The sequence below is a fragment of the Hymenobacter swuensis DY53 genome, assembly GCF_000576555.1.
Taxonomy (GTDB): domain Bacteria; phylum Bacteroidota; class Bacteroidia; order Cytophagales; family Hymenobacteraceae; genus Hymenobacter; species Hymenobacter swuensis.
Genome location: NZ_CP007145.1, coordinates 1376171 through 1431596 on the forward strand (window position 1 = coordinate 1376171; position 55426 = coordinate 1431596).

General features: G+C 60.4%; 54 protein-coding genes, 1 tRNA gene and 2 pseudogenes (2 of these 57 cut by a window edge). 29 read left to right on the forward strand and 28 right to left on the reverse strand.

Annotation, left to right across the window (positions count from 1 at the left end; translation table 11 throughout):
• Both HSW_RS07370 and HSW_RS07375 read left to right on the forward strand, forming a co-directional pair.
• A protein-coding gene (locus HSW_RS07370) for a TIGR02117 family protein (protein WP_044001419.1) crosses the window boundary here: on the forward strand, window positions 1-92 show its final stretch. 601 nt of this gene lie to the left of the window's left edge; only the last 92 of its 693 coding nucleotides appear in the window; the start codon falls outside the window, past its left edge; its stop codon occupies window positions 90-92.
• Window positions 93-163: 71 nt separating this feature from the next.
• Window positions 164-883, forward strand: coding sequence for a carbonic anhydrase (locus tag HSW_RS07375; protein WP_052346212.1), 720 nt, complete (start codon window positions 164-166; stop codon window positions 881-883).
• Between the two features lie 170 nt (window positions 884-1053).
• Here HSW_RS07375 and HSW_RS07380 read toward each other — a convergent pair whose 3' ends face one another.
• The 8 genes from HSW_RS07380 to HSW_RS22625 all read right to left on the reverse strand — a co-directional run bounded on the left by HSW_RS07380 (window position 1054) and on the right by HSW_RS22625 (window position 9309).
• Complete coding sequence (locus tag HSW_RS07380) at window positions 1054-1302, reverse strand: hypothetical protein (protein WP_044001420.1); 249 nt, start codon at window positions 1300-1302, stop codon at window positions 1054-1056.
• Between the two features lie 263 nt (window positions 1303-1565).
• Window positions 1566-4397, reverse strand: coding sequence for a S8 family peptidase (locus HSW_RS07385; RefSeq protein ID WP_052346213.1), 2832 nt, complete (start codon window positions 4395-4397; stop codon window positions 1566-1568).
• A gap of 281 nt (window positions 4398-4678) precedes the next feature.
• Window positions 4679-4942: a hypothetical protein gene (locus HSW_RS07390; protein ID WP_044001421.1), complete on the reverse strand. Its 264-nt coding sequence runs from the start codon at window positions 4940-4942 to the stop codon at window positions 4679-4681.
• A 142-nt stretch (window positions 4943-5084) separates the two neighbouring features.
• Complete coding sequence (locus tag HSW_RS07395) at window positions 5085-5834, reverse strand: LytR/AlgR family response regulator transcription factor (protein WP_044001422.1); 750 nt, start codon at window positions 5832-5834, stop codon at window positions 5085-5087.
• Window positions 5835-5845: 11 nt separating this feature from the next.
• Window positions 5846-7003 carry a sensor histidine kinase gene (locus HSW_RS07400; RefSeq protein ID WP_052346214.1) on the reverse strand — a complete coding sequence of 386 codons (1158 nt, stop codon included), beginning with the start codon at window positions 7001-7003 and terminating at the stop codon, window positions 5846-5848.
• Complete coding sequence (locus tag HSW_RS07405) at window positions 6981-7559, reverse strand: DUF7010 family protein (RefSeq protein ID WP_044001423.1); 579 nt, start codon at window positions 7557-7559, stop codon at window positions 6981-6983. The genes HSW_RS07400 and HSW_RS07405 overlap by 23 nt, the downstream gene beginning before the upstream one ends.
• 91 nt (window positions 7560-7650) lie before the next feature.
• Window positions 7651-8601, reverse strand: coding sequence for an alpha/beta fold hydrolase (locus tag HSW_RS07410; protein WP_044001424.1), 951 nt, complete (start codon window positions 8599-8601; stop codon window positions 7651-7653).
• 369 nt (window positions 8602-8970) lie between these two features.
• The gene (locus HSW_RS22625) at window positions 8971-9309 is read right to left on the reverse strand and encodes a hypothetical protein (protein ID WP_052346215.1); all 339 of its coding nucleotides are present in this window, start codon (window positions 9307-9309) and stop codon (window positions 8971-8973) included.
• Window positions 9310-9491: 182 nt separating this feature from the next.
• Between HSW_RS22625 and HSW_RS07420 the strand changes: the two genes are divergently transcribed.
• Window positions 9492-9953: an energy transducer TonB gene (locus tag HSW_RS07420; protein WP_052346216.1), complete on the forward strand. Its 462-nt coding sequence runs from the start codon at window positions 9492-9494 to the stop codon at window positions 9951-9953.
• A gap of 58 nt (window positions 9954-10011) precedes the next feature.
• On the opposite strand, the gene HSW_RS07425 is transcribed toward HSW_RS07420, so the two are convergent.
• Window positions 10012-10563: a hypothetical protein gene (locus tag HSW_RS07425; protein ID WP_155832869.1), complete on the reverse strand. Its 552-nt coding sequence runs from the start codon at window positions 10561-10563 to the stop codon at window positions 10012-10014.
• A gap of 70 nt (window positions 10564-10633) precedes the next feature.
• Window positions 10634-11443 carry a hypothetical protein gene (locus HSW_RS07430; protein WP_044001426.1) on the reverse strand — a complete coding sequence of 270 codons (810 nt, stop codon included), beginning with the start codon at window positions 11441-11443 and terminating at the stop codon, window positions 10634-10636.
• 70 nt (window positions 11444-11513) lie between these two features.
• On the opposite strand from HSW_RS07430, the gene HSW_RS22630 reads away from it, so the two are divergent.
• The 6 genes from HSW_RS22630 (at window position 11514) to HSW_RS07460 (ending at window position 19364) form a co-directional block, all read left to right on the forward strand.
• Entirely contained in the window at window positions 11514-12329 is an 816-nt protein-coding gene (locus HSW_RS22630; protein ID WP_052346217.1) for a TonB family protein, read from the forward strand.
• Window positions 12330-12443: 114 nt separating this feature from the next.
• On the forward strand, window positions 12444-13124 hold the full coding sequence (locus tag HSW_RS07440; protein ID WP_044001427.1) for a response regulator transcription factor: 681 nt from the start codon (window positions 12444-12446) through the stop codon (window positions 13122-13124).
• Between the two features lie 230 nt (window positions 13125-13354).
• Window positions 13355-14635: a sensor histidine kinase gene (locus HSW_RS07445; protein WP_044001428.1), complete on the forward strand. Its 1281-nt coding sequence runs from the start codon at window positions 13355-13357 to the stop codon at window positions 14633-14635.
• A 292-nt stretch (window positions 14636-14927) separates the two neighbouring features.
• Window positions 14928-16292, forward strand: a complete 1365-nt coding sequence (locus tag HSW_RS07450) for an MFS transporter (protein ID WP_081768305.1) — start codon at window positions 14928-14930, stop codon at window positions 16290-16292.
• Between the two features lie 147 nt (window positions 16293-16439).
• On the forward strand, window positions 16440-17768 hold the full coding sequence (locus tag HSW_RS07455) for a dicarboxylate/amino acid:cation symporter (RefSeq protein ID WP_052346218.1): 1329 nt from the start codon (window positions 16440-16442) through the stop codon (window positions 17766-17768).
• A 132-nt stretch (window positions 17769-17900) separates the two neighbouring features.
• A complete protein-coding gene (locus tag HSW_RS07460; RefSeq protein WP_052346219.1) occupies window positions 17901-19364 on the forward strand; it encodes a hypothetical protein in 1464 nt (487 codons plus the stop codon).
• Window positions 19365-19555: 191 nt separating this feature from the next.
• Here the strand turns inward: HSW_RS07460 and HSW_RS07465 are convergent, their stop codons facing one another.
• Genes HSW_RS07465 through HSW_RS24520 form a run of 3 tightly spaced genes read right to left on the reverse strand, consistent with a single transcriptional unit; the run spans window position 19556 to window position 22221 of the window.
• Window positions 19556-20782 (reverse strand): PQQ-dependent sugar dehydrogenase, encoded by a 1227-nt coding sequence (locus HSW_RS07465; protein ID WP_044001430.1) that lies wholly within the window; start codon window positions 20780-20782, stop codon window positions 19556-19558.
• A 58-nt stretch (window positions 20783-20840) separates the two neighbouring features.
• On the reverse strand, window positions 20841-21530 hold the full coding sequence (locus HSW_RS24150; protein ID WP_155832870.1) for a hypothetical protein: 690 nt from the start codon (window positions 21528-21530) through the stop codon (window positions 20841-20843).
• A gap of 10 nt (window positions 21531-21540) precedes the next feature.
• Window positions 21541-22221 (reverse strand): hypothetical protein, encoded by a 681-nt coding sequence (locus HSW_RS24520; protein WP_081768306.1) that lies wholly within the window; start codon window positions 22219-22221, stop codon window positions 21541-21543.
• 406 nt (window positions 22222-22627) lie between these two features.
• Between HSW_RS24520 and HSW_RS07480 the strand changes: the two genes are divergently transcribed.
• Window positions 22628-24748, forward strand: coding sequence for a TonB-dependent receptor family protein (locus HSW_RS07480; RefSeq protein ID WP_044001433.1), 2121 nt, complete (start codon window positions 22628-22630; stop codon window positions 24746-24748).
• Between the two features lie 164 nt (window positions 24749-24912).
• On the opposite strand, the gene HSW_RS07485 is transcribed toward HSW_RS07480, so the two are convergent.
• The gene (locus HSW_RS07485; protein WP_044001434.1) at window positions 24913-26070 is read right to left on the reverse strand and encodes a Gfo/Idh/MocA family protein; all 1158 of its coding nucleotides are present in this window, start codon (window positions 26068-26070) and stop codon (window positions 24913-24915) included.
• Window positions 26071-26176: 106 nt separating this feature from the next.
• Between HSW_RS07485 and HSW_RS07490 the strand changes: the two genes are divergently transcribed.
• Window positions 26177-26677: a GNAT family N-acetyltransferase gene (locus HSW_RS07490; protein WP_044001435.1), complete on the forward strand. Its 501-nt coding sequence runs from the start codon at window positions 26177-26179 to the stop codon at window positions 26675-26677.
• Between the two features lie 104 nt (window positions 26678-26781).
• On the opposite strand, the gene HSW_RS07495 is transcribed toward HSW_RS07490, so the two are convergent.
• The 6 genes from HSW_RS07495 to HSW_RS07520 all read right to left on the reverse strand — a co-directional run bounded on the left by HSW_RS07495 (window position 26782) and on the right by HSW_RS07520 (window position 30067).
• Complete coding sequence (locus HSW_RS07495) at window positions 26782-27603, reverse strand: universal stress protein (protein WP_044001436.1); 822 nt, start codon at window positions 27601-27603, stop codon at window positions 26782-26784.
• Window positions 27604-27733: 130 nt separating this feature from the next.
• The gene (locus tag HSW_RS07500) at window positions 27734-28171 is read right to left on the reverse strand and encodes an arsenate reductase ArsC (protein WP_044004275.1); all 438 of its coding nucleotides are present in this window, start codon (window positions 28169-28171) and stop codon (window positions 27734-27736) included.
• 30 nt (window positions 28172-28201) lie between these two features.
• Window positions 28202-28753, reverse strand: a complete 552-nt coding sequence (locus HSW_RS07505) for an ArsI/CadI family heavy metal resistance metalloenzyme (protein WP_052346220.1) — start codon at window positions 28751-28753, stop codon at window positions 28202-28204.
• A gap of 33 nt (window positions 28754-28786) precedes the next feature.
• Complete coding sequence (locus tag HSW_RS07510; protein ID WP_044001437.1) at window positions 28787-29137, reverse strand: ArsR/SmtB family transcription factor; 351 nt, start codon at window positions 29135-29137, stop codon at window positions 28787-28789.
• A 146-nt stretch (window positions 29138-29283) separates the two neighbouring features.
• On the reverse strand, window positions 29284-29556 hold the full coding sequence (locus HSW_RS07515; protein WP_044001438.1) for a hypothetical protein: 273 nt from the start codon (window positions 29554-29556) through the stop codon (window positions 29284-29286).
• 46 nt (window positions 29557-29602) lie between these two features.
• Window positions 29603-30067, reverse strand: a complete 465-nt coding sequence (locus tag HSW_RS07520; RefSeq protein ID WP_044001439.1) for a hypothetical protein — start codon at window positions 30065-30067, stop codon at window positions 29603-29605.
• A 142-nt stretch (window positions 30068-30209) separates the two neighbouring features.
• Here HSW_RS07520 and HSW_RS07525 point away from each other — a divergent pair, with 142 nt between their 5' ends.
• Window positions 30210-30506 (forward strand): GNAT family N-acetyltransferase, encoded by a 297-nt coding sequence (locus tag HSW_RS07525; protein ID WP_044001440.1) that lies wholly within the window; start codon window positions 30210-30212, stop codon window positions 30504-30506.
• A gap of 98 nt (window positions 30507-30604) precedes the next feature.
• Window positions 30605-31492 carry a universal stress protein gene (locus tag HSW_RS07530; RefSeq protein WP_044001441.1) on the forward strand — a complete coding sequence of 296 codons (888 nt, stop codon included), beginning with the start codon at window positions 30605-30607 and terminating at the stop codon, window positions 31490-31492.
• A 175-nt stretch (window positions 31493-31667) separates the two neighbouring features.
• Here the strand turns inward: HSW_RS07530 and HSW_RS07535 are convergent, their stop codons facing one another.
• On the reverse strand, window positions 31668-33998 hold the full coding sequence (locus HSW_RS07535; RefSeq protein ID WP_044001442.1) for an endonuclease: 2331 nt from the start codon (window positions 33996-33998) through the stop codon (window positions 31668-31670).
• A gap of 215 nt (window positions 33999-34213) precedes the next feature.
• Window positions 34214-34705 carry a fasciclin domain-containing protein gene (locus HSW_RS07540; RefSeq protein ID WP_052346795.1) on the reverse strand — a complete coding sequence of 164 codons (492 nt, stop codon included), beginning with the start codon at window positions 34703-34705 and terminating at the stop codon, window positions 34214-34216.
• Between the two features lie 627 nt (window positions 34706-35332).
• Here HSW_RS07540 and HSW_RS25170 point away from each other — a divergent pair.
• Both HSW_RS25170 and HSW_RS23770 read left to right on the forward strand, forming a co-directional pair.
• Window positions 35333-35551 (forward strand): transposase, encoded by a 219-nt coding sequence (locus HSW_RS25170; protein WP_081768310.1) that lies wholly within the window; start codon window positions 35333-35335, stop codon window positions 35549-35551.
• A pseudogene (locus HSW_RS23770) lies at window positions 35472-35897 on the forward strand (transposase); the annotation flags it as partial. The gene HSW_RS25170 and the pseudogene HSW_RS23770, both read left to right, overlap by 80 nt.
• A 137-nt stretch (window positions 35898-36034) precedes the next feature.
• Here the strand turns inward: HSW_RS23770 and HSW_RS07550 are convergent.
• Window positions 36035-36412: a cupredoxin domain-containing protein gene (locus HSW_RS07550; RefSeq protein ID WP_044001443.1), complete on the reverse strand. Its 378-nt coding sequence runs from the start codon at window positions 36410-36412 to the stop codon at window positions 36035-36037.
• A 4-nt stretch (window positions 36413-36416) separates the two neighbouring features.
• Window positions 36417-38690 (reverse strand): heavy metal translocating P-type ATPase, encoded by a 2274-nt coding sequence (locus HSW_RS07555; RefSeq protein WP_044001444.1) that lies wholly within the window; start codon window positions 38688-38690, stop codon window positions 36417-36419.
• A gap of 378 nt (window positions 38691-39068) precedes the next feature.
• On the opposite strand from HSW_RS07555, the gene HSW_RS07560 reads away from it, so the two are divergent.
• From HSW_RS07560 to HSW_RS25175, 11 genes and pseudogenes are all read left to right on the forward strand, one after another.
• On the forward strand, window positions 39069-39551 hold the full coding sequence (locus HSW_RS07560; protein WP_044001445.1) for a hypothetical protein: 483 nt from the start codon (window positions 39069-39071) through the stop codon (window positions 39549-39551).
• A gap of 69 nt (window positions 39552-39620) precedes the next feature.
• Complete coding sequence (locus tag HSW_RS24165) at window positions 39621-39815, forward strand: hypothetical protein (protein ID WP_155832874.1); 195 nt, start codon at window positions 39621-39623, stop codon at window positions 39813-39815.
• A 65-nt stretch (window positions 39816-39880) separates the two neighbouring features.
• Window positions 39881-40828 carry a heavy metal-binding domain-containing protein gene (locus HSW_RS22635; protein WP_052346222.1) on the forward strand — a complete coding sequence of 316 codons (948 nt, stop codon included), beginning with the start codon at window positions 39881-39883 and terminating at the stop codon, window positions 40826-40828.
• Between the two features lie 49 nt (window positions 40829-40877).
• Complete coding sequence (locus HSW_RS07570) at window positions 40878-41591, forward strand: DUF305 domain-containing protein (protein WP_052346223.1); 714 nt, start codon at window positions 40878-40880, stop codon at window positions 41589-41591.
• Window positions 41592-41673: 82 nt separating this feature from the next.
• Window positions 41674-42225, forward strand: coding sequence for a heavy metal-binding domain-containing protein (locus HSW_RS22640; RefSeq protein WP_052346224.1), 552 nt, complete (start codon window positions 41674-41676; stop codon window positions 42223-42225).
• 66 nt (window positions 42226-42291) lie between these two features.
• Window positions 42292-43536: a TolC family protein gene (locus tag HSW_RS07580; protein ID WP_081768312.1), complete on the forward strand. Its 1245-nt coding sequence runs from the start codon at window positions 42292-42294 to the stop codon at window positions 43534-43536.
• Between the two features lie 12 nt (window positions 43537-43548).
• A complete protein-coding gene (locus tag HSW_RS07585; RefSeq protein ID WP_044001447.1) occupies window positions 43549-44172 on the forward strand; it encodes a hypothetical protein in 624 nt (207 codons plus the stop codon).
• Window positions 44173-44185: 13 nt separating this feature from the next.
• Window positions 44186-45331: an efflux RND transporter periplasmic adaptor subunit gene (locus HSW_RS07590; RefSeq protein WP_044001448.1), complete on the forward strand. Its 1146-nt coding sequence runs from the start codon at window positions 44186-44188 to the stop codon at window positions 45329-45331.
• An 83-nt stretch (window positions 45332-45414) separates the two neighbouring features.
• A complete protein-coding gene (locus tag HSW_RS07595) occupies window positions 45415-48636 on the forward strand; it encodes an efflux RND transporter permease subunit (RefSeq protein ID WP_044001449.1) in 3222 nt (1073 codons plus the stop codon).
• Between the two features lie 160 nt (window positions 48637-48796).
• On the forward strand, window positions 48797-48958 hold the full coding sequence (locus tag HSW_RS23775) for a transposase (RefSeq protein ID WP_197031963.1): 162 nt from the start codon (window positions 48797-48799) through the stop codon (window positions 48956-48958).
• A gap of 29 nt (window positions 48959-48987) precedes the next feature.
• A pseudogene (locus tag HSW_RS25175) lies at window positions 48988-49161 on the forward strand (transposase); the annotation flags it as partial.
• A gap of 442 nt (window positions 49162-49603) precedes the next feature.
• Here the strand turns inward: HSW_RS25175 and HSW_RS07605 are convergent.
• Window positions 49604-49678: transfer RNA gene (locus tag HSW_RS07605), tRNA-Arg, on the reverse strand.
• A gap of 149 nt (window positions 49679-49827) precedes the next feature.
• Between HSW_RS07605 and HSW_RS07610 the strand changes: the two genes are divergently transcribed.
• Window positions 49828-50316: an organic hydroperoxide resistance protein gene (locus HSW_RS07610; protein ID WP_071883080.1), complete on the forward strand. Its 489-nt coding sequence runs from the start codon at window positions 49828-49830 to the stop codon at window positions 50314-50316.
• Between the two features lie 96 nt (window positions 50317-50412).
• Here HSW_RS07610 and HSW_RS07615 read toward each other — a convergent pair whose 3' ends face one another.
• The 3 genes from HSW_RS07615 to HSW_RS07625 all read right to left on the reverse strand — a co-directional run bounded on the left by HSW_RS07615 (window position 50413) and on the right by HSW_RS07625 (window position 54099).
• Entirely contained in the window at window positions 50413-51297 is an 885-nt protein-coding gene (locus tag HSW_RS07615) for a transglutaminase-like domain-containing protein (RefSeq protein ID WP_044001450.1), read from the reverse strand.
• A 127-nt stretch (window positions 51298-51424) separates the two neighbouring features.
• On the reverse strand, window positions 51425-52630 hold the full coding sequence (sucC, locus tag HSW_RS07620; RefSeq protein ID WP_044001451.1) for an ADP-forming succinate--CoA ligase subunit beta: 1206 nt from the start codon (window positions 52628-52630) through the stop codon (window positions 51425-51427).
• 365 nt (window positions 52631-52995) lie between these two features.
• Window positions 52996-54099 (reverse strand): glycoside hydrolase family 113, encoded by a 1104-nt coding sequence (locus HSW_RS07625; RefSeq protein WP_081768316.1) that lies wholly within the window; start codon window positions 54097-54099, stop codon window positions 52996-52998.
• A 148-nt stretch (window positions 54100-54247) separates the two neighbouring features.
• Here HSW_RS07625 and HSW_RS07630 point away from each other — a divergent pair, with 148 nt between their 5' ends.
• On the forward strand, window positions 54248-54904 hold the full coding sequence (locus tag HSW_RS07630) for an ABC transporter ATP-binding protein (RefSeq protein ID WP_110979954.1): 657 nt from the start codon (window positions 54248-54250) through the stop codon (window positions 54902-54904).
• A gap of 384 nt (window positions 54905-55288) precedes the next feature.
• Window positions 55289-55426, forward strand: the beginning of a protein-coding gene (locus tag HSW_RS07635) for a hypothetical protein (protein WP_044001452.1). 666 nt of this gene lie beyond the right edge of the window; only the first 138 of its 804 coding nucleotides appear in the window; its start codon is at window positions 55289-55291; its stop codon lies off the right edge, out of view.

Sequence of the window (55426 nt, forward strand, 5' to 3'; positions counted from 1 at the left end):
ACAGTTGGGCTAACGAAGGCCTGAAAAAAGCTGGGCAGAAGGCAGCTTTATGGACGCCTTTCGACTTCGGGATTTTCTGGCATTACCGGTAGCCTGCCCAAGCTCGACCATAAATTTCTGCCCGCAGTGTATCCCGGCAATTTAAAGAACGTATGAACCTACTATGACGACGTACGACGAAATCTTCGACAACAACCGCAAGTGGGTAGCCACCAACACCGGTTCCAACGCCAATTTTCTGGAGCATCTGGCCTCCGACCAGAAGCCTGATTATCTCTACATTGGGTGCAGCGACTCGCGCGTGACGGCGGAGGAACTAATGGGCGTGGCTCCGGGAGAAGTATTTGTACACCGCAACGTGGCTAATCTGGTCAATAACCTCGACCTCAACGCCATGTCGGTGGTAGAATATGCCGTGGCGCACCTGCACGTAAAACACATTGTGGTGTGCGGCCACTACGGCTGCGGTGGCGTGAAAGCGGCCATGCAGTCAAAGGATTTGGGTATCATGAACCCTTGGCTGCGTAACATCCGCGACGTATACCGCCTGCACCATAACGAGCTGGACGCCATTCAGGACGCTGATGCACGCTACGACCGGCTGGTAGAACTGAACGTGCAGGAGCAGTGTGCCAACGTCATAAAAACGGCCGTGGTGCAAAAAAGCTACCTCAAGCGCCAGACACCCATCGTACACGGCTGGGTATTTGACCTGAAAACCGGGCTGCTGAAGGATCTGAAGCTTGATTACGAAAAGATGCTGCACGATATTCAGGCCATCTATAACCTAGGCGACGAGCCCCTGTTCACTTATGAGCAGGACCAGGACAACCCCGCCGAGGAAATTGCCAAAGAAGCTAAAGAAGAATCAGAGCGGGTATAACGTCTCTTCTGCTTAAAAAACCGGCCCCCGGGTTCAAGGAGTTGATTCCTGAACCCGGGGGCCGGTTTTTGTTTGACAACTGAGGTGTTACCTGCGCGAGTGCCTGAAACAAAAACGGCTGCTTCCGGAACAGTTTCCGAAAACAGCCAATAAAAAAGTGAGAAAGATAATTAGTTGAGCCAGATCTGAGCTACCGGCTCGAAGCGGTGTTGGGCAAATGCCCCGTAAGGGCGTTCGGCATAGAAACCAAGCACATGAACCTGGACGTTGCCGGTGCGGGCATTGCGCCGCATCTGAACAGGGTACACCTGCCCGGGGGCCGGCCAATCACCGATATGGTCGGCGGGGCGTTGGCTAGCATCAATACAACGAGCGTATTGCTGCAAGGGAAGAGGATGGGGAAGCTTCGTTTTCGACATATCCAAAGATACGAATATTGTCGCAATTCAGCTAAAAAAATTAGTGTGTAAAATACTGCCCAATGGCTGCGCTTTATTGATCTAATGCAATGATAAGTTACCTTATTTCAAAGCTCGACAGTGGATTGATGCGCAAGTGGTGACAGTAAATAACCAGTGTGAATGCACTGGTGGTGCTAATATTATTAGTGTATTGATTCTGTTTACCGGCTCCTGAATATCAGAGCAGCCGGCCGAGCCTGTATTCTGCCGGCTGCTGCTACTCACTGTTGCCGCAATAGCCGGAGCGTGGTACTGCCGGTGCGCGTTTGAACGCGTAGCAAGTATAAGCCCGGCGTATAAAAACTCATATCCAGTACGGTAGAGCTGCCTGTGACCTGCCGAGTGCTTAGCAATTGCCCCAGCCCTGAAAACAGCTGTATCGTAGCGGGACCTGCTGGAAGGTCTAGCCGGGTAAGGCTGGTGGTAGGATTGGGATACAGGACTACGCCTGCCAGCCATGGCGTACGAGTAGGCAACAGCTGCTGGTAGCGGGTAGCGGCGGCATCGGCAGCAGTCTGCAGCTGGCTGAGGCTGGGAGCTGCCAATACGGCAAACGCCACCGTGACGGAATCGGCGGGGGCCAGGAACGGGAGAGTGGCGCCGGTGACCTGGGAGGCGTCGGTGGGCGTCAGGAGGCGGGCGTTCTGAGTGCCGATGCTGAGGGTGATGAACTTTTCGGCCGCGCTGAAGCCATCGGCCAAGCGCACGGCTGCGGAAGCAGGGGCTTGATTATTGATGGCGTATGCACTGGCCTGACCACCGGACAGGTGCCGCAGGCCAGTGAAAATTTGGGCATCCGATGGATCGAACAGGTATTGCAGTCGGCGGGCAGCATCCCACTCCACCACGTTACGGCCGGCTTCACCGGGCAGGTCCCAGTCCATAAACAGCCCCACATGCAGGGGTTTCAGGGTGTCGGTGGTGAGATTGGTGAGTTGGTATTCCAGAATAACATAGTCGCGGTGCGGTGATGTGGCTTCGGCGTAGGCATGCTGGCGTACCCGCACCCCCACGGTGCGACCCTGCGTGAGGCTGGGGAGAGAGTCGCGGAAAGTACCGGCTGCTTCCTGGGTTGCGCGCATCGGCTGGGCCAGCAGATATGCCCGATTCAGGGTCAGAAAGTCCACATCGGCTCCGCGCCGGTCGTTGCGCACGTTATCCGACACGCGGGTAGCGGAAGTAGCAAGCAACAGGCCGCCTTCCGATAACAAAGGCGCACCCTGGCGGTAAGTCACGCCCTCACCCGCATCGGAGCCCAAACCATCATAGCCGATGTTGCCCCGGCTGGTGAGTGTCAGGGCTATGTCGCCGGCATCCAGCACCACGTAATCAGGATTCAGCAGGATGGTCTCGTACTGGTCTTCCTGGTATCCGGTAGCCGCATCCTGAAACCGGTAGCGCACCACGGCTTTCGTGTTAAGCGGAGCCGCCGCCGCTACGGTCAGCCGGAAAGGAGTCGCCGCATTCGAGCGTTGCTCCAGCGTGGCCATGCTTCCCGCCGTAAAGGTGCTTTGCCGCACCAGTACATAAGGCGACAGGGAAGAAAGCGTGACGGTTAGGTTGCTGACGGGCTGTAACAGGTTCTGGACCTGCACAGCCAACCGCAACGTGTCGCCGGGGGCGTAGGCCCGGCGGTTGGGAGCGAATGTGCGCGTTACCAGTCGGGCGGAGTGCTGGCCGGTTTCCGTGACGGCCCGCAGCACGTTGAGGCGGCCCGAACCAATGCGGCCGGCGTAGGCAGCGTTGCCGGGCAGGGCATCAATGTTATCGGTGGTACGGCGCAGCTGGGCTGCTACTTGAGCAGCGTTATAATGCGGAAACCGGGTGCGTACTAGGCCCGCCGCTCCGGCTACCAACGGGGCCGCAAATGAGGAGCCGCCCACCGCGAAATAATCGGTATCTGAGTTGCCCAAGGTAGTCAGAATCTGGGTGCCGGGCGCCGATAGATCTACGCGCCGGCTGAACGTGGCGTTAGCACTGCGCTCATCGGTGGAGGTAGTAGTGGCTACGGACAGCACATGCTGGTAGCTGGCGGGGTAGAAGTCGAGGTCGGCGGGCGTGTTACCGGCAGCGGCAACTACTACCGCGTCGCGGTTGATGGCGGCGTAGGTGATAATATCCTGCTCATACTGGGAACGGCCACCCGCCGCGCCCCAGGACAGGTTGATAACCCGGCAGCCGTGGTCGGCGGCGTACACAATGGCCTCGTAGCCCGCAAAAGAGCCCGTGGTGTTGCTGGAATAGATTTTCAGCGGCATAAACCGGCACCGGAAGCCTACCCCGGCTATGCCTTTGCCGTTATTGGTAGCGGCAGAAGCGCAGCCGGCTACCAGAATGCCATGTACGCTGTTGGCCTCGCGGGTGGGGTCGTTGTCGTTGTCGGCAAAATCCCAGCCGTAGTAATTGTCCACGTAGCCATCCTGGTCATTGTCGACTCCGTCAATCGGGTCCCGGCGGTTGACCTGAATCTGCGAAGCCAGGTCCTCGTGGGTGAGGCGGGTGCCGCCATCGGCAATGGCAATTACCACGCTGGTATCACCCTGTGTAACGTCCCAGGCCCGGTAGGCGCGGATATTCTTCAGGTGATACTGCCCCCCGGTCCGGGTGGAATCCGCCAATGGGTCGGAGGTTTGCAGTAGGGGCGGGTAGTAATATACCGGCTCGGCGTACTCTACGGTACCGGTTTTGCGCAACGCCTGACAAACGGCTTCCACAGAGGCTCCATCCGGCAAGGCCGCCTGAAAAATCAGGCCTAAATCAACGGCCCCGGGCTGGTCGGGACCCGGCGGCCGGGCGTGCGGAAATTTGGGCTGTACTGCCTGTGCCTGTATCCGCGTGAGCGTAGCATCAAGTACCGAATTGCCGGTAAGGCCGGGTGCCGGACGCTGGGCCGTTGGGGCCGGTTTCAGCTTGAACACAACCCGCCCCGCCACTACGGTTTTAACCGGTACTTCGGCGGAAGTCAGCTGGGCAGCAACCGGTAGTGCGGAACTGCTCAGTACCCCCAAAATAAGCAGGCTGCGGAGGAACAGAAAGAGTAGAGGAAGCCGCATACATGTCTAAATAGAGTGGGAGCCAGGTCAGGTAAACGGGTTTTTTCGACCGGCGGATTCAGCCTGAAACAAGTGGGTGAATTTACCGCTTCCGGTACGGCTTCCCTATTCCCGGGGCAGCCTTTTCGATTAGTGCTGCCGCCGACTCTGCCAGTCAGCTCAATCTCCTCTCAACTAACTAATCAGGGGATATTTTCAGCTTCCCCTGAAAAGCCAAACCCCACCAGGTGCCCAACGCGTAACGGGGCAACCGGTGGGGTTTTCAGGCGGCTAAATAGTGCTTACCGGGGCTTGGCGTATTTGTACTTTTTGGGGGCATCCACGGTGCGGTACTTGTAAGGGTTTTTGGCGTTGGGGTCTACGTTGAGGCCCAGGCCAATAGGTTTGCGCTCCTTGCGGAAGCGGGCTTTGTTGTTTTCGCGCTTGGTTCGGTCCATCGAAACGGAGCCGTAACGGCTGGGACGTTCCAGCATTTTGTCTTCGCTGGAGCAGGAAGTTCCGAGCAGCAGCAGTGCAAAGGCAGAGGTAAGTAGGACGTATTTCATACAAAACGGTGGCGAGTGGAGTGGAGGCCGATTCAACCGGGAATCAGCTACTTACTCGTCCGTGTACTCCGAAGAAACCCAAAAGGATTCACCCAAAACGGAATAATACTGTCCGATTTTGGGGCCGGTTTCCGAGCTTGCCTTACAGACTTAGCATTTCCCGGAACCGTACCGACTGCTGCCGCGAAACTTCTACTTCCGGGCCGCCGCGCAGCTTGATTTTGAGCGTATTGCTGAACCAGGGTTCAATGCTCTCCACCCATTTCAGGTTGATAATCTGCTGGCGGTTGGCCCGGAAAAACACGCGGTTATCCAGCCGCTGCTCCAGGTGCTGCAACGTGCGCGGAATCAGCGGCCGGTGCTGCTCGAAGTAAATCTGGGTGTAGCTGCCGTTGATTTCAAACAGCCGGATATCGGCCAGGCGCACAAACCAGCACCGTTCCCCATCCTTTACAAATACCTGATCCTGCTCAGTGAGTGGGGTAGGGGCTGCTTCCTCCGGCTCGGGCTCGGCGGCAGGGGCCAGCGCGGGCACCGGCGCGGTCAGTTTGGCCCGGGCTTTGGCCAAGGCTGCCGCCAACCGGTTTTCCTGAATGGGCTTGAGCAGATAATCCAGCGCGTTTACCTCAAAAGCCCGCAGCGCATACTCATCGTAGGCGGTGGTGAAAATGACGTGGGGAGCCGTTTCCAGCGAAGCCAGCAGTTCAAAACCCGTTTCGCCGGGCATATGGATGTCCAGGAACAGCACGTCGGGCTGCAGCTCCCGGAGCTGGGTGCGGGCTTCTTCGGCGTGGCGAGCTTCCCCTACCACGGTTACCTCCGGAAAAGCGCGCAGTAGGTGGCGCAGCTCGGTGCGGGCCAAGCGTGAATCATCAACGAGCAAAGCATTCATCGGGCGCGGCGTTAGGTAGATGGGGAGGTGGTAAGAGAACGGGCGGGCGCGAAATCGGGCGCGGGCAGCCGGGCCGGTAGTTGCAGATGGGCCACTACCACGTCGGGGGCGTGCGGGTCGTTGGCGAGATGCAGATGAGCTGCCGCTCCAAACAGCAGCTGTAGCCTTTCCCGGGCGTTCCGGACCCCTACGCCCTGGTGGTCGGTGCGGGGTTCGTAGCGGCCGGTATTGCGCACCGTAATGTGCAGGGTGTTCGAATCGTTGAGTTGGGCCGTGAGGTGAATGAAGCCCCCCGCCGGCCGGGGGGCCAGGCCGTGCTTGATGGCATTTTCCACCAGCAACTGCAGCGTCATGGGCGGAATGGGCACATCGAGGGCAGCGGGGTCCACATCCAGGGTGTAACGCAGCCGCTCCTCCAGCTGCAGAGCCTCTAGCTGAAGGTAGTGCTCCACAATTTCCAGCTCCCGATGTAGTGGCACCTGCTCGGCCGAGTTCAGTTGAATGGAATAGCGTAGCAAATCGGAAAGGTGGGTAATCATGTCGCGGGTGCGGGCGGGGTCTTCCATCACCAGTGCCCGGATGTTGTTGAGCCCGTTGAACATGAAGTGCGGGTTTATCTGAGCCTTGAGGGTACGCATTTCGGCTTCCCGCACAGCGGCCGTCAGCTTCCAGGCGTTTACCTCAGCTTCGCGGGAGCGGCGCAGGTAGTGCCAGCCAAAGTAGAAGCCTTCCCACAGCCAGAGCAGAATATTGACGTTGGCGGCGAATAGCAGGAATGCGCCCCAACTGAAAGATTGGCCATTGGCCGATGGCTTAATCACCCAGATCATCAGGCTCCAGATAATGGCCTGGCTTAGCAGGGAAGCCACCAGATTCAGAAGGAACAGGCGGCCCAGCAGCGCCACGGGAGCCAGCTCCAGCCAGTTAGCCGCCCGAATAAAGTGCCGGATTCCGTGGGAAAGCAGTGCAATGGGCACCACAATGGCCATATCAATCAGTAGCAGCTCAGCCGTAAGCCCGCGCGCCGACATAAACAAAAACAGGTTCAGGACGGCGTACAACGTCCAGCCCGTCAGCTGACAGTACCAATAGAGCCGAGTAGGAGCAGCCACGGCGCGCAGCCTGGTTGCCTCGCTGGCGGGTTGGCTAGTGGCGGGCAGCAGCGGCATACGCGGGGGCGTTACGACGGTGGCCCAGCAGCAGAAGGGCCGCCAGCCCCATCAACGATACAGTGATGAAGCCTGGAATTAGGTAGAGCTGCGCCGGGGCCAGGGCCAGCCCCAGGGCCAGGCAGCCCGCGCTGATCAGGCCCGCCGCCACCCCATAGGCCGGGGCCCGGTACAGCCAGGCGTACGGGAAAAAGTGCGCCCCCGTGATGATGCCGTAGCACATTACAAAATGCTGGGGGTAGCGCATAAATACGAAAATCAGGAAGGGAAAGTAAAACAGCTGGGCCAGGTTCAGCACCAGGCCCAGTGGCTGCAGCGGGTTGTGCGGCAGCGTCCAGACGGTATTCAGGGCCTTGGACAGCAGCCAGGCCAGCGGCAGCGTAAGCGCGCCCACAAAAAACGTGATGAAGCCCCGCGTAGCCACGGGCAGCGGCAGCGTCCAGACGAATGTAATGGCAGCCCATACCAGGGTGGCGGCCAGAATAAAGTCGAGGCCGCTTTTGGCTTTGGTGGCGAGTTCCAGGCGCAGGGAATCGAACTGCTGAGCAGAAACCATCAGAATAAAAGGAGGAAAGGTAGAAACTATAGAATGGCAAACCGGTGGGTCCCGCCGGACGTGATTCGCGTCCGGCGGGACCAAAATACAGCTATTTCGTGGCCGCGCTCGGTTGCTTTAGAAAGGCATCCGAAAGCTGGAAAAACCACTGCGTATCGTCGTACATGAGGAAGTGCTTGCCGGCTTCCGACATTGCGACCTGGTGCCGGGGCAGCTTGGCATACTGCTGGTCGAAAATGGCCTTGGTGCTTTCCTTAGTGGCCCCGAAGCCCTTGTAGGCGGCCCAGGAGCCCAGCACCAGCACCGGCTGCTGAATCCGGGCTACGTCGGCGCGTAAATCGGTGGTGTACATATCGTACATAGCCTGGGCCACGGCCGCCGGTGCTGACTGCACGCCCCAGCGCGTTACCTGGTTGATGCGGGCGGTGTCGGTGACCATGGTGGCGGTCATCTGGCGCTGCTGGGCCGGATTAATCGGGCCGTTGGCTACTTGCTTCCGCATCCCCTCTGCCATGGGCCGTACCTGCTCCACGGTGGCTGCCGGGTTCTGGATGGCTCCGATGAAAGGCAACGAATCCACGATAACCAGCGGCCCCACGGCTTCGGGCTGGGTACTGCTCATCCAGAGGGCCATAAACCCACCCAGGCTGTGGCCGATGATGGCGGGCTGGCGCAGGTTCTGGGTTTTGATGTACGTCAGGAGTTGGTCGCGCACATTTTGCAGCATTTTGTCGGTGCTGGCTGGCGCGGGCACTCCCCCAAACCCCGCTAGGCTGATGATGTGGCACTGGTACTGTTTCTGGTAGTGCGCCACCGTTTCATCCCACACCGCGCCGGGGCAGGTCAGGCCCGGAATCAGCAGCACGGGCTGGCCCTTGCCCACCACCCGCACCGTGAAGTTGGGGTGGGCGGCGGGGTTATCGGTGCCCATTGCGGTGGGAGCGGGCATCATCGGGGCGGCGCTAGTGGGAGCGGTGAGCAACGCAGCGGCCGAGAGCAGCAGGGCGGAGCAAACGGGACGGAGGCGGGTAGTCAGGTTCATAGCAGAAAGTGGTTGGGAAGTGAGGTAGAAGTTGATTTCTACTTCAAACCTACCTGCTCTTCCTTCCTTCGAAAACTACTTTTCCGCGAGCGGTAAATTCCCGCCCCGAACGGTCAGAGCTTCCGTCCGAATGGAACTGACCGCCCACGACCGAAATACCTGCAAGTGCGCCTGCTCAGTGCAAAAAAAGGACGCCCTCAGCAGGGCGTCCTGAAATCAGCACGTGTCCAGTGCGTAAAATCCGGAATCAGAGAAATTGGGCGAAACACTATTGCCTTCCCTGGAGTCCAGCAACTTGCCAGTGGTAAATCAGAACAATACCCCGGCAGATAGCACAGTGCTGCCCGTGAAATCCGGCTAAATCCGTGGTTAGATAATATTGCGCAGATCCTGCCGCAGTGTTTCGATGCCCCGCCATACTTCGTCCCAAGTTGACTCGTGTTGTTTAGGAGCGTGAGGAGCCGCCGCATCTGGAGGCGTCCCGGCTGGGGTAGGAGTAGTATGCAGCCGCTCCACCAGGCGGGCGCGCTTGGCTTCTAGGGCTTCGGCATGCTGCTGGTAGGTGGCAGAGGAGCCGGCCGTGGTGGCATTGGCGCGGTTATGCAGCGTCCGGATTTTAGTGTCCAGTTCCGTCAGGGCTTGCTGGAGGGCTTCGGCGCTCAGGTTGGCTGGAGCACGCATGTGGTCAGGGGTGGGAGTGGTAGCCATAAAGAAGAGAGTAAAGAGCCAGCGGCGGCAGAAACTGCCCTTGCGAATTGTACCGCTTCCGGAGGAAAAAGGATGCGACGTATGTTACCAACAATTCCACAATATAATCATAACGCTCCGCTCATCCAGGCCCGAAAGCAGTAGCCTAGCTTTGTCTGTCATCCGTCAGACACGCCGCCGCTATGTATCCAAAACTACTTCCCTTACTGGCGCTGCTGCTGCTCCGGACAAGTTTTTCATGGGCCCAGGCTGAAACGGTGGCCCTGACGGAAAGCAGCCAGACGGTGGCCGGGGCCACTGTGGCCCCGGCCCCGGCCGGCGCGCCCACCGTATACCACGCCGCCGATGAAATGCCCGCCTTCCCCGGCGGCACTGAAGCCTTCCAGAAGTTTCTGCGCAAGGAGCTGAAGTACCCTGATGACGCCCTGCGGCGCGGAATATCGGGGCGGGTGTTCATTCGGTTCATTGTTACCGATGAAGGCCGCATCCGCGACGCGGAAATAGTAAAGGGCCTGGGCAGTGGCCTCGATGAAGAAGCCCTGCGGCTGGTGCGTATCATGCCTTGGTGGACGCCCGGCCGCGTGAACGGGCAGCCCGTGTGGGTATCCTACACGATGCCTATCGTGTTTCGGGCATTGGATTAGCGAAGCGCTGTAACCAGAACGTCATGCTGAGCATGACGAACATATTTCCCTCCTCATTCTATTCCCAACTCACTGCCACGCCCAGCTCCCGGGCCAGCGGCGCGGCGGCCGACGCGTAGAGCAGCGGCAGCAGTTCGTTGGCAGCCGGTGCAAACTCCACGCGGTAATCCTCGTGCAGCTTGCCGATGGTTTTGAGCACTTCCTGCGTGCGGCGCGCCAAGTGCTGCAGCAGCGGCTGGGTGGGGCCGTGCAGGCGGCCGGTGGCCTCGGGCTGGTGGCGCAATACGTTGGTGAGCAGCCGTAATGTCAGTTCGATTTCGCCCAGCGTGTCGCCGGTTACTTTGGCGTGGTAGGCCAGTCGCTGCTGCAGCTGGCGGGTGATGTGCAACAGGTCGTTGGGTGTTTGATGGAAGCCGCGCACGGGGTCGTCTACCTGCTGGCGCAGGCGGTTACGGCGGTCCTCCAGGGCCTCCTCGCCTTCCAGCAAGCGGAAGGTAAGTTGCTCCACCAGGATAGCATCCTGGGCTACCAGGCGGGCCAGGAGCTGGTCTTTTTCCTTGACTGGAAGACTGAACAGGGCTTTGCGTAGGTCGGGGGAAAGAGTGGGCATAGGTAGGGCAGGGGGCAGAAACCAGAGGCGCATCAATAACGCAAAAAACGCCCGTTTGGCTCCCGGAGCCTTAGTCGTTCTTCCGAAGCCGTTGCCGCAGCCACCAGAACAGCCGTTTGGGCGCCTGTGCTACCCGCTGGGCCGGAGAAGGCTGCATCACCATAACGGAACTTATACCGCCAGACCACTCCGCACGGTGCGTTTGGGGAGCCTCTACCTCCTTCCGAACTAGAGGTAATTGCACGGCTCCGCGCTGCACCGGGACGGCCAGGGTGCTGTGAAGGCCACTTTCTTCCAGCAACTCATCCACCACGCGGTAGCCTGGCACCTGCACCACTAAGCGGAGCGAATCGGAGGCGGGCAATGGGAGTTGCGCGCTGCCATCGGCTTCGGCCTGGGTGGTGAGCAGCAACGCATCTGCTCGCCACAGCTGTACCTGTGCAAAGCCCACCCCTTGACCGGTTGCCGGATCATACACCCGAAGCCGTAGCGTAGCCGGCCGACTACGTGCAGCCGGGGCTACGGCGGTCGGCGCGGGTGGCAGCGCGCGGGCCAGCAGGGGAGAGGCGGCCAGCAGCGGCAACCCCAGGGTGGCCAACCACCGCCGGGCATTCCGCAACTGTGGCCAGTACAGTTCGGCAGCGGCCGTTTCGGCCTGTCGGCGGCTTTCGTCCAGAACATGCGCCGGAATACGGCCGCACACGCTGCCGCCGGGCGCCTGGCGGATGACGTGGAGGATATCGGCCGGAGCCATGTCGGTGAAGTCCAGCACCTCCTTGCGGCAGGACTGGCAGAAACGGCCCCGCTCGGTGGGCGTCATATGGGTCCAGTCTTCGTGGCAGGGCTGGGGAATGGCGAGGTAGTAAGCGGATTTTGTCATGGGCGCGGTGTGGAATAGCGGTGGGTTTGGCATCTACCGGGTATTGATGCCACTTCTGACCCGATTCCACATGCCCCGCCTTCTATTTTTTGCCACTAGCCTGCTGCTGGGGCTGCTGACCCTTACGCAAGGGCTGGCTCAGCCTTCAGCCCGTACATATTACACCGCCACCGGCCGCCGCACTGCTACTCCCGACTCAGCCGCTTATTACACCATGGTGCGGAAGCAGGGCGCGGGCGGTACCATCACCACCTACCAGCCCAACGGTCGGCGTCTGCATCAGGAGCAGTATAGTCAGCTGCGGGCCGGGCAGCGGCACGGCCTCAGCACCGAATGGCACGCCGCTACGGGCCGGCGAGTTGCTAGCTACCCATACAGCCACGGCCAGCTACACGGAACGGTGCAGACTTGGTACCCGAATGGTCGGCCGCGTTGGCAACTGGCGTACCGGCAGGGGCAGCGGCACGGGGCGTTGCGGGCGTGGTATCCTTCGGGCCGCCTGCTGCGCACGGAAACCTACCGGTCCGGCGTGCTCCGGTCCGGCCATTGTTACACCCGCGCCGGCCGGGATACTACCTGGTTTGCTTTCGAGCGGCCCGCCCGGTTTGTGGGCGGCGACAAGGCGTTGCAACAGTGGCTCACACGGAATCTGCGCTATCCGGCCAGTGACCTGCGCAACCAAGTGGAAGGCAATGTGTGGGTGCGGTTTGTGCTGGATAAGCGGGGGCAGGTGCAAAACCCGGAAATACTCAAAGGCATCAGCAACAGTACCGATACGGAAGTGTTGCGCCTGCTCAAAACCATGCCCGCCTGGGAGCCGGCCGTAGTGGCGGGCCGGGCCGTAGCGGTACCGTATGAGCTGCCCGTGGAGTTCCGCATTCTGTAAACATTGCTGCCAAGTATACTGCGGATGCAAAGCGGGGAAGAGGTTTTTGATACTTTTACCGGTGTCCACCCCGCTACCGGCCTTTTCTGCGCCGGTAATGCCGTTTGCCGCCGTATGAAAATTCTCCTGGTTGAAGACCACGCGGAACTGGCCCGCAGCATTGCCGGCTACCTGGTGCAGGAGCACTACATCTGCGAGGTGGCCGCCACCTTCGACGAGGCCCGCGAAAAGCTCATTCTCTTCACCTACGACGTGGTGCTGCTCGATATCATGCTGCCCGATGGCAACGGCATCAACCTGCTCAAGCTGCTGCGTAAGGAGGGCGTGGATAGCAGCGTCATCATCATTTCGGCCCAGAACGCGCTGGATTTCAAGCTCACCGGCCTCAGCGAAGGCGCCGACGACTACATCACCAAGCCCTTCCCGCTGCCCGAGCTGCACGCTCGTGTCAAGGCCATCATGCGCCGCCGCAGCCCCCAGAAAAACAACGTCCTCACGTTCCAGGACCTCACCGCCGACCTCGACTCATTGGAGTGCCGCGTGAATGGCAAGCTGCTCAATCTCACCCGCAAGGAAACCAACCTGCTGCTCTACTTCATCCATAACAAAGGCCGCATGCTGAGCCGCCAGGCCATTGCTGCCCACCTCTGGGGCGACTACACCGATAACCTCGACAGCGTGGACTTTGTGTACCAGCACGTGAAAAACCTGCGCAAGAAAATCACCGACGCCGGCGGCCAGGACTACATCAGCACCGTCTACGGCTTCGGCTACAAATTCAACGCCCCGGAGTAGTGGTGAAATAGTGAGTGGTGAAATGGTGAGTTTGACGAGTGAGGACGGCAGGCGGCACAGCAAGCAGCCTATAACGGCCGCTCCATAGCCCAGGGTTTAAACCCTGGGCTAGTGAATCGTCAGGTGAAGAGGCGGAGATGCCTCGGCTTCGTTGCACACCGTTCAGCATGACGTTCTTTTCCCCAGTTCAACCAATTCCCTAGTCCAGCTATCCACCTATCCATCACCAAGTGAAACTCAACTACCGCTACACGCTGGCCTACGCCATCATCACGTTTTTCGTGCTGAGTATTGGGTTTGCCATTGTGTACGCGGCCCTGTCACGGAGCGCCACGCAGGCCACCATTGGCAAGCTGGAGGACCTGAATGCGGTGGTGGCAGGGCAGCTGCGGAGTGGGGGCAGCTACACGGGGCATCCGTCGCGGGCCAACGTGCGGGTGGCGCGTGGCGTGCCCGCCGATACGGCCCGCCACGCGCCGCTGGTGCGGCTGCGCGACGAGTGGGAGCCGGCGTTGCAGTCGGAAGTGCGGATGGTGCGCGTGACCACCTACCCGGTGGTGCGTGGGCAGGTGTACCGCGTGACCAGCCGGGCGGCCGTGGTGGAGCCGCGCGACGCTTACCTAACGGGCCTGATGCTGGTGTTTGCGTGGACGTTTGTGTTTCTGCTGGCGTTGGTGGTGATTCTGAGCGAGGTGATTTCCTGGCGGATTCTGCGGCCCTTTACCCAGACGCTGCGCGGCATCCAGCAGTTTCAGCTCAGCCAGCAGCAGCGCATTGCTTTGGAGCCCAGCCGCACCACCGAGTTCAACGTGCTCAACGAGTTTCTGCTGCGCATGACCACCCGCGCCCAGAGCGACTACCAGGGCCTCAAGGAATTCTCCGAAAATGCCTCACACGAGCTGCAAACGCCCATTGCCACCATCAAGGCCAAGCTGGAGTTGCTGCTGGACTCGGAGCTGACGGAGCCGCAGCTGCGCCTGCTCACGGCCATGCACGACGAGCTGGAGCGCCTCAGCCGCATCAACCACTCGCTCACGCTGCTGGCCAAGCTGGAGCACTTCGACACCCGCCCCGATACCTTCACCAACCTAAGCCAGCTGGTGCCCGCCACCGAAGCCGCTTTCGCCGACCTGGCCGAGATGAAGAACCTGCGCACCACCCAGCACATTGCGCCCGGCGTGGTGGTGCCCCTGGACGAGGCCCTGGCCCAGCTGCTGCTCAACAACCTGCTCAGCAACGCCATCCGCCACAACCAGTCCGGCGGCGAAATCCGGCTGCAGCTCACCCCGGAATTTCTGCTGCTGGAAAACACCGGCCACGCGCCCACCGCGCCGGTGGAAGAGCTGTTCGGCCGCTTCAAGAAAGGCAACGCCGCCCTCGATTCCATCGGCATCGGGCTGGCCATCGTGCGCCGTATCAGCGAGTTGTACGGCCACTGCGTCAGCTACACCTACGCCGAGGGCTGGCACCGCATTCGGCTGGATTTCGCGCCGATGCTGGCTGGGCAGTAGCGCGTAGCTGGGGTCAACTAGAGTAAAAAGAACGTCATGCTGAGCGAAGTGCAACGGAGCCGAAGCATCTCTACCGCTTCGTTGAATGGCGCTGACGAAGCAGTAGAGATGCTTCGGCAAGCTCAGCATGACGTTCTTGCATACTTCAGCTTTATTGCTTGTACTCTGCCGCCAGCGGTGCAAAATTTCATAGAAACCATAACATTCCCTCAAAATTCCTTCAAGATTGAGTTCGTTATTTGCTTACATCAACCAGTAAGTAACTACTCACTAGCCGACAACTACCTCGCTCATGCCTACCGCCGTTTCTCCTGCTGACCTGACTACTGCCGCAACGCCGGCCGGGGCGGGGCGTGGGGAGCGGGTGTCGCCCCGGCGGCTGCGGGCCATCCTGAGCGGCTCGGTGGGCAACCTGGTGGAGTGGTACGACTGGTACGTTTTCTCCTCGTTTTCCCTGTACTTCTCGGCCTCGTTTTTCCCGGCCGGCGACACCACGGCCCAGCTGCTCCAGACGGCCGGCATCTTCGCGTTGGGCTTTCTGATGCGGCCCATCGGCGGCTGGATGTTCGGGCGCATTGCCGATAAAGTGGGCCGTAAGCAGTCCATGACGCTGTCGGTGCTGCTCATGTCGCTGGGCTCTTTGCTGATTGCTCTCACGCCTACTTACCAGACGGTGGGCATCGTGGCGCCAGTGATGCTGCTCACGGCTCGGCTGCTGCAGGGCCTGAGCGTGGGCGGCGAGTACGGCGTGTCGGCCACCTACCTGGCCGAAATGGCGACCTCGCGCCGGCGCGGCTTCTATTCCAGCTTTCTGTACCTCACCCTCATCGGGGCGCAGCTGCTGGCCCTCGGGATTCAGCTGGTGCTGCAGCGGGTGCTGGAACCAACCCAGCTGCTGGCATGGGGCTGGCGCATCCCCTTCGTGATTGGGGCTCTGCTGTCGGTTGTGGCCCTGTACCTGCGCCACAACCTCGACGAAACCGCCGCCTTCACGGCCCAGCCCGAAACCACTGAGGACCAGCGGGGCAGTCTGCGCGTGCTGGCGCGCCACCCCCGCGCCGTGCTCACGGTGGTCGGCCTCACGATGGGCGGCACGCTGGCGTTCTACACGTTCACCACCTATATGCTCAAGTTTCTGGTGAACACCGCCCACATGACCCGGGAGGCCGCCACCAACGTGTGCTTTCTGTCGCTGCTGGTGTTTGCCGCGTTGCAACCCGTGTTCGGGGCGCTGTCGGACCGCATCGGGCGGCGGCCCTTGCTGATTTTCTTCGGGGTGGGCGGGGCGCTGGGTACGGTGCCGCTGCTCACGGCCCTCAGCCACACCACCTCGCCGCTGGTTGCTTTCGGGCTGCTGCTGCTGGCCTTGGTGATTGTGAGCGGCTACAGCGGCATCAATGTAATAGTAAAAGCCGAGCTGTTTCCGACAGAAATCCGGGCTTTAGGCATCGGGCTGCCGCACGCGCTTACGGTGGCCGTATTTGGTGGCACCGCCGAGTACCTGGCCCTCTGGAGCAAGGGCGTCGGACACGAGGCTTACTTCTACTGGTACATTGCCGGCTGCATCGGCATCTCGCTGCTGGTGTTCCTAGGCATGGCCGAAACCACCAAAACGTCTCATCTCAATACTGATCCGGCGGCTGAGCAGCTGGATTAGCTGTCATCCTGAGCTTGCGAAGGACCTTATCACGGCTGGATCCTACCTGTGTTGCTCATGGGTAATAAGGTCCTTCGCAAGCTCAGGATGACAGGTACAGCTCACCAGCCTCCTAAAACCAACTTCCCATCCCATCCATTCCGCTCCATGAAAAAGCTGTTTTCCAACCTCACCGTGCAGGTGCTCACGGCCATTGCCCTGGGTATTGCCGTTGGAGCCTTGTTTCCGGCCTTCGGGGCGGCCCTCAAGCCCGTGGCCGACACGTTCATCAGCCTGATCAAGATGCTGATAACGCCCATCATCTTCCTGACGGTGGTCATCGGCATTGCGGGCATGGGCAGCATGAAAAAGGTGGGCCGCGTGGGTGGTAAAGCCCTGCTCTACTTTGAAATCGTGACGACGTTGGCGCTGGCCATCGGCATGCTGGTAGCCAACGTGACGCAGCCCGGCGCGGGGGTGCAGGCCACGGCCCAGGCCGTGATGCAGGACTCGAAGAAGGCCGAAGAAGCGTCCAAATTCACCTCCCAGGCCGGCGAAATGAACTGGGTGGAGTTCTTCACCCACATGGTGCCCGACAACGTGGTGGGCGCTTTCGCCAAGGGCGACATTCTGCAGGTGCTGCTGTTTTCGGTGCTGTTCGGGCTGGCCCTCAACCGCATGGGCCAGCAGGCCCAGCCGCTGATGAAAACTTTCGACCGGCTTTCGCACGCCATGTTTGGGGTGTTGGCCATGGTGATGAAACTGGCCCCGCTGGGCGCGTTTGGCGGCATGGCTTTCACGATTGGCAAGTACGGCATTGCCACGCTGCTGCCGCTGGGCAAGCTGATGCTGGTGGTGTACGCCACTATGTTCCTGTTCATTTTTGGGGTGCTCAACCTGATTATGCGCTACTACGGCCTGCGCCTGATGCCGTACCTGCGCTTTATCAAAGAGGAAATCCTGTTGGTGCTGGGTACCTCATCGTCGGAGTCGGCCCTGCCACGCATGATCGACAAGATGGAGCGCTACGGCTGCTCCCGCTCCGTAGCCGGCCTGGTAATCCCGACCGGCTATTCCTTCAACCTCGACGGTACCTCGATTTATTTATCTATTGCCGTGATTTTCCTGGCGCAGGCCTTCAACATTCCGTTATCCTTCACCCAGCAGCTCACGCTGATTGCCATTCTGGTGGTGACGAGCAAGGGCGCGGCGGGCGTGACGGGTTCCGGCTTCATCGTGCTGGCTTCCACGCTGGCGGCTACCAAGGTTATTCCGGTAGAAAGCGTGGCGTTGCTGCTGGGCGTGGACCGGTTTATGAGCGAGGCCCGGGCCATTACCAACGTCATCGGCAACGGCATTGCCACGCTCGTAGTCGCCAAAAGTGAGGGCGAGTTCGACGAGGCCCGCCACCAGCTGGCGTTGCAGGGCCGCTCGGTGCCCGAGGAGCTGCAGCCTGAGCCGGCTGCCCTCATTCCCCGCGTAGAAGTTCACGCTTAGCCGAAGCAGCGCGAGCTACAAAGCTCGCGCCACTGCCCCCTTATCAACTGCCTGGTTTTTCCTGCCCGAATCGGGCAGCAGGGCTGCGCCTTGCCCTTTTTTCTGACCTCCCCTCCAAGCTTTCCCCACCCCATGACTACGTTTTTACGCTTGAAGCTAGCGGCGCTACTATTGCTGGGGACTCCGCTGGCCCACGCCCAGATTATCGTGCCGCCTACCACCGGGAAGGCTCCGGATCCGGCCCCGGCTACTGCTCCGGCCCCAGCGCCCGCGCCCACCAAATCGGCCCCGTACGCGGGCGGTATGAAAATCAGCATCTCGCCCGACGGCTCGAAATACGTGCGCATCATGACGGCTCACCAGCTGTGGGTGCGCTACAATGAGAACAACTCGGGCACGCTCTCGGCCGAGGAAGAGCCCCGGAGTGACCAGATTGACTTTGGTATCCGCCGCTCGCGGGTGCTGCTGGTGGCGCAGCTGAACCCGCGCTTTCTGGTTGTCACGCAGCTGGGCATCAACGGGCAAAGCACTATCTCAGGCGGGGCGCCCGGCGAACCGACCGGCCCCGGCAAAAAGCCTCAGTTCTATATCCACGACGCGCTGGTGGAGTACAAGGTGAGCCAGTATATGAGCGCCGGCGGCGGCCTGCACTACTACAACGGCATCTCGCGCCAGACCAGCTTCGCTGCCTTCTCGCTGATAACCCTCGACGTGCCCGGCGTGCAGTCGCCCTCCCTCGACGCAATCGACCAGACCGGCCGGGGCATAGGGGTGTACGTGCGCGGGCGGGTGAAGAAGTTCGACTACCGGCTGTCAGTGAATGATGCGTTTCGCACGAATACCGGCAGCACGCCGGCCACGCTGACCACCAACGTGGCACAGTTCAACCCGCGCAGCCGGGGCAAAATCTGGCAGGGCTACTTTGACGTGGAGCTGCTGGATAAGGAACTGAACCTGGTGCCGTTTGCGGTGGGCAACTACCTGGGGGCCAAGCGCGTGTTCGACATCGGGGCGGGCTTCCTCTACCACGCCGGTGGCCTCTACTCGCGCCCCACCGATAACCCCACCCCGCAGCCTGCCCGCGTCTGGGACATCCCCTACAACCGCCACGACATGCGCGTGCTCTCGGCCGATATCTTCTTCGATACGCCCGTAGACACCACCGCCCGCAACCAGACCGCCTTCACGGTGTACGCCGCTGCCTACGACTACCGCATGGGCCCCAACTACGTGCGCTACGGCGGCACCCTGAACCCCGGCACTGGTTCGGCGGCGCTGCGCGGCAATGCGGTGCCCATGCTCGGTACCGGCACCGCCCAAACTATCCAAACCGGCTTCCTGCTGCCCAAAAAACTACTCGGCCCCAAAGTGCGCCTGCAGCCCTACGCCGGCTACATCCACGGCCGCTACGAGGGTCTGCGCCGCACCGATGGCCGCCTGCAGGACGTGCACATTCTGGACGGCGGCGTGAACGTGCTGCTCGATGGCCACCAGGCCAAAATCACGCTCAACTACCGCGCGCGCCCCGATTTCACCAATATCGACAACCTAAACTACCGTCCCGAAGCCACCATGCAGCTTCAGGTGATTCTGTAGAGGCGTTCCGGTCCGGCGGCTGCAAGCTGTCGGGCTGGTTGCCGGTAGCTGATGCTGTTACGAAGCCATCCGAACGGCCATATAACAACATCCGCCAACGGCAATCGGCCCAACGGCTCAAACGGTCCTGTAACAACGTCAGCACGCGGCAACCGGCCCGACGGCTTACAGCCGCCGGACCGGGACGGCCATTACCCGCGCTTCTTCGCCTTCTTGCCTTCCTTGCCCGGCGTGCCGTAGGCCACGCGGTAAATCACGCCGTTGTCGTCGTCGGAAACCAGCAGGGAGCCATCGGGGGCCTCAATGATGCTGCAGGGGCGGCCGAATTCCGACTTGTCGTTTTCCACCAGCCAGCCCGTGATGAAGTCCTCGAACTGCTGGGGCTGGCCCTGCTCGTTGAAGTGCACCCGCACGATTTTGTAGCCCGAGGGCTGGGCGCGGTTCCAGGAGCCGTGCATCGTCACGAAAGCATCCTGCCGAAACGCCTGCGGAAACTGCTGCCCCCGGTAGAACACCATGCCTAGAGGCGCGGAGTGGGCTTTGTACGTGAGCAACGGCCGCACCGTGCGGGCGTCAAACTGCTCGTAGGTTTCCCCCGATTTGGGCTTGTTGGCGGGGTAGTGCTTGCCGTCGGCGATGATGGATGGCCAGCCATAGTGGCCGCCGTCCTTGATCTGGTTGAACTCCTCCATCTGGTCCTCGTCGCCGAGCCAATCGATGCCGTGGTCGAGGCCGTAGAGCTGCTTGGTAACCGGGTGCCAGTCGAAGCCGATGGTGTTGCGCAGGCCCTGGGCGTACACGCGCCGGCCCGAGCCATCGGGCTTCAACTGGAGCAAGGTGGCGCTTTCGGGATTGTCCTCGTCGCAGGCGTTGCAGGTGCTGCCCACCGAGAGGTAAAGCAGCCCATCGGGCCCGAATTGCAGGGTGCGGTTGGCGTGCTGGCCGGCGTCGGGCAGGTCTTTGTACAAAGTTTTCAACTCGCCCAGGGTGCCGTCGGCCTTCACGTCGGCCACGTACACTTCCCGGATGGCGGCTATGTAGAGTTTCCCATCTTTGAGGGCCAGGCCGTGCAAATGGGGCTTCTGGGCCACCTGCTGCGTGGTTTCCACTTTGCCGTCCTTATTGGCGTCGCGCAGCAGCGTAACGGTGCCTTTCACGCGGTTGCTCACGTAGGTGTCGCCGTTGGGGGCCACGGCCAGCATGCGGGGCATGTCGAGGCCCTCGGCGTATTTGCTGATGGTGAAGCCGGCGGGCACTTGCAGACTGGCTACCCGCTCGGGCGTGGCCGGCAGCTTGTTGGGCAGGTAAATGTTGCCCGTCATCTGGAACGGGGTGGCGGCCGGGGGCACGTTCTGGGCCGGGGCCGTGAAGCCCGCCAGCAGAGCGGCGGCCAGGGGTATCGTCAGTTTCGGAAGCATCGCGCAGGTGAATAGGTTGCGCTCGGCTTAACTGCGTTTTTCCGCCCGGGGTTACGATTCAGCTTGCCGCCGCCCGCCACTGCCGCCGCAGTTTCCAGGCGGATAGGGCGGTAAGGAGCAGCAGCAGGAGCCAGGTGTTGCGCCAGCCTGGCTGGGAAAGTAAAGTGATGTTTTGAACGGCCTGTTGTAGCATCGTGGGCTGGGGAAGGTCTGGCGCAGTTATAATGTTCATGCCCACACATTCAATGCCGTCAAGGATTGGCTCATTATATATCCGTAGTGAGACTGGCCGCTGGCGGGTTGCCACCGAGAAGATAATATTCGGACGGCGTTGAAGCAGTAGCACCATGTCATCCAACTCCTTTTTATTCAGAGCTGGAAAAAGTACCTCGACGCCTCTCAGTTCAGTTATGTCGGAGTAAGAATTGTTGGGCAAAACAAAGTCCAGCTCTCGGGAAACAAAGTAGTTCATCCACCCACCTGTACTTGGTAAAATAATGCGAGTAGGGTTTTGCTGTAACTGGTAGACGCCCCGATCATAAGAGGAACTCGTGTTGTACTGTGTCGTGTTGTAAATAGGAGTGGTAGTTTGGGTATCAGAGGCAGGCGACCATAAAGCATAAGTTTTCGGCTCATTCCTCGGCACCACCGCGCACCCCAGCCACAGCAGCCCCGCCAGCGCCAGCAGGCCCGGCGGAAACAACAAATGGCGACGGTGGCGGCGGGGGAGGTAGAGGGCAGCGGGCATAGCGGTAAGGTTAGTAACGGTAAGCAGCCCGCAGGCGCGTCAGATTCCAGGCGGACAGGGCAGTGATAAGCAGCAGCAGGAGCGTGGTGTTGCGCCAAACGGGGGAAAATGCCGCCGCCCAGCTCTCGGTAATCCATTCTTCTATTACCTCGATATAGGGTTTTGTTGGGATTAGGTATTGATCTGGTGTGCCACATACCATTGTGGGATAATCTGGGTGCGGAATGTTGCCCAGCAAGTTGAAGCTGAAAGGCAGCTTGCGCCAGTCTATCCAGTACCGCTTAATGCCTAATCGGCTGCATATGTCCCACAACTGAATACATGTGGCGTAGGAAGTAGATTCGTTAAAATATACGTGCAGCGCCCGGTGCTCTGTTTGTTCTTCCACCAGCGAAAGACTGGCGCTTTCAACGATTTTCATATCAAAGTATTCGGTCCACGGATTACCCGATAGAATAATGCTTTTCCAAGGGCCGAAGTCCTCCACCTCTTGAGGCGTGGGGAATCCACCAAATGGAAAGGCAGGCGCATAAAGGGAAAAAAAGGCTACTTCCTTCACATATTGAGTTGGCCTCACCATTCTCGGCACCGCCACGCACCCCAGCCACAGCAGCCCCGCCAACGCCAGCAAACCCGGCGGAAACAGCAAATGGCGACGGTGGCGGCGAGGGAGGTAGAGGGCAACGGGCATAGCGGTAAGCAAGTAGGCGAGGGGGAAAATATACAGAATCTGCCGCTGCTCCGCCGCAAGTCTCCGCTGCCTCGTCGCAAGTCTGCGCTGCCTCGTCGCAAGTCTGCGCTGTGTCGCCGCAACAGTCCGCTGTGTCGCCCCAAGTCTCCGCTGTGTCGCCACAGTCGTCCGCTGCCTCGCCGCAACTCTCCGCTGTGTCGCCACGATTATCCGCTGCCCCGCCTCAAGTCTCCGCTTCCTCGTCACAACTCTTCGCTGCGTTGCCGCGCGTTGCGCCGAACCAGGCTATTTCAGCCGAAAAGCACCCATCCGCCAACCCTGCGGGCCGATTGAGGGTTAGCAAGCCCAGACCAGCGCCTCACCGCGTCTCGGTTCTCACCTCTGCCTTCTCAGCTCTACTACCAGAATGCCCTACCGCTACGCCGTGCCGTTGCTGCTGCTGCCCGCCCCGCTGCTTGCCCAAACCGCCCCGCCCGATACCACCCGCGCCGTGGCCCTGCCCGAAGCCACCGTAACGGGCTACGGCCAGCAGCTGCCGTTGCGCCGCACCGCCGCCGCCGTCAGCACCCTCGCGGCCCGCGACTTCGAGCGGTTTCCGCAGAATGCCCTCACCCAGGCCGTGAACACGCTGCCCGGCGTGCGGCTGGAGGAGCGGGCCAGCGGCAGCTACCGCCTCAGCGTGCGGGGCAGCACGCTCCGCTCCCCGTTCGGGGTGCGCAACACCAAGGTGTATTACCAGGGCATCCCGTTTACCGAAGCCAGCGGCAGCACGCCCCTCAACCTGCTCGACCCCGCGCTGCTAGGCGGGCTGGAAGTAGTAAAGGGCCCCGCCGCCAGCGTGTACGGGGCCGGCACCGGCGGGGCCGTGCTGCTGAGCGGCCGACGGCCTGCCCCCGGTACCAGCGCCGCTCAGGTGGGGTTCACGGCGGGCAGCTTCGGGCTGCGGCGCTACGTGGCGAGTGTGGAAACCGGCTCCGCTACCGGCTACCTGCGTGCCACCTACGCCCGCCAGAGCCTCGACGGCTACCGCCAGCAAAGCGCCCTGCGTCGCGACGTGCTGGCCCTCGACGGCGAATGGCAGCTCACCGAAAAGCAGACCGTAGGCCTGCACGCGCTGTACTCGGATATCAACTACCAGTTGCCCGGCGGCCTCACCCGCGCCCAGTTCCTCACCGACCCGCGCCAGGCCCGCCCTGGCACGGCCACCGCGCCCGGAACCGTGCAGCAGCGTACCTACTACGCCTCCCGTACCGCCCTGCTCGGGTCTACTTACGAGGCCCGCTTCACCGACCGGCTGAGCCTGCGCACCACGCTCTACCTGAGCGGCAGCCGCATCAACACGCCCTACCTGATCGACTTCGAACGCAACACGCTGCTGGGCGGGGGCGGGCGCACGGTGGCCAGCTACCGCACCGCCCTGGCCGGCCGCATCCTGCGCCTGCAAGCGGGAGCCGAGGCCCAGACCGGCTTCGAAAGCTCCCGCAACTACCAGAACCGCGCCGGCCAGCCCGGCGCGTTGCGCTACGACGATGAAATCCGGACCCTCACCGGCTTTGCTTTCGCCCAGGCCGATTACGAGCTGCCGGCCGGGCTGCTGCTCACGGCCGGAGCCAGCTACAACCGTCTCCGCTACCGCATCAGCCGGCTGTCGGATGCCGCTGCCAACCCCACCGGCTACGCGCTGGAGCGGAACTTCCGCCCCGAGGTGTCGCCGAGGATGGCGCTGCTGCGCGAGTTTGGCCCGACCCTGGCGGTGTACGGCAGTGTAAGCACCGGCTTCTCCCCACCCACCGAAGAAGAAATTCGCCCTTCCGACGGCTCCATCAACCGCGCCTTGCAGGCCGAACGCGGCACCAGCTACGAAGTGGGCGCGCGCGGCATACTGCTCCGGCAGCGCCTGCGCTACGACGTGGCCCTCTACGACCAGCGCCAGCGTCAGACCATCACCACCCGCACCACCGACCTGGGCACTCAGCTTTTCGCTAACGCCGGCAACACCCGTCAGCGCGGGGTGGAGGTGGCCCTGAACGGTTATGTGTGGCAGCCGGAGTCAGTTGGTAGCGCCGCGCAAGCTGCCGGTAGTGACGTGATGCCCACGGGCCTTCGCGCTTTCGTGAGTTACGCCTACAACCACTACCGCTTCGGGAGCTACGAAAGCGGCGGGCAGGACTTCAGCGGCAACCGCCTCACCGGCACCGCCCCCCACACTCTCACCGCTGGCCTCGACTTGGTGGCTCCGCTGGGCTTTTACCTGAGCCCCACCGTCAACCACCAGGCCCGCATTTTCGTGAACGACGCCAACACTGAAGCCGCCCCCGGCTACTGGACCTTCGGCACGCGCGGCGGCTGGCGCCGCAGCTTCGGCGGCTTCACCCTGGACCTTTTCGGCGGGGCCGAAAACCTTACGGACCGCCGCTATTCCCTGGGCAACGACCTGAACGCCTTCGGGGGGCGCTACTTTCAGCCGGCCCCGGCCCGCAACTGGTACGCCGGCGTAAGCCTGCGGCACGGAAAAGGGAAAAGGTAAAAGTCAAAGCCCACCTGTCATTGCGAGCGGAGCGAAGCAATCTGTCCTTCGCGAAGCTCCTGATTTTTACCTACTCAAAAGCCCCTGACGTCAGTACGGACGTCAGGGGCTTTTGCATTTCAGGGCTGTACTTTGCCTTTCTACTTTACACTTTTGACTTCAACTTACACCTTTACCTTTTTGCCGGTGCGGGCGGCTTCGTAGATGGCCATGATCAGGCGAATGTCCTTCAGGCCTTCTTCTCCGGGGGTTTTAGGCGTCTTGTTCTGCAGTACGCACTCGGCCATGTGATCCAGCTCAGCGGCGAACTGGTTGCCTTCCTTGAGGCTGATTTTACGCTCTCCATCCTTATCACCGATGGTCATGTTGTGCTTATAGTAATCGGTAGCGGGGTCGAGGTCGAGCCAGGCTTTGTCGCCGAACACGCGGTACCGCTTCACGCCTTCAGTGCTGTAGGAACTGGTGCAGGTGGCCAGAATACCGCTCGGGAAGCGCAACGTAAAATGAATCCGGTCCTCTACCTCTTTAAAGCGTGGGTCAGCTTTGTCGCTCATTTCCAAAGCGGTTACTTCCACGGGCTCCTCGCCGGTAAGGTAGCGGGTGGCGTTGAGCGAGTAGATGCCCAGATCCATCAGAGAGCCACCGCCGGCCAGCTTCTTCTGTATCCGCCAGGTATCGGCTTTGTCACCGGTGGGGTCCACGATGCGGCCGTGGTCGGCGGTAATCTGCATCACCTTGCCCAACTCACCTTTGCGGATGCGGGCAATGGCATCGAGGTTGAAGGGCTCGTACTGGGCGCGGTAGGCTACCATCAGCTTCACGTTAGCCTTTTTGCAGGCGTCAATCATCTTCTGGCAGTCCTCAGGCGTGTTAGCCATTGGCTTCTCGGTGAGCACATGCTTGCCGGCCTTGGCGGCGCGCACCGTGTACTCGGCGTGCAATCCCACCGGCAGCACAATGTACACCACGTCCACCGCCGGATTATCCTTGATGGAATCGAAATTATCGTAGCTGTAAATACTCTTGGCCTCCACCCCGTATTCGGCGGCCAGCTTTTTGGCTTTATCGGGCGAGCCGCTCACGAGGGCTGTGATGCGGGCGTGCTTACAGTCTTTGAAAGCCGGCATCATCTGCTCCTGAGCAAATTTGCCGAGGCCAACGATGGCGAAGCCCAGCTTTTTCTGGTCGTCGTATTGCATGGGGGAAGTGGTTTCGGTGAAGGGAAGGGCAACGGCCGGTCCGGCTACGGCGGCCAGCGCGGCACTCAGGCCGGCTTGGCGCAAAAACCGCCGCCGCGAGTCAGGAGAAGAAGTCGGTTCCATTTGAAGCGTAGCGTAACATGAATTCTGCTGAACGGCCAAAACCGCTACGCTGTTACCTAATGCCCAATTCTTCTACCTTCGCCGGTTCACTACCGTGCCCGTTGCTATGACCGAAACGCTCCTGCTTATTCCGCTCACGGCCGCTCACTACCCAGCCGTAGCGGCCATCTACGCCGAAGGCATTGCCACCGGTCAGGCCACCCTTGCTACCGAAATTCCTACCTGGGAAAGTTGGGACACAGCTCATTTGCCCCATAGCCGCTTGGTAGCACAAACAGCGGAGGGCGAAACAGCGGGTTGGGCGGCCCTCACGCCGGTATCGGGGCGGTGCGTGTACAGCGGCGTGGCCGAAGTAAGCGTGTACGTAGGAGCGGCACACCGGGGCCAGGGCGTAGGCCTACTGCTACTGCGGGAACTAGTGCGGCAGTCGGAGCAACACGGAATCTGGACGCTGCAGGCCGGCATTATACGCGAAAATGTGCCCAGCCTGCACCTGCATGAGAAGGCCGGTTTCCGCCTTGTAGGCGTCCGCGAAAAGCTGGGCCAGCTCCACGGCCAGTGGCGTGACGTATGCCTGCTGGAACGCCGTAGTACGGTGGTAGGGTAAAGGGGGAAATAGTGAGGCGGTAAAATAATGAGTTTGATGTTCTGTTTGTGCTAGTTGCGCCGATAGAACGTCAAACTCACTAAATCACCATTTTACTAAATTACTTAATCCAGCGCGGGAAGCAGGAGCATGGGCAGGTGGCCATGCAGAATAACCTGGGACGTGACGCTGCGGTTGAACAGCTGGCCCAGAAAGCTGCGGCGACGGGCAACCAGCACCAGTAAGTCGGCATGGGTTTCAGTGGCGGCCTGCAGAATGCCTTCCGGAATGCGGCGGTGGCGCACCCCATGCGTATGAATGCGGGTCTGGATGCCGGTAACCAGGCCGCTGGCCTGCACGGCATCGAGAGCGGCTGTGCAGGCGTCGCTATTCTCCGGCTCGGCTACGTGTACTACCGTCAGGCGTGGCTTTACGTGGGCCAGTATCTCCCGGATACCTTCCGATTGAGTTTTCAGGCTGATGGAGCTGTTATCGGCGGCTACCGTAACGGCCAGGGGCGGTACAGCAGCCTGCGTACCCACAGGCACCACCAGTAGCGGCGTACGGGTAGCGCGCAGCAGCTTTAGCGAGGTGCTGCTAACCAGTTCATCGGGCGTGGTTTCGGTATCGGGCTTGCCCAGCACGACGAGGCTGGGAGAATGACGGCGCACGGCATCGGCCACGGCTGCTTCCACCCCTTCTACCGCCGACTCTACCGTGACGGGAACGCCCAGCGGCTGCGTGCGTTCCTGCAACGAGGCAGCTACTTCTCCTTCGCTCAGATGACGGATGCTGCCATTGAAGGCGTCAGGATCAAGCAGGGTTTCGCGCCGGATGTGCAGCACTATCAGGGAGGTGTACACCGAAGCTGCCAACGCCGCCGCGTAGCGTAGCGCGTGGTCGGCGGCAGGGGTGAAATCGGTCAGGACAAGGAACGGAGCGGCCATAGCACGGGGCTGGTTTGGAATGGGAGCGGGAAGAATACTACCGGAAGTATACGGGAAAAAGCAGCTGTACGCTGCACTCCATCCTTAAAATCCACATTGCCTACCGGCTCTGCCGGCCGCCTGCACCGGCCTACGCTGCTGTGTGGCCCGGCTGTGGCCGGTACGTCCGACTGAAATCCGTCGCGTACGCGCGTATCTGGTTGCGGGTAGCACGAAAAGCTTCCAGAATATCGGCCTCTGAACCCGTAGCCTGGGCGGGGTCCGGGAAACTATGGTGCAGCCGCCGGGCCGTAGCCGCGCCTGGCAGCACGGGGCAGGTTTCGCGGGCATGGTCGCACACAGTCAGCACGTAATCGAACGGGACGGCTGCGTATTCGGTAGCCAAGTTAGACGTATGGCGGCTGATATCCACGCCATCTTCGGCCATTACCTGTACCGCGCGCGGGTTCAGACCATGCGTTTCTACCCCCGCCGAGTACACCTGCGCGGCTGGTATAAGCTGTTGCAGGTAGCCATGCAACATCTGGCTGCGGCAGGAGTTGCCGGTACACAAAACCAGGATCTTCATTTCAGCTTTCATAAGTAGAAGCAGGATGTTTTAGCAGCAGGTACCGCCCGGAGTACAAGCGGCTCCGGTGGAGGTACCTGTATCAACCAGCGTGAAAGCCATAGGAGCCATAACCGGTACTGCGGCGGTAGCGGCCGGGGCAATGCAGCACTGGCCAGTATCGGCAGCGGCATCATACTCCTGCTGGTAGCGCGGGTCGTTGAACTCGGCATCTTCGTGGAAATAATATACCTCCCATTCCGTGCCATCCGGGTCGTTCACCCAGAACTTGTCCTGCTTGGCGTAGCAGCAGCTGGTGCCCATTTCCTCCCGCTGCACCAAACCCGCCTGCCGGGCGGTGGCCAGCCGCTGCTCCAGCTCCGGCAGGGTTTCTACCTGAAAGCCCAGATGCCCGAAATTGCTGTGTACCCGCTCCGGGTTCTGCACGAAGGAAATGATGAGAGAAGGCGCATCCAGCACGTATTTAGCGTAGCCGGGCTTGATTTTAGTGGCCGGCTGCCCAAAAAAAGCCGTGTAGAAATTGACGGTTGCTGCTAGGTCTGCGACGTACAGCGACACATGCATGCGGGGGAAAATGCTCATGGCAAAAAGAACATAAGAATGGAAAAGGAACGGTTAGCAGCCGCATGCTGCTGCCGGGGCGCCAGCGGCCGAGGTAGTGGCTTGGGCGAAAAATGCGGCAAACTGTTGTTGTACCTGCTGCCACAACTCCGTGTTCAAGCAGTAGCATACCGTCAGCCCATCAATGTCGCCCCGGATGAGGTCCAGTGCCTTCAGTTCCTGCAAATGCTGGGAAACCGTGGTGCGCGACAACGGTAGCTCCGCCGCAATATCTCCGGAAATGCAAGTGGTTTTGCTGGCCAGCAACTGAATAATGGCCACTCGCGCCGGGTGCGCCAGGGCCTTGGCCATCCGGGCCAGCTGTTGTTGTTCGGCAGTGAATTCGCTCAGCTTGGCGTAGGTCATCAGGTAAAGATTTAAAGTATGTCGTAAACATACGTTATTTGTGCTCGAATTGTGCAATAATTATGCGGATAAAATTGAGCGTATAAGAAAAAAAGCCCTTCTGCACGCAGCAGAAGGGCTTCAGAAAGCTACCGTAGTGTGGAATGCTACCGGTTGTTGTCGTCAATAGGATTGTTAAAACCCGGGTTCATCAACTCATCGGTCATGCTGGAGTTATCGGGGTCAGGGCCGGTGGTGGCGCTATCGGTCGGGATGCCGGTGGTTTCGTCCTCCAAGCGGGCAGAAGTATCCAACGTGCCTTCCTCGTCGCGCTTGTAGCTGTACAGTTCTTCGCGGTGTTTGCGCTGTTCTTCGCTCAGGTTCGCGCCCGAGTTGGGCTCGAGAGCAGCAGCGGGGTCCTGGTTTTTATCGGTTGCCATAAAGTGGGGTCAGAAAGTAGACGTATGAGTGGGCTGAAAACCGGCCTTATTTGCCCGAGCCGGGAATACCACGGCCTTCATCGGGACGCAGCGCGCTGAACTCGTCGGGGTTATCGTTGGTGCCCACATTCGGGTTCTTGGGGTGTTCACCGTCTTCGGGCGCCGGCTCTGTGGTGTGGTTGGCGGGCTCGTTGGTGGGCCAGTTGCGGGTGCCACCACCGTAACGCGGGTCATCTGCGGCCCATCCTTCGCGCTGCTCTGTGTATTCCGAATCTTCTACCTTCCGTACGATGGCCGGATCAAGGTTCTGCGGGGTACTGCCGCGCTGCTCCGGAAACGCTACCGTAGGCGCTACCTGGCCACCTTCCGTTACACTCTGCTCGTTTTCGGTCTTCTGGCGGGTTTCGGCGGTGGTAGGTTTGCCAAACTCGCCGTACTGCGGAGTGCTGGCAGCTTGGTTGGGGGTAGCGTTATCAGGCGTAAAGGAGGAATTTTCGGGAGTGGTTTGCATGATGGTAAAGAAAGTAGGAGGGAAGAGTACGGGAGAGAGGCGGTATGGTAGCCGCTTCCCTGGCTCATACGTAAACTCCCGATAAATGGCGGTGCCCAAGGCATTCCGCCGGCTGATTCTCTCCATCTTTTCACCACCCGCTATGTCTGCACAGGTTACGCACCATTCCAAGGACCAAGAGTTTACCATCGAACAGGACGGCTATACCGCTGAGCTGGCGTACAGTCTGCCTGCCGCCGGTATTATTGATTTTACGCACACGTTTGTGGACGAGTTGTTACGCGGTAAAGGCATGGGCGAAGAACTGGCCAAAGCCGGGCTGGCATACGCCCGCCAGCAAAAGCTCAAAGTGCGCACCAGTTGCGCCTTTATGCAGGATTTTGTGCAAAAGCACTTACAATACCAGCCATTACTGGACGATGCCACCGGGCAAAAGTAGCAGCTAAGCTATTTTTAACAGGATCTTAATTTAAAGCGTTCCGTAAAGAGGTACCTTTCCTGAACAGACAATCCAGCTGGTTTTCGGCCTATCAGCCTATGTTCACTTTCCACGTGCTAACGGACTTTTCAGCGGCGGCTACCAACGCTCTGCATTACGCCGTAGTGTTGGGACGACATGTGGGGGGCCAAGTGCGGCTGTGGCACGTATTGCCCGAAGCCGCCGGCTTTGATGCGCCGTATTTCGGGGGCTTGCGCGAAGCCCGCCCCGTTGCTGAAGCCCAGTATCTGCTACAGGAGTTGGTGAAGAGAGTGCAGCAGCATCTACCCTGCTCAGCGGCTCTTATCACGGAGAAACCCACGCAAAAGTTAACCGCTTTGATCGGAACAGGGTCCGGAAACGTAGTGGTAGTAGGCAACGGTAACCCTGTAAAGGCGATGCGCCACGCGGGAACCAGCACGGCCCTACACCTCATTAAAACCCTGGCCCAGCCGTTGCTGGTTGTACCGAATACCTACCGAGCCGGCAGGATTCCAAGCCGGATTGTGCTGGACACGGACCGCCGAGCGGTCCGGCTGCCCCAGGCCGCCGAAACCATTACTGGCCTGTTAGCCCAGCTTACAACTTCTCCCGAGCCTCTCACGCTCACCCACCTGTCCAGCGACGTGGACGAGTTGCTGACCCGCATCATTCCCTCGGTCATAGGGCTGCATGTGTATACTTCCGAGTCCTCGCCGGCAATGGAGGATGTAGCCTCCCGCATCCGGCAGATGGGGCTGCTGGAAGGCGTTGCTCACACGGTTACTTCGGCCAGGCACCCGTGCGTGGAAGAAGGCATTCGTCACGCCGCCGACCGGCATCGGGCGGATTTGCTGACGTTTGTAACGCGGCAGCGGATGTTTGCCGGCCGGCAGTTTTTGCAAAGCGTTACTGCCGGATTACTCGCGCACAGCCGCATTCCGGTGCTTACTATCCCAGAGGCCTGAGTTACGACATTACATTATAGTTTATTGCTTGTGAGAGTGTCATTTTGCATGTGAGAGCCGGCCTGCACTGCAATGCGGGCCGGCTCGTTTGGGAGTAGGTCAAAAACAAACAGCCTGGCTCCTTATCAAAAGGAGCCAGGCTGTTGACTTATTTGCTTCGTTGTTCAGCGCAGTACTAGTGCTGTACTGCTACCCGGCTGCTATACCGTACACCATCGAGGGTTACGCGCACTGTGTACAGGCCATTGGCTAGCGCTTGCACACTAACTGGAGTGGCTTCGGCGGCGGTAACCAGTTGCGTGCGGCGCAGTACTTCCTGGCCCAGGGCATTGTAGAAACTGATGGTTGCCTCGTGACGGCCACGCAGTTCCGGCAGGCGCACCTGCACGTTGCCGGTTGCGGGGTTCGGGTATACCTCAATGCCGACATTCAGCGGCACCGATTTAACGATGCCGGTAGTAATGCAGCCGCTGGTGTGGCTGCCCACGCCGGTAAACACATCTGTCCCCACGAACTGCCATTCGGCAGCAGCGGCGCTCCAGCGTTTCTGGCCGGCATTTATGGTCGTTTTACGCACCAATGTGGCATTGGTAGTGCTGCCGCCGCCGGGCAACTGCCAGCCACCGGCCGGCTGCTGGCCAATTACCCCGATAACGTCCAGCGTATCGGTGCCGTCCAGCAGCAGCAAGGCATCATCGCCATTAAAGAAACCTACGTTGGATTGCAGGTCCGTTTGGGCGGCTACTGCCGCAGAGGCTACGCCTGTGTTAGCAACAACGTACACGTCGCCGGGAGCAATGGTGCCGGTGAGGGCCTGGGTAGTAGTAGGGCTGGTGCTGCCATTGGCAAATAGCCGCACCTCGATGCCCGCCAAGTTGATGGGAGCCGGGGAAGGGTTGTAAATTTCAATCACCTTGGTGTTGCTGGCCGAGCCTTCCACGTATTCCGAGAAAAACAGGTCGGTGCAGGGCGAGCCGGCCGGTGCTTGGTCATCGTTGAGGATAGTGAACGTGTGCGTCCGGTTCGGGCCGAATACTACGTTCGGGTCCGAGGGCGTGCCCAGCCGCAGCCGTATTGTTTCGTTGGGTTCCGGTACTAGGTCGCCATTAACTACCAAGGAAAAAGACATTGTAGTGACTGCTGCGTTCTGGAACGTCACGCTCCCAACGGGCAGGCTGTAATCGGTGCCATTGGTAGCGGTGGTAGCGGCTGCTTCTATGGTCACGGGTACCGTAATGGGGTACGTCACGGTGCCCGCCCCGCCGCTCAGCGTGATAGGAATGGTCCAGTTGGTAACGCCGGTGTTGCCCTCTGTTCCGCTGCTTACGCTCGTGAAGAATTGCAGCAGTGCCGGGTTGGCATCATCATGCACGATAGTAAGAACCTGGGTGGCCGGACCACCTACAGCCGCGCCGGATGATGGATTGATCAGATTAAGGGCCACCGTTTCATCGGCTTCTGGGGTGGTGTCACCGTTTACTGTTACGGTAACAGTCTGCGAGGTCTGACCCGCCGCGAAGGTTAGGGTCTGAGGCGACACAAACGTGAAATCCTGGTCAAGGGTGGCCGTGGAGTTAGCAGCGTCGAAGGCAACCTGCACCGTGAGGGCAGTAGTAGGAGCCGGGGTAACCGAGACGGTAGCAGTGTACGTGCTGGTGCCCGTGTTGCCCTCCGGAATGGAGCCGGTAGCGGCCGAGAAGGAGAAGGTAGGCAACACCTGGAAGCCCCAGGCGCGGGCCACGAGGTCAGGGTAGGTGATGTAGGGGTTGAAATTGCCTTGGCTCTTGGCCGCCCGGCGGTTACGTTCCCGTTCCCGGGCATCCACCGGGTCGGCCAAGTGCCACTGGTACAACGTGTTCAGGTCGGCGGCGGCCGTAATTACCTCCTTGCCCGAGTCGAAAGCCTGACCCTGGTGCATGGTGTAGAAGTAGAAAATAGCGCGGGCCAGGTTGCCTTTGTGGTCTTCGCGCGGCTCAAACTGCGAGTTAGTATCCTCGCTGTATTCGTCGATGTTGCTGGTTGGAATGGTGGTCTGGCTTTGCGTATTGCGCACCCACTTCATCGTCTGGGCATCCGGAATTTCCGCAAACGGGTCGGAGCCCCGGTCCGAGTTCCAGGTATCGTAGGTGGGGAACAGGTGGTGAATATCGGAACGCATCCGCACTGCTTCATTAAACCACGACTGCGGCACCGTATGCTCACAGTTGATGCGGTTGACCACCCCGGTGCTGGTGCTCGAGGAGTCCAGCCGCACCGTTTCGGTATAACCGGAGTATACGCACACCACGCGGCCACTCTGGTTGTCGATGTAGTTATACATCTTACCGCGCGCCTCGTTGTAGCTCAGCACTACGCGCTTACCATCGTACCAATTCTGCCGCAGCCAGTCTTTCAAAGCCTGCCCCTGCAGGCTGGTGGCCGGAGCCGGCGGCTGTGTTTGCGCCAGAGTGGCCACCGAACCCAGGCTCAGTGTCGCCCCCAGCATCCAGGCGAAGAAGTGTTTCATCAACAAAAAGGTGTGTAAAGGAAAAAACAGGCTTAAATGTCGGTAATCTTTTAGTATTCGCAGGTACTCAGGCAACTGCTGGTTCCGATTCGTAATTGAACCATAACAGACAGGCTCAACTGCCGAGAGTTGTATCGGGGCTAGGCCATACACCAAAAAAAAGCCAGCCTCCTGAGGAGGCTGGCCCTGTAGGCAGCGGTGCAATACCGGAAAGCTTATTTGGTCGGCATCAGCACCGTGTCGATAACGTGCGTTACGCCATTTTTCGATACTGCGTCAGCCGTGGTTACGTTAGCCATACCGCCTTTGGCGTCATGAATCATCACCATGTTGCCGTTACGGTGTACCGTCAGGGTTTCGCCTTCCACCGTGGTCAGGGTCTGACCATCTTTCAGATCAGCAGCCAGCAGACGGCCGGGCACTACGTGATAGGTGAGGATGGTGGTGAGTTTCTGCTTGTTCTCGGGCATTACCAGGGTGGTAACAGTACCCGCGGGGAGTTTTTCAAAAGCAGCGTTGGTAGGAGCAAATACCGTGAAGGGCCCCGCGCTTTTCAGCGTTTCTACCAAACCGGCCGCTTTCACGGCGGCTACCAGCGTGGTGTGGTCGGTGGAATTGACAGCATTGTCTACAATGTCCTTATCGGGGGTCATCATTGCGCCGCCTACCATAACGCCTGCACCGGTTGTCATGGTCATATCCTTCATATCAGCTCCTTCGCGGGGCTTGGTGGTTGCCTTAATCTTGGCTCCATCCTTCGATTTGCCCTTGATTTTGGACTTCCCGTCATCGGCCATCTTCGTTTTGGTGGTCATGCCATCCTCTTTCGTCTTGGCCTTTTCGTCGTCCGATTTGGTTTTCATTTTACCCTGGGCTACGGCCGAGCCGGTAGTGAGCGTGAGGGCTAGGGCCAGGGTAGAGAGCAAGTGCTTATTCATTACAGCGAAGGGTTAGGGTGGGTACACTAATGAGAGAGTGCCCGCCTTCTACGCTAACCTCAACAGAAAGGATATATATAGCTGCTTGTGGTGGGGTACTTGTGTGAGCAATTGCGCTGGAGATTAATGCGTTACGTGTGTGGCGTAATTAGCTAAGAGCGTCCTGCGTTTGAGCGGCTGCTTAACCATAGGACGTTCTTAAAGACTATTTTAGTGTTAATTAGATGGATTCAACTTTGCTTCAGGCAGCAAAAGCGGTATAATTCAGGCTTGACGGAGCGTCAGTGGACGAAACTAGTTCCCTTATTAGTGGTACAGCGCACGAGCGAGTGGCCGTTGCGGGCCGTGGTGAATGACATCTTCTACGTGCTCAAAAACGGTTGTGTGTAGCGCGACATGCCGGCCGACTTTCCCCCTTGGCCCACGGTGTACTACTATTTCAGCGAATGGACCGCCGATGGCACCTGGCAACGGGTCAGTGATTGTTGGACGATAGAAGCCTGCGAGCAGGTAAAAAAATGCCCAGCCCACGGCAGCCATCCTCGACAGTCAAAGCGTGAAGAACACGGCCACCAGCACCCGTTGTGTGGGTTACGGCGCGGGCAAACGCGTTAAGGACCGCAAGCGATTCTTTCTGGTGGACACGCTGGGCAACCTGCTCACCTGCTGCGTAGTAGCGGCCCACTGCCATGACGGGGCCACCGCAGCCCGCTTCTGGGACGCGCTGGCGCTGGGCAGCGAGTTACTAGACGGGCTGCAGATTGTGTTCGTGGACGGCGGCTTCGGCCGCCTCTTCCGTCAGCACCTGGCGTGCCGAGTCCTGCAGGCACAGGTACCGATGGGCGTGGTGGCCGACAAAGGCCTCTTTTTTATCCACACTAAGCGCTGGGTGGTGGAACGCAGCATTGCCTGGGCCGGCACCAACCGCCGCTTAGCCAAAGACTACGAACTAAAAACCTAACACGCCAACACCTGGCTCTATGTGGCCAACATCCGACGACTCACCAAGCTAACTTAAATAGCTTCTTAATCAGCAGCCGGTGCATACGGGGTGGGCAATGTAAAGCCGACGGGGAGTTCAGGGCTCACCGGGCGGGCTTACTTTACCACGAGGCTGCCCCGCAGCATCCCCATACCGCAGGTAAATGTGAATGTGCCCGCCTGCTGGGGCAGCAACTCCACCAAAGTGGTTTTGAAGGCCGGCAGGTCGCGGCGGATACTGAAGTCGGGCATCAGCAACTCCTCGGAGCAGGAGTTCTCTTCGTCGCGGTAGAAGCTCAGCTGCACGGGCTTGCCGCGCTCTACCTCAATCACGTCGGGTGAGTAGCCGCCTTTCACGGTGATGTCCACCTGCTGCACGCCGTTTGACGTGGAAACGGCCGCCGCCGTCTGACGGGCCGAGAAGAAGAAGTACCAGATAACGAAGCCGGACAGCGCCAGGCCTGCCAGCGTCACGATGATTTCGGTGGTGTCCATCACGTTATTTCTTAATGGGGGAGAAGCTGCGCAGCCGCAGCGAGTTGGTGAGCACCGATACTGAGCTCAGGGCCATGGCGCCCGCCGCCAGCATGGGCGAGAGCAGGATACCGAAGAAGGGATACAGCAGTCCGGCCGCAATGGGAATGCCCAGCGTGTTGTAGATAAAGGCGAAAAACAGGTTTTGCTTGATGGTGCGGATAGTCTGGCGCGAGAGGTCGATGGCCGTTACCACGCCCTGCAGGTCGGAGCGCATCAGGGTGATACCCGCTGCTTCCATCGCTACGTCGGTGCCGCCGCCCATTGCTAGGCCAATATCGGCCTGGGCCAGCGCGGGCGCATCGTTGATGCCGTCGCCGACCATGGCCACCGTGCGGCCTTCGGCCTGCAGCTCCGTCACCTTGCTGGCCTTATCGCCGGGCAATACCTCGGCAAAGTAGCGCGTGATGCCCACCTGGCCGGCCACCTGCGCGGCGGTCTGGGGGTTGTCGCCGGTCATCATCACTACTTCAATGCCCATACCCTGCAGCCGCTTGATGGCGGCGGCCGAGGTTTCGCGCACAGTATCGGCCACGCCAATTACCCCGGCTGCCTGGCCGGCCACGGCCACGTAGAGCACCGTTTTGGTCTGGGCTAGCAGATCGTCGGCCTGTTGGCGCACGGCCGGGGGCAGGGAGATGCCGGCTTCTTCGAGCAGGCGCAAGTTGCCGATGAGCACGGGCTGGCTGTTTACCTCAGCCTGCGCGCCTTTTCCTTCCACGGCCTGAAAACCGCTGGCCGGTACCACTACCGTTTGCCGGGAGTCGGCGTAGCGCACCACGGCTTCGGCCAATGGGTGCTCACTCTGCCGCTCCACGGCGGCTACTACTTGCAGGAGCAGGCTCGCATCCTGGCCGGCTGCCGGCACGAAGTCCGTCACGGTGGGCTCGCCGCGGGTGATGGTACCGGTCTTGTCGAGCAACACGGTATTCACCTGGTGGGCTTTCTCCAATGCCTCGGCGTTACGAATCAGTACGCCGTGCTCGGCCCCTTTGCCGGTGCTGACCATGATGGCCGTGGGCGTGGCCAGGCCCAACGCGCAGGGGCAGGCAATGATGAGCACGGCCACGAAATTGACCAGCGCCAGTGGCAACCGGCTTTCCACCGGGGCCAAGTCAAACCAGAGCACGAACGTCAGGATGGCAATGACTACCACGGTGGGCACAAAAATAGCGCTGACTTTATCGGCCAAACGCTGGATGGGGGCGCGGCTACCCTGGGCGTCTTCCACCAGCTTCACAATCTGCGAGAGCATGGTGTCGGCCCCCACCTTGGTCACCCGGAAGCGGAAAGAGCCGGTTTTGTTGAGCGTGGCACCGAACACTGGGTCGCCGGCTTTCTTCTCCACCGGCAGGCTTTCGCCGGTGAGCATGGCCTCGTTCACGGCGGAGCTACCCTCCGTGATGAGGCCGTCGGTGGCTACTTTTTCGCCCGGCCGCACGACCACCACATCACCAAGCTTCACTTGCTCGATGGGCACGTCCACTTCCTGGCCGCCGGGGCGCACCACCCGGGCCGTTTTGGCTTGCAACCCCATCAGGGCCTTGATGGCCGCCGACGTCTGCGTTTTGGCCCGCAGCTCCAGCACCTTGCCCAGCAGAATCAGGGCAATGATGGTGGCCGTGGTGTCGTAATACACTTCGGGCAGGATGCCCCAGCGCATAAACCAGCCCGGCACCACCGTTGCGGCGAGGCTGTAGAGGAAGGCGGCCCCGGTGCCCACGGCAATTAGGGTGTCCATGTTGGCAGCCCGGTGCTTAAAGCTGTTCCAGGCCGAGGTGTAGAACTCGTGCCCGCTGTAGAGCAGCACCGGCAAAGTCAGCGCGAGCAGACTGTAGTTCAGTGTCTGCATGTTGATGCGGGCCATCATCGCGGGCCAGAGCATGAGCATGCTCAGCGGCATGATGAGCACGGCCAGCGCCGTGGCCACCCAGAAGCGGCGCTTGAGTCTGACGTAGGCCAGCGCTTTCTGCTGGTCGATTTCGGCCTGCCGGTCGGCGGCGCTGATATCGGGGGCGCGCTCACTCACGCCGTAGCCGGCCTGCACGACAGCCTCTTTCAGCGTGGCTGGGCTGGCCTGCGTGGGCAGGTAGTCGATGGTGGCCTTTTCGGTGGCGAAGTTGACCACGGCCCGCTGTACGCCCGGCGTGCGGGTCAGGGACTTTTCGACGAAGGACGCGCAGGAGGCGCAGGTCATGCCTTCGATGTCGAGGGTTTCGGTTTTGGTGGTCTGTTCCATAGTGAGTCAGTAGATGGGGTAATAGAGCCGACCAACTGAAACCGCTGGCCGGCACCCATAAACACCCTGCAAAGGAATGGCGCTCCGGATCCGTAGTTGGTACGGAATCCATCCGGAAACATGCATAATTTGCACTTGAGCACGGCAGATCGAGTTTATAGAATCCGGCCGCGCACTTGCATAATTTCGCCAACTGGTGGCGCGGCGGCGGCTTACGGCACTTGCGGAAATCCTCACAGGGTAACGCAAAACAGCTTTTTGCCAACGAACTGGCGGCCTCAGTAAGCAGTAGCAAAACTCTGGCGCTGGAATGGCAGTAAGCAGCAGACCTGCACTTTTCGCGCAGAAGTATAGTTTTGCAGTTGCTAAGCGCCAGTCATGTTCCGTAGCCTGTTCCCTTTCCGCCGTTTGCTGGCGACGAGCTTCCTGCTCGTCTTCGTCAACGTGTTCGTGGGGCAGTGCTGGTGCGCGACGATAAATCCGGCGCTGGCCGTGCCCGCGCCGGTAGCCCAAGCCGCTGCTGCGCAGAAGCCCACGCACTCGGGTTGCCACGGCCACGGCAAAGCATTGGCCCAGCAGAAGCCGGCGAAATCCTGCCACGGCAAAGCCGGCTCCCATCCGGCGGGCAAGCACGACTGCTGCAAAGACAACTCGGCGGCCATTCTCAAGTCGCTCACGACGCCCGGCGAAAAGCAGCTGCTCTCGCCCGCCCCGGCCTTGCTGCCGGCCAGCAACGAGTTCTTTTTCCGGCCATCCGCCGGCGCGTGGGACCGCACGCACTCGGTCGTTCTGGTGCTCCGCGAGCACCTGCCCCCCAAAATACCCGACATCCGAATCTTTATTCAGTCCCTGACGGTCTGATTGATTTGACGCACCCAAGGCTCGCCCTGGCATAGCTCCGCTATGTCCGGGGCGGGCCTTTGTGTTGGCGTGTCTGCCCGGCGCATCGCGGCGCTTATCTCCCTCATCTTCTCGGTTTTACCCCGCCCAATAATTCAGCGTTGTTGCCAGGAAGCAGGCGCTCCACCCCCAAAGGAGCCGGTTTGTCACCCGCTTTCCCTGCTGCTCTACGCCGTGGTGGCCGCCGTGCTGGGCTTCGTGCTCTGGCAGCAGTGGCAGGCCTAGCCGCCGGCAGCAGCAGCCGGGCTACCCGATGTAGCCCCCCATCTATTCAACCCCATTTCCCTCTTATGTACCGCATACCGCTTTCTCTGCTGGCCCTGGCCGGCCTGCTTACTACCACCAGCTGCTCGCCCGAATCGGAATCAAGCAGCGCCACCAACACCGTCACGACGCCCACCAACGGCCCGGCCGAAGGCACCGCCGACCACGGCGGCGGCCACACCTACGCCTGCCCTATGCACCCCGAAGTAACCAGCACCAAGGACGGCGAAAAGTGCCCCAAGTGCGGCATGAAGCTGGAGCACAACGACGCCGTTTCCAATGGCAAAACCTACGAAATGAAGCTCGTGCCCACACCCACGCAGGTGACGGCCGGGCAGCCCGTCACGCTGGCTTTCACGCCCCACGAAACTGGCAACGAGGCCGCGCCCGTGCCGCTGGCCGTGGTGCACGAGAAGAAGATTCACCTCATCATCGTTAGCAAAGACCTGGGCCAGTTCTACCACGAGCACCCCGAGTACACCGCCGCCGGCGACTACAAGGTGCAGTACACGTTTCCCAAGGGCGGCGAGTACGTACTGTTTCAGGACTACACGCCTACCGGATCGGGCCACCAGCTGGGCCGCCAGCCCCTCACGGTAAAAGGCCCGGCCTACGCGCCCGTCAAGTTCAAAAACGACGATATGCAGTGGGGGCAGGACGGCTACCAGGCCACGCTTTCCTTCGATAAAGACCTGAAAGTGGGCCAGCTGCTGGGCATGAAAATCAACATCAGCAAAGGTGGGCAGCCGGTGACGGACTTGGCCAACTACCTCGGCGCGTTGGGCCACGTGGTGGTCATCAGCGAGGATACGCAGAACTACCTGCACGTGCACCCCAACGACCAAGCCGACAAAGGCCCCAACATCGGCTTCAACACCAACTTCGAGAAGCCCGGCCTGTACCGCGTGTTCCTGCAGTTCAACCACGCGGGCACCATTCACACCAGCGACTTCACCATCAACGTGAAGGCCTAGCCTTTTCCGGATTCCCCCATTTCATTTCCCACTACCCTCCGCTAAACCCATGAAAAAATCCGCTTTTTTCTTCGCCGCCTTCTGCTCGGGCTCCCTGCTGGTGGCCAGCTGCAACAGCGACAAAGCCGCCGATTCGACGGCCACGACCACTGAAACCACCACTTCCGGCGACATGGCCGGCATGGACCACTCGGCGATGGGCCACGATGGCGCGGCGGCGGCCGGCAGCTCGCCGCAACTGGTGGCCATGAACGAGATGATGACCAAGATGCACGCCGACAAGCCCAAGGGCAACACCGACCACGACTTCGCCCACCACATGCTAGAGCATCATAAGGGCGCGGTAGCAATGGCCGACATCGAGCTGCGCGACGGCAAGGACGCCACCATGCGCCGGATGGCCGAGCAAATCAAAGCCAACCAGCTCCAGGAAATCACCGCGCTGGAAGCCGCCGCCACCCGCCTGGATAATGCCCCGACCAACTACAAGCCCAACGACCCGGCGGACCCATTCACCAGCCAGATGAAGGCCTCAATGGACGGGATGATGCAACATATGCCCAAGACCGTGGCCGACCCGGATATGAACTTCAACATGCTGATGACGGTGCATCACCAAAGCGCCGTGGACATGGCCAAAGCCGAGCTGGCGCACGGCAAAGACACCAAGCTCAAGGAGATGGCGCAGCAGATGATTACCGCCCAGGAAAAGGAAATTGCCGAATTCAAGGCCTGGCACCAGCAAAACGCCGACAAGATGTAATCCGTCGGGAGGCAGGCCGCGCCGCCGGTTGCGGGCCGTGGCCTGTCCCCAGCATCACCCACCCCAATCATATCCGTTTCCCATGAAGATTCTCCACGTTCTCGCCGCCGCCCTGTTGCTGGCCGCGCCGCTATCCGCTGCGGCCCAGCACAGTCACAAGCCCGGCACTGCCGCCCACGGCCACCAGGCGGCCGGCGAAACCCACGCCCACCAATCGCCCCACGGCGGCATCGTTCGCACGGCGGGCAAGTACCATTTGGAGCTGGTGCAGCAGGCCGGCCAGCTGCACGTTTACCTGCTCGATGGCAACGAGAAGGCGCTACCGGTGGCCGGCGCTACCGGCACGGCTATGCTGCTGAGCACGACCGGCAAAACCACCAGTGTGAAGCTGACCCCGACCGGTGACCACCTGCTGGCGGCCATGCCCGCCGGCACCACGCTGCGCACGGCCATCGTGAGCCTCAAGGCCAATGGCAGCTCGCTCAGCGCCCGGTTTGAGAAGCTTGACGCGGCTGCAAAAGCAAGCAAGGCCGTTTCCGCCGCGTACGCCTGCCCGATGAACTGCGAAGGCAGTGCCAGCGGCAAGCCCGGCAGCTGCCCCAAGTGCGGCATGGCCCTCGTGAAAAAGTCGTAGGCGGGCTCCGTCCGGGCCGCTTGCTGCAAGAGCGGGCAACTCACCGGCTGGTTTTAACCTGATTGTATGAAGTCTTTGACAATGAAAAGCGGGTTCTTTAGGCTGTTGCTGGCCGGGCTACTGCTCGGGCCGGGCCTGGGAGGCGCGTGGGCGCAAACCGTTATCAGCTTGGACAGCGCCGAAGCCCAGACCTTGCGCCGGCACCCCCGGCTGCAGCAGTCTGACCGCGAGATTGAGGAGCAGCGCGCCCTCAAGCGGGGCTCCTTTGCGCCAGCCAACCCGGATTTCCTTTTTTCGGCCCCCACGGGCGAGATGTGGGCTCCCGGCGTGGTGCAAACCATCGACTTGCCCAATGTGTACCGGCGGCAGCGGCAAGCGGCCGAGGCCGGCATCACGCTGGCTGAGCGCAACCGCGACGTAAGCCGCGCCTCGGTGCTGCGCGATACCCGTTTGGCCTATCTGAACCTACAGTTCGCCGAGGCCCAGGTGCGCCAGCTCACTTACCAGGACAGCCTGTTTCGGGTGCTGCGTCTGGCCACTGAGCGCCTGTTCACAGCCGGCGAAATCACCTCGTTGCAGCGCATCAGCACCGATGCCGAAGCCCGGCAGGTCACCGTGCTTTTGCAGCAGGCTACCGCCGACCGGCAAGCCGCCCAGCGCCGCCTGAGTTTGCTGCTGGGCCGCCCCGCCGAAGCCCTGGCCACCAGCACCGACCTGAGCCGCACCGGGGCGGAGCTGGCCCAAACCGGCACGGCCCTCCTCAGCGGGCTGCCGGCCGAAGACAGTGCCGCCTTGGTGCGCAGCCCCGCGCTGGCCGCCGCCACCCAGAACGTGGCCCTGAGCCAGTCGGGCATCAGTTTGGTGCGGGCCCGGCGCACCCCGGCCCTGACGGTGGGCTATCAGAATCAGGCGTTTGAAAACTCCGCTGTCAAGTACCGCTTTCAGTTTGGCGTGTCGCTGCCCATCTGGTTCTGGACTTACCGCTCGCAGCTGCAGGCGGCCACGGCCCGCTCTCAGGCGGCCGGCTATCAGCTGCAAACCCAGCGCCTGGAGCTCAGCACCCAGTACGAGCAGGCCCTGGCCGATACGCGCAAGTTTTCGACCTCGCTGGCCTACTACGAGCAAACCGGCCTGCCGCAGTCGCGGGCCATCATCAGCCAGTCGCAGCGCCTGTTCCGGGCTGGTGAAGCCAGCTACCTGCAGCTCATCCTGAGCCTGAACCAAGCCTTTGCCATTCAGAATACCTACCTGACCACCATCCGCGACTACCGCCAAGCTTTGGTCGAGCTGAACTACCTGCGGGGCGAATAACCGTCAACTAGCATGAAAAAACTCCTGATTTTGCTGCTGGGCCTGCTGCTGACCAGCCCGGCCTCTGCCCACGGCGGCGAAGACCACGGCGACGGGGCAAAGACGGGCACGGCGGCGGGCGCTACCTCGTTTTCGGTCGCGGCCCTTTCCGAGCAGTTCGAGGTGCTGCTGCGCTACGAGCCGCTGGAAGGCGGCCAACCCGCCGACCTGCGCCTGTTCCTCTCGGATTACGCCACCAATGCCCCCATCAAAGGCGCGAAGCTCACGCTCAGCAACCCGGAAGACGCCAACCTGAAATGGGCGGTGACCGAGCAGGAGCCGGGCATGTATCTGGTGGAGGGCGAGTTTCCGGTCGACAAGCCGTACAGCTTTGCGGTGAACATCGTAGCCGGCGAAAAAGCTGACCTGCTGCTGCTCGAAGGCATCAAGGTGGGGGAGAAGCTGCCCGTGGCGGCCCCGCCCTCCGCTGCGGCTCCGTCGCTTTTCTCGTCCTGGAAAACCATTCTGGCCCTAGTCGGGGCCTTTGCGCTCGGCATCGGCCTGACGGCCCTGCTCATGCGCCGCCGCCGCTCAGCGCCTGTGCCGCAGACTTCAGAACAGGCGTTGACCGTCCGCCGCCGGGCTCCTTTCCCCTAATACCATTTTTGAGATGAAAACCACGCATAAATTTCTGGCTGCCACAGCCGCGTTTGGACTGGTCCTGACGGTGTTGCTGCCCCCACCCAGCCTGGTGCAGGCGCACGGTGGCGAAGACCACGGCGGCGAAGCCAAGGCCAGCACCGGCGTGGCCCTGACCGATGAGGTGCTGCTGCCGAAAGAAAGCCAGTTCCTGTTCGAGGTACGCACCAATCTGGCCGCCTATTCCACTACCTACAGCCGGGCCACGCTCTACGGCACGGTATCGGCCGCGGCCGGGGGCGAAGGGCGCGTGGTAGTACCCCAGACCGGGCGCATCGTCAGCCTCGCCGCGCAGGTGGGCAAAACCGTGCGGGCCGGCCAGACGCTGGCCGTGATTGAGCAAACCCTCGACGCCACCCAGCAAATCGGCCTGAGTACGGAGCGGGCTAATGCCCAAGCCGAGCTGCGGGCCGCCCAGCAGGATTATGCCCGCCTGCAAACCATTGCCGACATCGCCGCCCGCAAAGACGTGGTGGCCGCCGAGTTGCGGCTGCGCCAGGCCCGCCAGAATGCCAGCATCCAGAACGGCCAGGCCAGTCAGCGGCGCGTCAGCATCACCTCGCCGGTGAGCGGCACGGTGGATGTATTCAACCTGGCCGTGGGCCAGCAGGTCAATCAGGGCGACGAGTTGTTCCGCGTCATCAACCCCGGCAAACTGCGTGTGGAAGCCCAGGTATTTGCCCAGGATTTGGCCAAGATTACCCCTGGAGCCGTGTTCCGGGTGGAAGGCTTGCAGGGGCAGGCGGGCGTGCCGGCGCGGCTGGTGGTGTTCAGCAACGTGGTGAATTCCGTGAACCAGGCCCGGCAATTGGTACTGGAATTGAAGGCCCCCGAAGGCAGCGCCTACCGCGCCGGCCAGGCCGTGAACGTGCAGGTGGTGGGCCAGACCGGCGGCGGCAAGTCGCAGCTGGTGGTGCCCACTTCAGCCATCACGGATTTGAATGGCAAGCCGGTGGTGTTTGTGCACACCGAGCCCGAGCGCTTCAAGATTCGCTACGTGCAGCCGGGGGCCGTCAATGGCCAGCAGACCGTGCTGGTGCAGGGCCAGGTCAACGAAAACGACCGGGTGGTGACGGCTGGCACCTACCAGCTCAAATCCATCTACCTGAATCAGTGAGCTATTAGCTGATGGCTGTTAGCTGTTGGCATTTTCTGAACGAGAGCTAACGGCTAACAGCTGTCAGCTAACAGCTAAAAAAGATGCTCGATAAAATCATTCGCTTTGCCCTGCAAAACCGGCTGCTCATGCTGGCCTTTGCCGTGGGCCTCCTCATTGCTGGCACCTACACCGCGGGTCAGCTGCCGGTGGACGTGCTGCCCGACCTGGACCGGCCCCGCGTGACCGTGTTTCTGGAAGCGCCCGGCATGGCTCCCGAGGAAGTGGAGGCCATGGTGACGCTGCCCGTGGAAACGGCTCTGAACGGGGCCACCGGCGTGTCGGCCGTGCGCTCCAACTCGGCTATCGGCCTGGGCATGGTTTTCGTGGAGTTCGACTACGGCACCGACATTTTCACGGCCCGCCAGATTGTGAGCGAAAAGCTACAAACCACCGGCGAACAGTTGCCACAAGGCATTACGCCGGTGCTGGGGCCTATTTCCTCGGTCATGGGCCAGATCATGCTGGTGGGCCTCTCGGGCGGGAAGCAGACCACCGCCGCTGACCTGCGCACCCTGGCCAACTACACTGTGCGCCAGCGCCTGCTTAGCATCCCCGGCGTGGCTCAGGTCATCCCCATCGGCGGCGACAACCTGCAGTACCAGGTGCTGCTGGATATGCCCCGGCTGAACGCCACCGGCTTGACGGTGAACCAAGTAGAAGAGGCGCTGCGCCAGTCCAACCTGAATACGACCGGCAACTTCTTCGACCGCAACGGCTCGGAAGTGCTGATTCGCAACCTGGGCCGCCTGCGCTCGGTGGCCGACATTGAGAACATCATCGTGGGCTACCGCGAACAGTCGCCGGTGCGCGTGGCCGATGTGGCCAAGGTGGCGTTCGGGGCCCGCTTCAAGCGCGGCGACGGCAGTGTAAATGGCCGGCCAGCCGTAATTCTGAGCATCGAAAAGCAGCCGGGAGCCGCTACTGTAGGTCTCACCGAAGCCGTGGAAAAAGCCCTAGTTGAACTCAAGCCTTCGCTGCCCAAAGACGTGCAACTTAATACGCGGCTGTTCAAACAGTCGGAGTTTATTGAGTCCTCCATTAGCAACGTGGAAGAGGCCTTGCGCGACGGGGCCATCCTGGTGGTTATCGTGCTGTTTGCTTTCCTGCTGAACGTGCGCACCACCTTCATTTCGCTGGTGGCCATCCCGTTGTCGTTGCTGGTAACGGCACTGGTGTTCCGCTTTGCCGATATCAGCATCAACACCATGACGCTGGGCGGCCTGGCCATTGCCATTGGCGAGTTGGTGGACGATGCCATTGTGGACGTGGAAAACGTGTACCGGCGGCTGCGTGAAAACAAGCAAAAGCCCAACCCGCAACCGGTGCTGCGGGTTATCTACGCGGCCTCGTCGGAGGTGCGCAACTCTATCGTGTACGCCACCATTATCGTGGTGCTGGTGTTCCTGCCGCTGTTTGCGCTGGAGGGTATGGAGGGCCGCATTTTCGCGCCGCTGGGCATTGCCTACATCACCAGCATCGTGGCCTCGCTGTTCGTGTCGCTGACCGTGACGCCGGTGCTCTGCTACTACCTGCTGCCCCGCATGAAGCAGATGGACCACCCCGAAACCGACGGCGGGCTGGTGCGCTGGCTCAAGAAAAAGGACACGCGCCTGTTGGGCTGGGGCCTGCAGCGTCCCAGGCTGGTGCTTACGTCCACGGCGCTGCTGTTTGTAATGGCCGCCGCGATGGTGCCCTTCTTCGGCACCGAGTTTCTGCCGCCCTTCAACGAGGGCTCCCTGACGGTCAACTTCTCGGCCCCGGCCGGCACCTCGCTCACCGAAAGTAACCGCCTGGGCACACTGGGCGAGCAGCAGATGCTCAAGATTCCGGAAGTGGCTTACACGGCCCGCCGCACCGGCCGCGCCGAGCTGGACGAACACGCCGAATCAGTGAACAACTCGGAAATCGAGGTGGCTTTCAAGACTGAAGCCGAACTCGAAAAAGAGGGTAAAGCCATGCGCAGTCGCGACGAAATTCTGGCTGATATGCGCCAGAAGCTCAGTTTGATTACGGGCGTGAACGTGAATATCGGCCAGCCCATTTCCCACCGCCTCGACCATTTGCTGTCGGGCGTGCGCGCCCAGGTGGCCATCAAAGTGTTCGGCAATGATTTGCTGGAGCTGCGCCGCTACGCCAACGAGGTGCGCGCTGCCGCCGGCACGGTACCCGGCGTAGTGGATTTGCAGGTGGAAAAGCAGGTCCAGATTCCCCAACTGCTTATCCGGCCCAAGGACGAGGCCCTGCGGGCCTACGGCATGGCGCGGGGCGAAGTGGTGCGCGACCTGGAAACGCTGTTTCAGGGTGCCGTCGTGTCGCAGATGCTTGATGGGCAAAAGCGCTTCGACCTGGTAGTGAAGCTGCCCGAAGCCCAGCGCAACGACATGGCCGCCATCAGCCAAACCCGCATCGAAACGCCCAGCGGCGCCATGATTCCGGTCAGCCAGGTCGCGGAAGTTATCTACGAGCCGGGCCCCAACACCGTCAATCACGAAAACACCCAGCGCCGCATCACCATCTCGCTGAACGTGGCGGAGCGCGATTTGGGCTCCACCGTGAAGGAGATTCAGGCCAAAGTGAATGCGCAGGTGAAGCTGCCGCCGGGCTATTACCTCACCTACGGCGGGCAGTTCGAGAGCCAGCAGTCGGCCTCGCAGAAGATTCTGTGGCTGAGTTTGTTTTCGCTGGCCGGCATCTTTTTGGTGTTGTTCTCGCACTTCAAGTCCAGCTATATGGTGGGCCAGATTATGCTCAACATCCCGCTGGCCCTCATCGGCTCGGTGGTGGCGGTGCTGCTCACCGGCGGCACGTTCAGCATTGCCTCGCTGGTGGGCTTCATCACCCTCACCGGCATTGCTTCGCGTAACGGCATCATGATGATTTCGCACTACATCCACCTCGTGGAGCACGAAGGGGAAAAGTTCGGCATCCCCATGATTATTCGCGGCTCCCTGGAACGGTTGGTACCGGTGCTGATGACGGCTCTGGTGGCCGCGCTGGCCCTGGTGCCGCTCACGCTGGCCAAGGACGCACCCGGCAAGGAAATCCTCTATCCGGTGGCCACGGTCATTCTCGGCGGCCTGCTCTCGTCCACCTTCCTCGACATCATCGTGACACCCGTGGTGTTCTGGCTGGTGGGGGAAAAGGCGCTGGCGCAATACTTCGCCTCTCACCAGGAAACGGGCCTCGACGACCACTCGCAGGAACTGGACGCGCCGCCGCTTACCCCGCCATCGGACCTGAACCCGGTGCTGCCCACGCGCTAGAGTATGTGGGTAGTACAGGTATGATTTTTGCTGCATGCGTCGATATAAATTAACTGAACGCGAATAGAAGTTGGTCGAACCGTACATGTCTGGACGCTTGGATACAGGTCGCGGTAATCTCCTGTTTGTCAACGTGGTGTTCCACTAGGTGCGCAGGAGCGTGGCCTATCGCGACTTTCCTGAGCGGTTCGGGACCTGGAATACGGTGGCGCGGCGCTTCCGGCACTGGGCGCAGGCGGGCGCGTGGGAAGCACTGTTGCAGGCCATGCAGGAGCCGGATTCCACTTGGGTGCTAGTTGATTCGACGACTGCCAAGGCCTAGGTCGTTCGCACGGTGGCTCCTGCACGAAAGTACACGCCATGGTCGATGCGCAGGGTAACTGCCTTCTCCTGGTACTCACGCCGGGCGAAGCGCCTGAAAGCCCGCAACTTCCTTTCTTACTGGAGGGCTTGCCCGAGCAACCCGGCACGGTGGTCGCCGACAAGGCGTACGATACCAACAGCGTGCTTGCTACCTTAGCGTAATACCAAACCAAGGCCGTCATTCCACCCAAAGTCAACCGACTCGCCCAACGGGACTACGACGAAAACCTCTACCCCCGACCGCAACAAGGTCGAATGCTTCTTCGGCCGCCTCAAAGAGGCGCGTGGGTTTGCCACTCGCTATGAGAAACCCGCTACCTATTTTTTAGCCGTAGCCTATCTGCTCGCTGCACTCGATTAGATGCGCTAGCTGTCCACACAGCCTAGACCATTGCCTGCGTGGGGAAGAAATTTCTTATGTCTATTCGGGCTCAGCTGCCGCTAATAATGCCACCCGAATTCCCATAGTCATACACCAACCAGTGGAGGATATGTTAATCAAAATGGCTGAAGTAAAAATATAACTGGTTTTTTTCGTGAGTTGTCCTGATAAAAGAAAAAAGCCCTAATAACTACTTATTTAACAAGTGGTTATTAGGGCTAATGGTGGTCGCGCTAGGAATCGAACCTAGATCTAGAGCTTCGGAGGCTCCCATACTATCCGTTGTACTACGCAACCCGGTAGTGAGCCGCAAAACTAGCCAGAAAACCTACTGCTGCCAAACCTGAAGTGCGTTTTTCTGCAAAATCCTGTACCTGTCAGAGGTAACCTTCCATAGCTCAGGCCAGTTAGCCAAAGAGTAAATTCTCTCATCGACCCCCACTTTTATGGCAAGTACTGAAAAGAAGACCTTATACACTGCTGAAGCATCGGCAATTGGCGGCCGGAGCGGCCACGTCCGTTCTGCCACCGGCATCATCGACTTGGATATGTCGGTGCCAGAAGGGCTAGGAGGTAAAAAGGGCGCTACCAATCCTGAAGAATTGTTTGCTGCCGGCTACTCGTCCTGCTTTCAGCAGGCGCTGCTGGTCATTGCGCAGCGAGCTGGCGACAAACTCGACCCGCAGACCGAGGTGAAGTGCTCAGTATCCTTATTTCAGGAAGGCGAAGGATACGGGTTGTCGGCTATTCTGGATGTTGATCTGAAAGCATTCGACCGGGAAAAAACCATTGATATGGTTCGGCAGGCTCACAAAATTTGCCCGTACTCCGTAGGTACCCGCGGCAATATGGAAGTGGAATTGCGCGTGCAGGGGGAGCGTATTTCCGTGCAGGCCGAGGAAAATGCCGGCGTTGCTGAAAAAGAAGGCGCGTAGGCGCTAGTCTGCTGCTGTTAGTCAGTAAGATATAAGATAAACGGCCTGAGCACGCAAAGTGCTCAGGCCGTTTATGCGTGCGTGACCAATATAGGATCAGGGTGCCAGTGGGCTGCCTGATTTGGCCGTCAGCCAGTCGGCTTGGACTGGAATGGCGTAGAAGGTCGCCACGGAATTGGTATAGCGAATATTGTGGATGGACTCCGTGCGCTGAAAAATAACCGGCTTGTGGGCACCCAGCGGCACCAGCATCAGCCCGGTGCGTGCTGACTTTACGCCGTAGCGGTTATCCATCACCGTATCAAAGTAAAACAGATACTGGTTTACCCATTTGAAGTACGACTTCGGCTTGGCTTCAGTGGAGGTTAATACGGTGAGGTCGTCGTTGTCGGTAGCCAGGGCCTGCCGGAGTTCTACGGCATTAAGTGGGGTCGTGCCCAGCAGCGGAATGATATCCGCCTGCGCGTCTACCATTACCCACTTGCCCAGATCGGGCAGCCAAGCCTCCGCCAAAGCGTGGCCGGCAGCGGACGATTTGGTCTGTACGTTTTCGGCTTTGAGATACAAGGGCCGGGCCGGAATACCAATGGCGTTGAAGGCTGCCGCCAGCACCAATCCATACTCCACGCATTGTACCAGCTGGCCGGCCTGGGCGGCCTTCAGGATGGCAAATGGATCCTGGGACTTAAATACTTTGTGGCCGTCGTGTTCCAAGCGGAAATGCACCCATTGGCATAGTGCCCGAGCCCGGCCCAGATCAGAGGTTTCCCTACATACCACTTCTTCCAGTCCGTACATCTCCCGGAATTTCGTCAGGTATTCCGACTTAGGGGAGCTGAACAGAAATGGGTACTCTACCGGGTCAAGGGTAGTGATGTAGGGGTAGTCGGGGCCGCCTGGCGCAGTAACTGGACTTTGCGCCTGCACAAAGGTGTTGAAGCTGAAAGCAACCAGAAAAAGCGTAAACGTCTTATTTATCATAGGATATATCCAGTGAATTGCTCTAAACGCAAGCCTCATCTCCAGGGTTTAGGAATCGGGCAAACAAAAACCCGCCCGGTACGTACCGGGCGGGTTTTTGCAAAGAAACAGTTTCCTGTCGAAAAGGCTAAGCAATGTTCTGCTCTGCCAGTACTTCCTTTACTTTCTGGGCGGCATCTTTCAGCAGCACAGCGGAATATACTTTCAGGCCACTCTCATCAATAATGCGGGCTCCTTCCTCGGCGTTGGTACCTTGCAGACGCACAATGATGGGAACGTGAATGTCGCCGATGTTCTTGTACGCTTCCACCACGCCATTCGCCACCCGGTCGCAACGCACGATGCCGCCGAAGATGTTGATGAGGATGGCTTTCACGTTTGGATCCTTCAGGATGATGCGGAAACCGGCTTCTACGGTCTGGGCGTTGGCTCCACCCCCTACGTCGAGGAAGTTGGCCGGCTCGCCGCCGCTCAGCTTGATGATGTCCATAGTGGCCATGGCCAAGCCGGCACCGTTCACCATGCAGCCCACGTTGCCGTCGAGCTTAACATAGTTCAGGTTCGAGGCCGAGGCTTCTACTTCCAGCGGGTCTTCCTCGTTGGTGTCGCGCAGGGCCGCGAAATCCTTGTGGCGGTAAAGGGCGTTTTCGTCCAGCGTCACCTTGGCATCAACGGCCAGGATTTTGTTGTCCGACGTCTTCAGCACAGGGTTGATTTCGAACATGGCCGAGTCGGTGTCGTCGTAGGCCTTGTACAGGGCGGCTACGAATTTCACCATCTCCTTGAAGGCCTCACCCTCAACGCCCAGGTTGAAGGCAATTTTACGGGCCTGGAAGCCCTGCAGACCTACGCGCGGGTCGATGTACTCCTTGTGGATCTTCTCGGGATGCGCCTCGGCTACTTCCTCGATGTCCATACCACCCTCGGTGGTATAGATGATAACGTTCTTGCCGGTCGCACGGTCCAGCAGCACGCTCATGTAGAACTCCTTGGTTTCCGACTCACCGGGGTAGTACACGTCCTGAGCTACCAGCACTTTGTGCACTTTGCGGCCTTCGGCACCAGTTTGCTTGGTTACCAGCTGCATACCGATGATGTTACCGGCAATTTCCTGCACCTGCTCCAGGTTTTTGGCGAGTTTCACCCCGCCCCCTTTGCCGCGCCCGCCGGCGTGAATCTGCGCTTTAATCACATACCAGCTGGTGCCGGTCTGCTCGGTCAGCTTTTTGGCGGCTTCAACAGCTTCTTCAGCCGTATCGGCCACGATGCCTTCCTGCACGCGTACGCCGTAGCGCTTCAGAATGTCTTTGCCCTGATACTCGTGAATGTTCATAGAGGTCAGTTAAGGGTCGTTATGGGGGTGGTTTGCTGCCGCGAAAGTAGGCAGAAATGAGTTGATATGAGTTATATGTTGCCGGTTGCCAGTTGCGCGTTATCAGTTGCCGGCTGCCAACAGAACGTCATTCCGAGCGAAGGCGGAGCCGCAGCCGAGGAATCTCGCGTGCTGACGTTGCCAAGAAGCAGCATGTCTGGCTTTGTTAATGCCTAGCTCAGGGTTTAACCTCTGAACCAGGGAGCAATAGTAACCGGGTTAGCATCACAACATCAGCACGTGAGATTCCTCGACTACGCTCCGTCCCTGGCTTGATGCGCCATATGCTTGGAATGACGTTCCGTTGGCAACTGAGAATCGGCAACTCACTTCCCGTACCATTCGGCCATGACGCGCTCGGCGGGTTTGTGCTGGGGGGTAAAGTCCAGGTGGCGCCGGGCCGAGCCGTCGGGCTGCAGGCCGGGGTACCACTTCCACACGAACAGGCCCTTAAACCATTTGCGGCCCCAGAACGTCTCGAACATAGCAGTGTAGCAGGCCGCCTGGGTGGCCTCGTCTGGCGTAGTCAGCACGGCCATGCGGTCGGGCCAGGCCCAGGGCTCAATGGCTGCGTCGGGGGTGGTCTTGTAGCCGATTTCGGTGAAGACGACGGGCTTGCGGTAGCGCTTCTGCACGGCTTCTAGCCGCCGGAGCGGGGCCTGCCAGGCTTGCAGCAGTGCCTCTTGCGTAGGGCTGTTGGTGGTGCTGAGCGGAAAGTAGGCCTGCACCCCGATGAAGTCCAGCGCATCCCAGAAGCGCACCTGCTCAAACTCGCCGCTCCAGTTGGCGGCGTAGGTTAGCGGGCCGTGGTACACCGCCCGGATCTGGCGAATCAGTTGCCGCCACTGCTGCTCGTGGGCCGGGCCGCTGGCGTGCTCCAGCTCGGTACCAATACACAAGGCTTCGAGGTGGCCGGCCTCCGCTAGCTGGGCGTAGTGCAGGATAAACACGGAGTAGCTGGTAAACCACGCGTCCCAGTCGGCCGCCGAGGTCATGTTGATGTCGCCGGGCCAGGTGCCGCCGTTGCGCAGCCACAGGTGGGGCTTGAGCAGCGTGCGGATGCCCTGCTGCCGGGCTCGTTGAGCCGTCAGGAGTACGCCCCGGTCACTCTCGCCCCAGTAGTGGCGGTTGCTGCCGGTATTCAGGCGCACCTCGGGCACGGCCGCCCCGGGCTGCCACCCGAAAGGCGTCTGGGCAATCCAGGTGACGTGGGTGCGGCGCAGGGGCTCCAGGTCGAGGGCCGAAACGGAGTCGCCGGCCACCCAGCTGACGCCGCGCAGGCGGTCATCGGCGGGCGGCGGGCCGGCAGGGGGTAGCGGGGGCAGCTGGGTAGTGACGGGGCGGGGCCGCAGCAGGACGAGTGCGGCCGCCAGCAGCAGCCCCAGCGGTAGCAGCGCCCACAGCCACCGGCGCGAACGAAAAGCGGGCATCGGAACAAGCATAGATAACGGGAAGATAGCCCGATTCGGGACTTCCTAGCGTGGCCCGGGGCCGATTGTGGCCCCGGCACCACCGCAACGCCCGAGTTTACGTAGATTTGCTTGCCGTACCCTGGCTCCCACTACATCAAGCCCCATTTTGCTGCAAGCCATTAACGTCCGCAAAAAATATAATACGCTGGAAGTGCTCAAGGGCATCGACCTGACCATTGAAAAGTCGGAAATCGTGTCCATCGTGGGTTCTTCCGGGGCCGGGAAAAGCACGCTGCTGCACATCCTGGGCACGCTCGACAACCCCGATTCGGGGGAGGTGCTGTTCGATGGTGAATCGGTCAGCTCCCTGGGCCGCTCCGACTTGGCGCGGTTTCGTAACCGGCACATCGGCTTCATCTTCCAGTTTCATAACCTGCTGCCCGAGTTTACAGCCCTCGAAAACGTGTGCCTGCCGGCTTACCTAGCGGGGCGCTCGGAAAAGGAAACCCGCGTACGGGCCCGCGAATTGCTCGGGATGCTGAACCTGGAGCGCCGCGCCGACCACAAGCCCTCGGAAATGAGCGGCGGCGAGCAGCAGCGCACGGCCGTAGCCCGCGCCCTCATCAACTCCCCCGAAATCATCTTCGCCGACGAACCCTCGGGCAACCTCGACTCGCAGAACGCTCAGGAGCTGCACCAGATTTTCTTTCTGCTGCGCAAGGAACTGGGCCAGACCTTCGTGATTGTGACCCACAACGACCAATTGGCCGAAATGGCCGACCGGAAGATTACCATGAAGGACGGCAACATCTGGGAAGGCTAATCCGGCCGGAACCTAGTGGCGCTGCCCCGCGTTTGTAAGGCATACCTGCTTCGGTGGGTATGCCTTTCTTTATACTATGCTCTTGGTCACGCGTCCGTTCCGCCCCGGACCGTGTAAAGCAACCCGCTGCTCCGCGTACCCAAATGGAGCAGCGGGTTTTCTGTGTCGGGGCCGGCAGCATGGCCCATAACCGTTGCCACGGCAGGATAGTAAATGCTAAAAAATGACCTTGGCTAAATATTTTGGAATAATTATTTATAAAATACTGATAATCAGTGATAAAAATTGATAAAAAACCACGTGTTTTTTGCACCTTTTACGGGGTCGTTCCGTTATATTAGCGTAAACAAATACGGTACTACAGGACACTAACGGAAAGACGCCATGAGCGAAGCAACCAAGACCACCAAAGAGCAGGTTCGCAAAACCAAAGTTGAGAGCTACGACATCTCGCGCTCCGACGAAACGTTGCATCTGGCGACGGACCTGGCCAAGTTCATCAAGGATAATAAACTCAGCACC

What these genes read in the sequence shown, in the direction of transcription:
- HSW_RS07375 (WP_052346212.1), top strand. Translation starts at nt 164, where the DNA reads ATGACGACGTACGACGAAATCTTCGACAACAACCGCAAGTGGGTAGCC.
- HSW_RS07380 (WP_044001420.1), bottom strand. Translation starts at nt 1,302, where the DNA reads ATGTCGAAAACGAAGCTTCCCCATCCTCTTCCCTTGCAGCAATACGCT.
- HSW_RS07385 (WP_052346213.1), bottom strand. Translation starts at nt 4,397, where the DNA reads ATGCGGCTTCCTCTACTCTTTCTGTTCCTCCGCAGCCTGCTTATTTTG.
- HSW_RS07390 (WP_044001421.1), bottom strand. Translation starts at nt 4,942, where the DNA reads ATGAAATACGTCCTACTTACCTCTGCCTTTGCACTGCTGCTGCTCGGA.
- HSW_RS07395 (WP_044001422.1), bottom strand. Translation starts at nt 5,834, where the DNA reads ATGAATGCTTTGCTCGTTGATGATTCACGCTTGGCCCGCACCGAGCTG.
- HSW_RS07400 (WP_052346214.1), bottom strand. Translation starts at nt 7,003, where the DNA reads ATGCCGCTGCTGCCCGCCACTAGCCAACCCGCCAGCGAGGCAACCAGG.
- HSW_RS07405 (WP_044001423.1), bottom strand. Translation starts at nt 7,559, where the DNA reads ATGGTTTCTGCTCAGCAGTTCGATTCCCTGCGCCTGGAACTCGCCACC.
- HSW_RS07410 (WP_044001424.1), bottom strand. Translation starts at nt 8,601, where the DNA reads ATGAACCTGACTACCCGCCTCCGTCCCGTTTGCTCCGCCCTGCTGCTC.
- HSW_RS22625 (WP_052346215.1), bottom strand. Translation starts at nt 9,309, where the DNA reads ATGGCTACCACTCCCACCCCTGACCACATGCGTGCTCCAGCCAACCTG.
- HSW_RS07420 (WP_052346216.1), top strand. Translation starts at nt 9,492, where the DNA reads ATGTATCCAAAACTACTTCCCTTACTGGCGCTGCTGCTGCTCCGGACA.
- HSW_RS07425 (WP_155832869.1), bottom strand. Translation starts at nt 10,563, where the DNA reads ATGCCCACTCTTTCCCCCGACCTACGCAAAGCCCTGTTCAGTCTTCCA.
- HSW_RS07430 (WP_044001426.1), bottom strand. Translation starts at nt 11,443, where the DNA reads ATGACAAAATCCGCTTACTACCTCGCCATTCCCCAGCCCTGCCACGAA.
- HSW_RS22630 (WP_052346217.1), top strand. Translation starts at nt 11,514, where the DNA reads ATGCCCCGCCTTCTATTTTTTGCCACTAGCCTGCTGCTGGGGCTGCTG.
- HSW_RS07440 (WP_044001427.1), top strand. Translation starts at nt 12,444, where the DNA reads ATGAAAATTCTCCTGGTTGAAGACCACGCGGAACTGGCCCGCAGCATT.
- HSW_RS07450 (WP_081768305.1), top strand. Translation starts at nt 14,928, where the DNA reads ATGCCTACCGCCGTTTCTCCTGCTGACCTGACTACTGCCGCAACGCCG.
- HSW_RS07455 (WP_052346218.1), top strand. Translation starts at nt 16,440, where the DNA reads ATGAAAAAGCTGTTTTCCAACCTCACCGTGCAGGTGCTCACGGCCATT.
- HSW_RS07460 (WP_052346219.1), top strand. Translation starts at nt 17,901, where the DNA reads ATGACTACGTTTTTACGCTTGAAGCTAGCGGCGCTACTATTGCTGGGG.
- HSW_RS07465 (WP_044001430.1), bottom strand. Translation starts at nt 20,782, where the DNA reads ATGCTTCCGAAACTGACGATACCCCTGGCCGCCGCTCTGCTGGCGGGC.
- HSW_RS24150 (WP_155832870.1), bottom strand. Translation starts at nt 21,530, where the DNA reads ATGCCCGCTGCCCTCTACCTCCCCCGCCGCCACCGTCGCCATTTGTTG.
- HSW_RS24520 (WP_081768306.1), bottom strand. Translation starts at nt 22,221, where the DNA reads ATGCCCGTTGCCCTCTACCTCCCTCGCCGCCACCGTCGCCATTTGCTG.
- HSW_RS07480 (WP_044001433.1), top strand. Translation starts at nt 22,628, where the DNA reads ATGCCCTACCGCTACGCCGTGCCGTTGCTGCTGCTGCCCGCCCCGCTG.
- HSW_RS07485 (WP_044001434.1), bottom strand. Translation starts at nt 26,070, where the DNA reads ATGGAACCGACTTCTTCTCCTGACTCGCGGCGGCGGTTTTTGCGCCAA.
- HSW_RS07490 (WP_044001435.1), top strand. Translation starts at nt 26,177, where the DNA reads ATGACCGAAACGCTCCTGCTTATTCCGCTCACGGCCGCTCACTACCCA.
- HSW_RS07495 (WP_044001436.1), bottom strand. Translation starts at nt 27,603, where the DNA reads ATGGCCGCTCCGTTCCTTGTCCTGACCGATTTCACCCCTGCCGCCGAC.
- HSW_RS07500 (WP_044004275.1), bottom strand. Translation starts at nt 28,171, where the DNA reads ATGAAGATCCTGGTTTTGTGTACCGGCAACTCCTGCCGCAGCCAGATG.
- HSW_RS07505 (WP_052346220.1), bottom strand. Translation starts at nt 28,753, where the DNA reads ATGAGCATTTTCCCCCGCATGCATGTGTCGCTGTACGTCGCAGACCTA.
- HSW_RS07510 (WP_044001437.1), bottom strand. Translation starts at nt 29,137, where the DNA reads ATGACCTACGCCAAGCTGAGCGAATTCACTGCCGAACAACAACAGCTG.
- HSW_RS07515 (WP_044001438.1), bottom strand. Translation starts at nt 29,556, where the DNA reads ATGGCAACCGATAAAAACCAGGACCCCGCTGCTGCTCTCGAGCCCAAC.
- HSW_RS07520 (WP_044001439.1), bottom strand. Translation starts at nt 30,067, where the DNA reads ATGCAAACCACTCCCGAAAATTCCTCCTTTACGCCTGATAACGCTACC.
- HSW_RS07525 (WP_044001440.1), top strand. Translation starts at nt 30,210, where the DNA reads ATGTCTGCACAGGTTACGCACCATTCCAAGGACCAAGAGTTTACCATC.
- HSW_RS07530 (WP_044001441.1), top strand. Translation starts at nt 30,605, where the DNA reads ATGTTCACTTTCCACGTGCTAACGGACTTTTCAGCGGCGGCTACCAAC.
- HSW_RS07535 (WP_044001442.1), bottom strand. Translation starts at nt 33,998, where the DNA reads ATGAAACACTTCTTCGCCTGGATGCTGGGGGCGACACTGAGCCTGGGT.
- HSW_RS07540 (WP_052346795.1), bottom strand. Translation starts at nt 34,705, where the DNA reads ATGAAGGATATGACCATGACAACCGGTGCAGGCGTTATGGTAGGCGGC.
- HSW_RS25170 (WP_081768310.1), top strand. Translation starts at nt 35,333, where the DNA reads ATGCCGGCCGACTTTCCCCCTTGGCCCACGGTGTACTACTATTTCAGC.
- HSW_RS07550 (WP_044001443.1), bottom strand. Translation starts at nt 36,412, where the DNA reads ATGGACACCACCGAAATCATCGTGACGCTGGCAGGCCTGGCGCTGTCC.
- HSW_RS07555 (WP_044001444.1), bottom strand. Translation starts at nt 38,690, where the DNA reads ATGGAACAGACCACCAAAACCGAAACCCTCGACATCGAAGGCATGACC.
- HSW_RS07560 (WP_044001445.1), top strand. Translation starts at nt 39,069, where the DNA reads ATGTTCCGTAGCCTGTTCCCTTTCCGCCGTTTGCTGGCGACGAGCTTC.
- HSW_RS22635 (WP_052346222.1), top strand. Translation starts at nt 39,881, where the DNA reads ATGTACCGCATACCGCTTTCTCTGCTGGCCCTGGCCGGCCTGCTTACT.
- HSW_RS07570 (WP_052346223.1), top strand. Translation starts at nt 40,878, where the DNA reads ATGAAAAAATCCGCTTTTTTCTTCGCCGCCTTCTGCTCGGGCTCCCTG.
- HSW_RS22640 (WP_052346224.1), top strand. Translation starts at nt 41,674, where the DNA reads ATGAAGATTCTCCACGTTCTCGCCGCCGCCCTGTTGCTGGCCGCGCCG.
- HSW_RS07580 (WP_081768312.1), top strand. Translation starts at nt 42,292, where the DNA reads ATGAAGTCTTTGACAATGAAAAGCGGGTTCTTTAGGCTGTTGCTGGCC.
- HSW_RS07585 (WP_044001447.1), top strand. Translation starts at nt 43,549, where the DNA reads ATGAAAAAACTCCTGATTTTGCTGCTGGGCCTGCTGCTGACCAGCCCG.
- HSW_RS07590 (WP_044001448.1), top strand. Translation starts at nt 44,186, where the DNA reads ATGAAAACCACGCATAAATTTCTGGCTGCCACAGCCGCGTTTGGACTG.
- HSW_RS07595 (WP_044001449.1), top strand. Translation starts at nt 45,415, where the DNA reads ATGCTCGATAAAATCATTCGCTTTGCCCTGCAAAACCGGCTGCTCATG.
- HSW_RS07610 (WP_071883080.1), top strand. Translation starts at nt 49,828, where the DNA reads ATGGCAAGTACTGAAAAGAAGACCTTATACACTGCTGAAGCATCGGCA.
- HSW_RS07615 (WP_044001450.1), bottom strand. Translation starts at nt 51,297, where the DNA reads ATGATAAATAAGACGTTTACGCTTTTTCTGGTTGCTTTCAGCTTCAAC.
- sucC (WP_044001451.1), bottom strand. Translation starts at nt 52,630, where the DNA reads ATGAACATTCACGAGTATCAGGGCAAAGACATTCTGAAGCGCTACGGC.
- HSW_RS07625 (WP_081768316.1), bottom strand. Translation starts at nt 54,099, where the DNA reads ATGCCCGCTTTTCGTTCGCGCCGGTGGCTGTGGGCGCTGCTACCGCTG.